53 protein-coding genes and 2 pseudogenes (2 of these 55 only partly in view) are annotated in these 55,904 nt (G+C 63.6%); 21 read left to right on the top strand and 34 right to left on the bottom strand.

The window, feature by feature from the left end; all coding sequences use genetic code 11:
- The 5 genes in view from HU760_RS13255 to HU760_RS13235 are tightly spaced (at most 34 nt apart) and all read left to right on the top strand, a layout consistent with a single transcriptional unit that may run on beyond the window.
- Positions 1–503 carry the 3' portion of a DUF72 domain-containing protein gene (locus HU760_RS13255; protein WP_186674125.1) on the top strand. 415 nt of this gene lie to the left of the window's left edge, so 503 of the gene's 918 nt are visible here — the last part of the coding sequence; its start codon lies off the left edge, out of view; it ends in the stop codon at positions 501–503.
- The gene (locus tag HU760_RS13250; RefSeq protein WP_186674126.1) at positions 500–1,285 is read left to right on the top strand and encodes an endonuclease/exonuclease/phosphatase family protein; all 786 of its coding nucleotides are present in this window, start codon (positions 500–502) and stop codon (positions 1,283–1,285) included. The genes HU760_RS13255 and HU760_RS13250 overlap by 4 nt, the downstream gene beginning before the upstream one ends.
- On the top strand, positions 1,282–2,484 hold the full coding sequence (gene clsB / locus HU760_RS13245) for a cardiolipin synthase ClsB (RefSeq protein WP_186674127.1): 1,203 nt from the start codon (positions 1,282–1,284) through the stop codon (positions 2,482–2,484). Before HU760_RS13250 ends, clsB begins: the two co-directional genes overlap by 4 nt.
- A complete protein-coding gene (locus tag HU760_RS13240; protein ID WP_186674128.1) occupies positions 2,484–3,431 on the top strand; it encodes a lysylphosphatidylglycerol synthase domain-containing protein in 948 nt (315 codons plus the stop codon). The genes clsB and HU760_RS13240 overlap by 1 nt, the downstream gene beginning before the upstream one ends.
- A gap of 34 nt (positions 3,432–3,465) precedes the next feature.
- The gene (locus tag HU760_RS13235; protein ID WP_186674129.1) at positions 3,466–3,894 is read left to right on the top strand and encodes a hypothetical protein; all 429 of its coding nucleotides are present in this window, start codon (positions 3,466–3,468) and stop codon (positions 3,892–3,894) included.
- Between the two features lie 86 nt (positions 3,895–3,980).
- On the opposite strand, the gene HU760_RS13230 is transcribed toward HU760_RS13235, so the two are convergent.
- Entirely contained in the window at positions 3,981–4,205 is a 225-nt protein-coding gene (locus HU760_RS13230; protein ID WP_186674130.1) for a metallothionein, read from the bottom strand.
- A complete protein-coding gene (locus HU760_RS13225; RefSeq protein WP_186674131.1) occupies positions 4,202–4,666 on the bottom strand; it encodes a phosphotransferase system, HPr-related protein in 465 nt (154 codons plus the stop codon). The genes HU760_RS13230 and HU760_RS13225 overlap by 4 nt, the downstream gene beginning before the upstream one ends.
- A 150-nt stretch (positions 4,667–4,816) precedes the next feature.
- On the opposite strand from HU760_RS13225, the gene ligD reads away from it, so the two are divergent.
- Entirely contained in the window at positions 4,817–7,312 is a 2,496-nt protein-coding gene (gene ligD, locus HU760_RS13220) for a DNA ligase D (protein ID WP_186674132.1), read from the top strand.
- 36 nt (positions 7,313–7,348) lie between these two features.
- Here the strand turns inward: ligD and ku are convergent, their stop codons facing one another.
- The 9 genes and pseudogenes from ku to HU760_RS13175 all read right to left on the bottom strand — a co-directional run bounded on the left by ku (position 7,349) and on the right by HU760_RS13175 (position 14,955).
- Positions 7,349–8,209, bottom strand: coding sequence for a non-homologous end joining protein Ku (gene ku, locus HU760_RS13215; protein WP_186674133.1), 861 nt, complete (start codon positions 8,207–8,209; stop codon positions 7,349–7,351).
- Between the two features lie 72 nt (positions 8,210–8,281).
- A complete protein-coding gene (locus HU760_RS13210) occupies positions 8,282–9,187 on the bottom strand; it encodes an SDR family oxidoreductase (protein WP_186674134.1) in 906 nt (301 codons plus the stop codon).
- Positions 9,188–9,299: 112 nt separating this feature from the next.
- Positions 9,300–9,887 carry a 5'-methylthioadenosine/S-adenosylhomocysteine nucleosidase family protein gene (locus HU760_RS13205; RefSeq protein WP_186674135.1) on the bottom strand — a complete coding sequence of 196 codons (588 nt, stop codon included), beginning with the start codon at positions 9,885–9,887 and terminating at the stop codon, positions 9,300–9,302.
- On the bottom strand, positions 9,884–11,092 hold the full coding sequence (locus HU760_RS13200) for a carboxylate-amine ligase (protein WP_186674136.1): 1,209 nt from the start codon (positions 11,090–11,092) through the stop codon (positions 9,884–9,886). Before HU760_RS13200 ends, HU760_RS13205 begins: the two co-directional genes overlap by 4 nt.
- 6 nt (positions 11,093–11,098) lie before the next feature.
- Positions 11,099–12,052: a methyltransferase gene (locus HU760_RS13195; protein ID WP_186674137.1), complete on the bottom strand. Its 954-nt coding sequence runs from the start codon at positions 12,050–12,052 to the stop codon at positions 11,099–11,101.
- Complete coding sequence (locus tag HU760_RS13190) at positions 12,052–13,386, bottom strand: iron-containing redox enzyme family protein (protein WP_186674138.1); 1,335 nt, start codon at positions 13,384–13,386, stop codon at positions 12,052–12,054. Before HU760_RS13190 ends, HU760_RS13195 begins: the two co-directional genes overlap by 1 nt.
- Positions 13,387–13,407: 21 nt before the next feature.
- Positions 13,408–13,605 (bottom strand): hypothetical protein, encoded by a 198-nt coding sequence (locus HU760_RS13185; RefSeq protein ID WP_186674139.1) that lies wholly within the window; start codon positions 13,603–13,605, stop codon positions 13,408–13,410.
- A 63-nt stretch (positions 13,606–13,668) separates the two neighbouring features.
- Positions 13,669–13,788: pseudogene (locus HU760_RS13180) on the bottom strand (KGG domain-containing protein); the annotation flags it as partial.
- Positions 13,789–14,073: 285 nt separating this feature from the next.
- Positions 14,074–14,955, bottom strand: coding sequence for a Dyp-type peroxidase (locus tag HU760_RS13175; RefSeq protein ID WP_186674140.1), 882 nt, complete (start codon positions 14,953–14,955; stop codon positions 14,074–14,076).
- A 184-nt stretch (positions 14,956–15,139) separates the two neighbouring features.
- On the opposite strand from HU760_RS13175, the gene HU760_RS13170 reads away from it, so the two are divergent.
- Complete coding sequence (locus HU760_RS13170) at positions 15,140–16,033, top strand: bile acid:sodium symporter family protein (RefSeq protein ID WP_186674141.1); 894 nt, start codon at positions 15,140–15,142, stop codon at positions 16,031–16,033.
- A gap of 33 nt (positions 16,034–16,066) precedes the next feature.
- Here the strand turns inward: HU760_RS13170 and HU760_RS13165 are convergent, their stop codons facing one another.
- Positions 16,067–16,534, bottom strand: a complete 468-nt coding sequence (locus HU760_RS13165) for a sterol desaturase family protein (protein ID WP_186674142.1) — start codon at positions 16,532–16,534, stop codon at positions 16,067–16,069.
- 173 nt (positions 16,535–16,707) lie between these two features.
- On the opposite strand from HU760_RS13165, the gene HU760_RS13160 reads away from it, so the two are divergent.
- Complete coding sequence (locus tag HU760_RS13160; protein WP_186674143.1) at positions 16,708–17,217, top strand: GNAT family N-acetyltransferase; 510 nt, start codon at positions 16,708–16,710, stop codon at positions 17,215–17,217.
- Between the two features lie 38 nt (positions 17,218–17,255).
- Here the strand turns inward: HU760_RS13160 and HU760_RS13155 are convergent, their stop codons facing one another.
- Positions 17,256–18,824 (bottom strand): sensor domain-containing diguanylate cyclase, encoded by a 1,569-nt coding sequence (locus tag HU760_RS13155; protein ID WP_186674144.1) that lies wholly within the window; start codon positions 18,822–18,824, stop codon positions 17,256–17,258.
- 151 nt (positions 18,825–18,975) lie between these two features.
- Here HU760_RS13155 and HU760_RS13150 point away from each other — a divergent pair, with 151 nt between their 5' ends.
- Both HU760_RS13150 and HU760_RS13145 read left to right on the top strand, forming a co-directional pair.
- Positions 18,976–19,476, top strand: coding sequence for a DUF4142 domain-containing protein (locus HU760_RS13150; protein WP_186674145.1), 501 nt, complete (start codon positions 18,976–18,978; stop codon positions 19,474–19,476).
- Between the two features lie 8 nt (positions 19,477–19,484).
- Complete coding sequence (locus tag HU760_RS13145) at positions 19,485–19,736, top strand: hypothetical protein (protein WP_170029929.1); 252 nt, start codon at positions 19,485–19,487, stop codon at positions 19,734–19,736.
- Between the two features lie 121 nt (positions 19,737–19,857).
- Here HU760_RS13145 and HU760_RS13140 read toward each other — a convergent pair whose 3' ends face one another.
- Positions 19,858–20,022: a DUF6021 family protein gene (locus tag HU760_RS13140; protein WP_186674146.1), complete on the bottom strand. Its 165-nt coding sequence runs from the start codon at positions 20,020–20,022 to the stop codon at positions 19,858–19,860.
- Between the two features lie 55 nt (positions 20,023–20,077).
- Entirely contained in the window at positions 20,078–21,064 is a 987-nt protein-coding gene (locus tag HU760_RS13135; protein ID WP_186674147.1) for a DNA-binding protein, read from the bottom strand.
- Positions 21,065–21,303: 239 nt separating this feature from the next.
- On the opposite strand from HU760_RS13135, the gene HU760_RS13130 reads away from it, so the two are divergent.
- The 3 genes from HU760_RS13130 (at position 21,304) to HU760_RS13120 (ending at position 23,996) form a co-directional block, all read left to right on the top strand.
- Positions 21,304–21,909, top strand: a complete 606-nt coding sequence (locus HU760_RS13130) for a helix-turn-helix transcriptional regulator (protein ID WP_186674461.1) — start codon at positions 21,304–21,306, stop codon at positions 21,907–21,909.
- A gap of 141 nt (positions 21,910–22,050) precedes the next feature.
- Positions 22,051–23,052: a threonine/serine dehydratase gene (locus tag HU760_RS13125; protein ID WP_186674148.1), complete on the top strand. Its 1,002-nt coding sequence runs from the start codon at positions 22,051–22,053 to the stop codon at positions 23,050–23,052.
- Positions 23,049–23,996 (top strand): ornithine cyclodeaminase family protein, encoded by a 948-nt coding sequence (locus HU760_RS13120; RefSeq protein WP_186674149.1) that lies wholly within the window; start codon positions 23,049–23,051, stop codon positions 23,994–23,996. The genes HU760_RS13125 and HU760_RS13120 overlap by 4 nt, the downstream gene beginning before the upstream one ends.
- 12 nt (positions 23,997–24,008) lie before the next feature.
- Here HU760_RS13120 and codA read toward each other — a convergent pair whose 3' ends face one another.
- From codA to codB, 3 genes are read right to left on the bottom strand one after another with little or no spacing between them, the layout of a single operon-like run.
- Positions 24,009–25,250: a cytosine deaminase gene (gene codA, locus HU760_RS13115; protein ID WP_186674150.1), complete on the bottom strand. Its 1,242-nt coding sequence runs from the start codon at positions 25,248–25,250 to the stop codon at positions 24,009–24,011.
- A 4-nt stretch (positions 25,251–25,254) separates the two neighbouring features.
- The gene (locus HU760_RS13110) at positions 25,255–26,472 is read right to left on the bottom strand and encodes a PucR family transcriptional regulator (RefSeq protein WP_186674151.1); all 1,218 of its coding nucleotides are present in this window, start codon (positions 26,470–26,472) and stop codon (positions 25,255–25,257) included.
- Positions 26,469–27,734, bottom strand: a complete 1,266-nt coding sequence (gene codB, locus HU760_RS13105; protein WP_186674152.1) for a cytosine permease — start codon at positions 27,732–27,734, stop codon at positions 26,469–26,471. The genes HU760_RS13110 and codB overlap by 4 nt, the downstream gene beginning before the upstream one ends.
- A gap of 369 nt (positions 27,735–28,103) precedes the next feature.
- Here codB and HU760_RS13100 point away from each other — a divergent pair, with 369 nt between their 5' ends.
- The 5 genes from HU760_RS13100 to HU760_RS13080 all read left to right on the top strand — a co-directional run bounded on the left by HU760_RS13100 (position 28,104) and on the right by HU760_RS13080 (position 34,819).
- On the top strand, positions 28,104–30,428 hold the full coding sequence (locus HU760_RS13100) for a putative bifunctional diguanylate cyclase/phosphodiesterase (RefSeq protein WP_186674153.1): 2,325 nt from the start codon (positions 28,104–28,106) through the stop codon (positions 30,426–30,428).
- Positions 30,429–30,504: 76 nt separating this feature from the next.
- Entirely contained in the window at positions 30,505–31,467 is a 963-nt protein-coding gene (locus HU760_RS13095) for a site-specific integrase (protein ID WP_186674154.1), read from the top strand.
- 165 nt (positions 31,468–31,632) lie between these two features.
- Positions 31,633–31,959, top strand: a complete 327-nt coding sequence (locus tag HU760_RS13090) for a hypothetical protein (RefSeq protein ID WP_186674155.1) — start codon at positions 31,633–31,635, stop codon at positions 31,957–31,959.
- A 256-nt stretch (positions 31,960–32,215) separates the two neighbouring features.
- The gene (locus tag HU760_RS13085; RefSeq protein WP_186674156.1) at positions 32,216–33,736 is read left to right on the top strand and encodes an FAD-dependent oxidoreductase; all 1,521 of its coding nucleotides are present in this window, start codon (positions 32,216–32,218) and stop codon (positions 33,734–33,736) included.
- 72 nt (positions 33,737–33,808) lie between these two features.
- The gene (locus HU760_RS13080; RefSeq protein ID WP_186674157.1) at positions 33,809–34,819 is read left to right on the top strand and encodes an aldo/keto reductase; all 1,011 of its coding nucleotides are present in this window, start codon (positions 33,809–33,811) and stop codon (positions 34,817–34,819) included.
- A 60-nt stretch (positions 34,820–34,879) separates the two neighbouring features.
- Here the strand turns inward: HU760_RS13080 and HU760_RS13075 are convergent, their stop codons facing one another.
- From HU760_RS13075 to hisN, 11 genes and pseudogenes are all read right to left on the bottom strand, one after another.
- Positions 34,880–35,956, bottom strand: a complete 1,077-nt coding sequence (locus HU760_RS13075) for a metal-dependent hydrolase (protein ID WP_186674158.1) — start codon at positions 35,954–35,956, stop codon at positions 34,880–34,882.
- Positions 35,957–36,026: 70 nt separating this feature from the next.
- Positions 36,027–37,277, bottom strand: a complete 1,251-nt coding sequence (locus tag HU760_RS13070; protein WP_186674159.1) for an OprD family porin — start codon at positions 37,275–37,277, stop codon at positions 36,027–36,029.
- Between the two features lie 271 nt (positions 37,278–37,548).
- Positions 37,549–38,463, bottom strand: coding sequence for a catechol 1,2-dioxygenase (gene catA, locus HU760_RS13065; protein WP_186674160.1), 915 nt, complete (start codon positions 38,461–38,463; stop codon positions 37,549–37,551).
- A gap of 28 nt (positions 38,464–38,491) precedes the next feature.
- Positions 38,492–39,816 (bottom strand): annotated as a pseudogene (locus HU760_RS13060) (MFS transporter).
- A 57-nt stretch (positions 39,817–39,873) separates the two neighbouring features.
- Positions 39,874–40,635 carry a 1,6-dihydroxycyclohexa-2,4-diene-1-carboxylate dehydrogenase gene (locus tag HU760_RS13055; protein ID WP_186674161.1) on the bottom strand — a complete coding sequence of 254 codons (762 nt, stop codon included), beginning with the start codon at positions 40,633–40,635 and terminating at the stop codon, positions 39,874–39,876.
- 145 nt (positions 40,636–40,780) lie between these two features.
- Complete coding sequence (gene benC / locus HU760_RS13050; protein WP_186674162.1) at positions 40,781–41,791, bottom strand: benzoate 1,2-dioxygenase electron transfer component BenC; 1,011 nt, start codon at positions 41,789–41,791, stop codon at positions 40,781–40,783.
- Between the two features lie 73 nt (positions 41,792–41,864).
- Positions 41,865–42,350, bottom strand: coding sequence for a benzoate 1,2-dioxygenase small subunit (gene benB, locus HU760_RS13045; RefSeq protein WP_186674163.1), 486 nt, complete (start codon positions 42,348–42,350; stop codon positions 41,865–41,867).
- On the bottom strand, positions 42,347–43,705 hold the full coding sequence (gene benA, locus HU760_RS13040) for a benzoate 1,2-dioxygenase large subunit (RefSeq protein WP_186674164.1): 1,359 nt from the start codon (positions 43,703–43,705) through the stop codon (positions 42,347–42,349). Before benA ends, benB begins: the two co-directional genes overlap by 4 nt.
- Before the next feature lie 114 nt (positions 43,706–43,819).
- Positions 43,820–44,776, bottom strand: a complete 957-nt coding sequence (locus HU760_RS13035; protein WP_186674165.1) for a helix-turn-helix transcriptional regulator — start codon at positions 44,774–44,776, stop codon at positions 43,820–43,822.
- Positions 44,777–45,029: 253 nt separating this feature from the next.
- Complete coding sequence (locus HU760_RS13030; RefSeq protein WP_186674166.1) at positions 45,030–45,761, bottom strand: hypothetical protein; 732 nt, start codon at positions 45,759–45,761, stop codon at positions 45,030–45,032.
- A gap of 171 nt (positions 45,762–45,932) precedes the next feature.
- Positions 45,933–46,724 (bottom strand): histidinol-phosphatase, encoded by a 792-nt coding sequence (gene hisN, locus HU760_RS13025; protein WP_186674167.1) that lies wholly within the window; start codon positions 46,722–46,724, stop codon positions 45,933–45,935.
- Positions 46,725–46,851: 127 nt separating this feature from the next.
- Between hisN and HU760_RS13020 the strand changes: the two genes are divergently transcribed.
- Positions 46,852–47,742 (top strand): universal stress protein, encoded by an 891-nt coding sequence (locus HU760_RS13020; RefSeq protein ID WP_186674168.1) that lies wholly within the window; start codon positions 46,852–46,854, stop codon positions 47,740–47,742.
- 244 nt (positions 47,743–47,986) lie between these two features.
- Positions 47,987–50,116 (top strand): TonB-dependent siderophore receptor, encoded by a 2,130-nt coding sequence (locus HU760_RS13015; protein ID WP_186674169.1) that lies wholly within the window; start codon positions 47,987–47,989, stop codon positions 50,114–50,116.
- A 96-nt stretch (positions 50,117–50,212) separates the two neighbouring features.
- On the opposite strand, the gene HU760_RS13010 is transcribed toward HU760_RS13015, so the two are convergent.
- The 4 genes from HU760_RS13010 to ptrR form a co-directional block, all read right to left on the bottom strand.
- Positions 50,213–50,734 carry an acyloxyacyl hydrolase gene (locus HU760_RS13010; RefSeq protein WP_186674170.1) on the bottom strand — a complete coding sequence of 174 codons (522 nt, stop codon included), beginning with the start codon at positions 50,732–50,734 and terminating at the stop codon, positions 50,213–50,215.
- Positions 50,735–50,925: 191 nt separating this feature from the next.
- Positions 50,926–51,672, bottom strand: coding sequence for a phytanoyl-CoA dioxygenase family protein (locus HU760_RS13005; RefSeq protein ID WP_186674171.1), 747 nt, complete (start codon positions 51,670–51,672; stop codon positions 50,926–50,928).
- 55 nt (positions 51,673–51,727) lie between these two features.
- Positions 51,728–52,171: a carboxypeptidase regulatory-like domain-containing protein gene (locus tag HU760_RS13000; RefSeq protein WP_186674172.1), complete on the bottom strand. Its 444-nt coding sequence runs from the start codon at positions 52,169–52,171 to the stop codon at positions 51,728–51,730.
- Between the two features lie 126 nt (positions 52,172–52,297).
- On the bottom strand, positions 52,298–53,164 hold the full coding sequence (gene ptrR, locus HU760_RS12995; protein WP_186674173.1) for a putrescine utilization regulator PtrR: 867 nt from the start codon (positions 53,162–53,164) through the stop codon (positions 52,298–52,300).
- Positions 53,165–53,271: 107 nt separating this feature from the next.
- Here ptrR and HU760_RS12990 point away from each other — a divergent pair, with 107 nt between their 5' ends.
- Entirely contained in the window at positions 53,272–54,657 is a 1,386-nt protein-coding gene (locus tag HU760_RS12990) for an aldehyde dehydrogenase family protein (RefSeq protein ID WP_186674174.1), read from the top strand.
- Between the two features lie 38 nt (positions 54,658–54,695).
- Here HU760_RS12990 and HU760_RS12985 read toward each other — a convergent pair whose 3' ends face one another.
- Positions 54,696–55,904 carry the 3' portion of a DEAD/DEAH box helicase gene (locus HU760_RS12985; protein WP_186674175.1) on the bottom strand. Its footprint extends 702 nt past the window's final position, so only the last 1,209 of its 1,911 coding nucleotides appear in the window; its start codon lies beyond the right edge, outside the window — the gene reads right to left on this strand; it ends in the stop codon at positions 54,696–54,698.

Genomic DNA, 55,904 nt, shown 5'->3' with positions numbered 1-55,904 from the left:
GGTGTGCCGAAGGGTGTGCCGAGCGCCTGCAAGGCAACGGCGGCACCGCGATCGAAGGCAATCAACGCCTGCGCCATGCGGTGGAAATACGCCATGAAAGTTTCCTCTGCGAAGCCTTCGTGCAACTGCTGCGCAAGCATCAGGTGGCGCTGGTGGTGGCCGACAGTGCCGGTAAATGGCCCTATGTGGAAGACGTCACCGCCGACTTCGTCTACATGCGCCTGCATGGCGACGTCGAGCTGTACAGCAGCGGTTATACGTCACGTGCGTTGCGCCGTTGGAAAGAGCGCATCGTGCACTGGAGCGAAGGCCACCAGGCCGAGGATGCCGAGCTGATCGTGCCAGGCCCGCCGCCAAAACATGGGCCGCGTGACGTCTATTGCTATTTCGACAATGACCAGAAGGTACATGCCCCGTATGACGCCCGACGACTGCTGGAAAAGCTCCATCTGGATCACCACCTGATGACTGAACCCGGCGTGGAACCCGAGGTGGACCTGTGAACAAGACCTTGCCCACCCCCCATTGCATCATCGACAAGATCACGGCAGTGCATCGGCTGAACGTGCTTACACTCAACGTGCACAAGGGCTTCACCTTCTTCAATCGGCGCTTCATCCTGCCCGAGCTGCGCGAAGCCGTACGCGCCACCGGCGCTGATCTGGTGTTCCTGCAGGAAGTGCATGGCAGCCACCAGCAGCATGCCGTTCGCCACCCCGCATGGCCGGACACGCCACAATACGAGTTTCTGGCCGACAGCATGTGGCCGCAGTTCGCCTACGGACGCAACGCCGTTTACCCCCACGGCGACCATGGCAATGCCCTGCTGTCGAAGTTCCCGATCGCCCGCTTCGACAACCTGGACGTTTCTGTCCAGGGCAACGAACAGCGCGGCCTGTTGCATTGTCAACTGGAGGTACCCGGCCATGAGCAGGTACATGCGGTGTGCGTGCACCTCGGCCTGCGCGAGGCGCATCGGCAGAGCCAGGTGAAGCTGCTGCTCGAATTGCTCGACCGTTTGCCAGCGCACGCGCCGGTGATCATTGCCGGTGACTTCAATGACTGGCGGCTGAAGGCGGATGCGGTGCTGTCCCGGCGCCTCATCGAAGCCTTTGGCGAGCGGTTCGGTACCCCGGCGCGCAGTTTTCCTGCGCGCATGCCCCTGTTGCGGCTGGACCGCATCTACCTGCGCAATGCCATGCCCTGCAAGGCGCAAGTGCTGTCCAGCTACCCGTGGTCGCACCTGTCCGACCACGCCCCCCTGGCTGCGGAGATCACGCTGTGAAAAGACCCTGGGTGGATGGCAACTGCGTAGAGCTGCTGATCAACGGCGAGGCGTTCTACCCCCGCGTATTCGAGGCCATCGGCCAGGCACGGGAAGAAGTCCTGCTGGAAACCTTCATCATCTTCGACGACAAGGTCGGCCAGCAGCTGCAACGGGTGCTGATCGATGCAGCGCAGCGCGGAGTGCGGGTGGAGGTAGTAGCCGATGGCTACGGTAGCGCAGACCTGCCCGGCAGCTTCATCGCCGCGATGACCGATGCCGGGGTCAGCTTTCACCTGTTCGATCCCCAGCCACGCCTGGCGGGCATGCGCACCAACCTGTTCCGGCGCCTGCATCGCAAGATCGTGGTCATCGACGGCGAACGGGCGTTCATCGGCGGTATCAACTACAGTGCGGATCACCTGGGCGATTTCGGGCCCATGGCCAAGCAGGACTATGCCGTGGAAGTCACCGGCCCGGTGGTGGCGCAGGTGCATGCCGTCAGCCGTCGCCTGATGTCGCCTGTGCTCGAGCCACCCAGCGAGGTGCGCCCGGTCACCGCCCCCACCGGCGATATCACTGCGGTACTGGTTGAGCGTGACAACGGTCAGCGCAGTAACGCCATCGAAGCGTATTACCTGGAAGCCTTGCGCAATGCCCGCCGACGCGTGGTGGTGGCCAATGCCTACTTCTTCCCCGGTTATCGGCTATTGCGCGAGCTGCGCAATGCCGCCCGGCGTGGTGTCGAGGTATCCCTGATCATGCAGGGCCAGCCGGACATGCGCTGGGTCCGGGCACTTTCCCGGCTGCTGTACAACTACTTGCTGCGCGACGGCGTGCGCATTCATGAATACTGCGAAAGGCCCCTGCACGGCAAGGTTGCCCTGGTGGACGATGAGTGGTCCACGGTTGGTTCCAGCAACCTCGACCCGCTGAGCCTGGCCTTTAACCTCGAAGCCAACCTGTTCATCCGCGACCGCCGCTTCAACCAGCAGTTGCATCAGCACCTGACATCGCTGGCCAACGAACAATGCAAGCCCGTCACCCTCGAGCGCATGGTGCGTGGCTACTGGTGGCGGGCGCCGTTGATATTCCTGTGCTTCCACGTGATCCGCCAGTTCCCGCGCATTGCCGGCTGGCTACCCGCACACCGCAAGCGCCTGAAGTCGCTGCAGCCGGAAGTCGAGACGCAAGGCGACCTGCACGAGGGCAATACCTGATGGAACGAAAGCGTTGGCATACCTGGGCAAAGCGCCTGTTCACCCTGCTGTTCCTGGTCCTCATACCGGTGCTGCTGTTTACCTTGGCGCGCAATCTGGACTGGGACGAAGTACGGCAGTCCTTGCTCGCCTACAAGCCGGGCAGCCTGGCGGTCGGGATGGTCATGGCCCTGTGCAGCTTCCTGATCTTTGCCAGCTATGACCTGCTCGCGCGCAGCTATATCGGCCATACGCTGCCCGCGCGGCAGGTGCTGCCGGTGGCCTTCGTGTGCTATGCCTTCAACCTCAATTTCACCACCTGGGTAGGCGGCGTGGCCTTGCGCTATCGGCTGTACAGCCGCCTTGGGCTGGATACGCCGACCATCACCCGCATCCTCACCCTCGGCCTGCTGACCAACTGGATGGGCTACATGCTGCTTGCCGGCGGTATATTCGCCTTGCGCCTGGTGGAGCTGCCCTCGAGCTGGCCGGTCGGTACTGGCGGGCTGCAGCTGATCGGCTTCGTGCTGCTGGCCATCACCTTCGCCTACCTGGTGGCTTGTGGCACGGCCAGCAAGCGAACCTGGCAATGGCGCGACCATGAACTGACCTTGCCTTCCCTGCGCCTGGCGCTATGCCAGGTGGCGCTCGGTGCCAGCAACTGGGCGGTAATGGCGTTGCTGATCGACTGGCTACTGCCTGACCAGGCGTTCTACCCGTCGGTTCTTGGCGTCCTGCTGATCAGTTGCGTGGCGGGCGTGGTGGCGCACATCCCGGCCGGGCTGGGCGTGCTGGAAACCGTTTTCCTCGGCTTGCTACACGGCCAGTTCGGCCAAGGAAGCCTGGTAGCTGCCCTGCTGGCGTACCGCACGTTGTACTACCTGATTCCGCTGGTGCTAGCGGTGATGACTTACCTGATACTGGAAAAGCGCGCCAAGGCCATGCGCCGGCGCGAAAAACCGGCTTGAATGCCGACGACGGCCCAGGGGCCGGGAGGTGACCATGCGTATTGCCTTGCTGACATTGATGCTCACGAGCCTGGTCAGTGGCAGGGTGCTGGCAGAGGCCTGCGATGTGATGACCCGATCGTCCAGCGAAGCGGTGCGACCTGTGGAGCAGCACACCTGCTACACCTACAGCAGTATGCCGCCTGAAGCGATCAAATGGTCCTGCAGCAACCAGAGCAAGGACATGCTCAGTGCAGACAAGCGCAGAGTGGCGCGCTGCGCCGACGGTAGCGTGGGCAGCTGCATTGCTCCGCTGACCCAGGAAGCCCTGGCCAACCCCAAGGCGGCGGGGAATGACCAGCCCTCCACCCGCCCGGGGTTGCCCAAGGATGCACGGGTGGTGACCTACTACTACGATACCCCGAGCCTGGGCCAGGCACGCACGGACTGCGAGCGCAGCAACGGTATCTGGCAGACCCATTGAAGCCATTCTCCGGACCGCCTTGCGCTCCTTCGCGGGCCAGCCCGCGAAGGAGCGCAAGGCGGTCCCCGCAAGTGGTACTGCGCTTATCACGGCGAAATCGGATCGCTCGCCGGGAAGGTTTCGTCCAGGGCGTTGTCCACATTGCTCTCCTTCGGCTGCGCGGCCTGCGCGCAGTTACAGCCCGGCATGCGGCAGGGTTCACCGTTGCGGTGCCCGGTAGCACAGGCCTCACAGCAGTAGGCCTTGCCATCCTGGGGGGCGGCGTCCACCGTACAGGTACATTCGCTACAGGCGCATCGTAATTCGCTCATGGCTTGCCCTCCTCGTCTTCGTCGATTACATCATCACTCCACGGCTGGCCATCCAGCGGCGCGGAGCGGGCCAGCTCGGCTTCATCGAGCCCGATGCCGCCGCCAATCTCCCCGGCGTCAACGCGGCGCAGGGACTTGTCGGCCGGGCCGCCATGGCCTGGCTCGTGCGGGTCACGCGCCCCGGATTCGTCCAGCAGGGTGTCCGGGCTGAGGTCGTCGTAAGTCACGTTGTCTTCGTGCAAGCTGTCGCTCAGCGTCTCGCCACCGGTCATGCCACTTTGCGCAACGCGGCGGGCCGGGAACTCCTGGGCGACTTCCTGCGGCGGCCGCTCATCACCCGCCCGCCCCTCGCGATCGTCGAGGCGATCACTGAAGTCCAGCTCGAGCACACTGCCCATGCGGTCTTCGGTATCGTCGATTTCGGTCGGCGTGTAGGGTTTGGGATCATCAGGTCTGGACATCGATTGTCTTCCTCCGTTGGCTTACTCACGGTCGACTACGCCAAGCGCCGGAAGATTCAGAGTTTCTTGCGCGCCTGCAGCGGCTTTTTTTGAACTCCCCTGCTTCAGCTGTCTCCCAACGATAAGACAGCGAATCGCCCGGAGCCTGCCATGGCCAAGCCCCTCGAGGAATACGCACGCAAACGCGATTTCAACGCCACGCCCGAACCCAGTGGCAAGCCAAAGCGCACCCGGCGCGCCCACGCCCTGCAGTTCTGCATCCAGAAGCACGATGCCAGCCACCTGCATTACGATTTCCGCCTGGAACTGGACGGCACGCTGAAAAGCTGGGCCATCCCGAAAGGCCCATCGCTCGACCCCAAGGTGCGCCGCCTGGCCGTACACGTCGAAGACCACCCGCTGGACTATGCCGACTTCGAAGGCCACATTCCTGAAGGGCACTATGGTGCCGGTGACGTGATTGTCTGGGACCGCGGCATCTGGGAGCCGGAGGGGGATGCCCGCGAAGCCTACGCCAAAGGCAAGCTGCGTTTCCGCCTGCAGGGTGAAAAGCTCAGTGGCGTATGGAACCTCTTCCGCACCCACATGGCCGGCAAGAAGGAACAGTGGATGCTGGTCAAGTCCCACGACAGCCAGGCGCGCAGCGAAAGTGAGTACAGCATCGTCGACGCGCAGCCGGATAGCGTGCTCAGCGACCGTACCCTGCTGCCCAAGCGCAGCAGCGGCAAGCCGGCCAAGGCCAAGCCTGCAGCCGGCAAACGCTCGGCCACTGGCAAAGCTGCGCCGCTGCCAGAGTTGTTGCAGCCGCAGCTGGCCACGCTGGTCGACTCGCCACCGGCGGGTGACTGGCGCTACGAAGTGAAATTCGACGGCTACCGCATCCTGGCGCGCATCGACGGCGATGACATCCGCCTGTTCACCCGCAACGGCCATGACTGGAGCGCGAAAATGCCGCGCCAGGTGGCGGCCCTGCGCCAGCTTGGGGTCGATTCGGCCTGGCTGGATGGGGAGATGGTGGTGAACAACGAGCAGGGGGTGGCGGACTTCCAGGCGCTGCAGAATGCGTTCGACACCGATCACGACGAACAGATCACCTATTACCTGTTCGACTTGCCCTTTCTCGGCGGCCGTGACCTGCGCCAGGTGCCGCTGCAAGCCCGTCGCGAAACGCTGCGCCAGCTGCTCGAAGCCAATGACGCCGACAACCTGGTGTTTTCTGCCGACTTCGACCAGCCGGTGGAGTCGTTACTCGACAGTGCCTGCCGCCTGGACCTGGAGGGTTTGATCGGCAAACGCGTGGACAGCTCTTATGTCGGGCGGCGCAGTGCCGACTGGATCAAGCTCAAGTGCAAGAAACGCCAGGAATTCGTGATCGTCGGCTTTACCGAGCCGAAAGGCAGCCGCAACGGCTTCGGTGCCCTGCTGCTGGCATTGCATGACAACGACAGTGGTGAGTTGCGTTATGCCGGCAAGGTCGGCACCGGCTTCAGCAGCACCACGCTGGACAGCATCCATGCGCGGCTCAAACCGCTCGAAATCGCCAGGCCCGCCCTGGCCAGGCCGCCTAGCGGCGCAGAGGCCCGGGGTGTCCATTGGTTGAAGCCACAGTTGCTGGCCGAAGTGGCCTATGCGCAGATGACCCGCGAAGGGATCGTGCGCCATTCGGTATTTCACGGCCTGCGTGATGACAAACCTGCCACCGCCATCGACCTGGAGCGCGCCATGCCCGGCAAGAGCCTACCCAAACCCAAGCCAGCCAAGGCCGTGGAACATTTCGGTGACTTGCGCCTGACCCACCCGGATCGTGTGATCGACGCCAGCAGTGGCGCCACCAAGCGCGACGTGGCGGAGTACTACGCCGAGGTCAGCCGGTGGATCCTGCCGCAGCTCAAGGACCGCCCGGTGGCCTTGGTGCGCGCCCCCGACGGGTTGGCGGGCGAGCTGTTCTTCCAGAAAAACGCAGGCCAGTTGCACATCCCCAACGTGCTCAGCTACGACAAAGCCGAGGCGGGTCAGGCGGCGATGATCATCAATCGCCCCGACACCCTGCTGGGCGCGGTGCAGATGAACATGCTCGAACTGCACACCTGGAACGGCACCGACAAGGACTTCGACAAGCCCGACCGCTTCGTCCTCGATCTCGACCCGGACCCCGCCCTGCCCTGGAAAGCCATGCTGGAGGCTACCCAGCTGACCCTGACCCTGCTCGACGAGCTGGGCCTGAAGGTGTTTCTGAAGACCAGCGGCGGCAAAGGTATCCATGTGGTCGTGCCGCTGACGCGCAAAGCCGGTTGGGACGAGGTGAAAGACTTCAGCCACGCCATCGTCAATTACCTGGCCAGGCTGTTCCCGGAGCGCCTGAGCGCCGTGTCCGGGCCGAAAAACCGCGTGGGCCGCATCTTCATCGACTACCTGCGTAACGGCAAGGGCGCCACCACTGCCTGCGCCTATTCGCTGCGGGCACGCGAAGGTTTGCCGGTTTCGGTACCGATCTGGCGTGAAGAACTTACCCAGCTGAAGGGCGCCAACCAGTGGAACATCGATAACCTGCGTGAGCGCCTGGCAGAAATCGACGACCCCTGGGCAGACATGGGCAAGGTACGTCAGTCCATCACCGCGCGCATGCGCAAGCTGCTGGGCCAGTAAGGGGCTGGCCCGCAGCTTGCGCGGGCATGAAGGACGTCAGGAGGCCTTGCGCGTACGCTTGGCAGGCTTCTTCTCTGGCGCTGGCTTCTTCTTGCCTGCCGCCCCGCCCTTGCCGCCAAGGCTGCGCTTGAGCAGTTCGGTAAGGTCGATGATGTCCGCGCCTTTTTCGGTTGCGCTTGCCTCGCCTGTTTCCACCATTTCGATCTTGCCTTTGCTGGCCTTTTCTTCCACCAGGTCGAGAATGGTCTGGCGGAAGGCGTCATGATAGTCGTCGGGCGACCAGGCGCCGCTCATGTCCTCGACCAGCCGTTTGGCCATGTCCAGTTCGCGCTTGTCCACCTTGGCTTCGGTGACGCTGCTGTCCAGCTCCAGCGTTTCCAGGCCACGCACCTCTTCCGGCCAGCGCAGGGTAATCATCACCAGCGCCTCTTCCAGCGGCCTCAGCAACGCCAGATGCTGGCGGGTGTGCAGCACCACCGTGGCCAGCGCCACCTTGCCGGTGCTGGCCAGGGTTTCGCGCAGCAGCGCATACACCTTGCCACCACGCCGGTCGGGGCTGAGGTAGTACGGCGTGTCGAAATGCTGCAGAGGGATATCGCCGGCGTCGACGAAGGAAAAGATGTCGATGGTCTGGGTCGCCTCGGGGCGTGCCTTGCGGATCTCTTCTTCGCTGATCACCACATAACGGCCTTTTTCGTACTCGACCCCTTTGACGATATTTTCCTTGTCGATGTCCTTGCCGGTCACCTTGTTCACCCGCTTGTAGCCCACCGGTTCCATGCTGCGCTTGTCGAGCCAGTCGAAGTCGACGCGCTCGGTGCGCACCGCGGTATTGAGGGCCACAGGGATGTGCACGAGGCCAAAACTGATGGCGCCTTTCCAGATTGCCCTTGCCATGGATCTGCCCCCAGGTTGCCTGCCGATACCACAAGTGACTGCACCAGGCCGCGAAGGTTTAGCCGGCCAGCCCTATGGCAACGGATTGCCGCCGGTCACGCCGAACACCTCGCCGGTGATGTAGCTGGACTCCTGGCTGGCCAGCAGGACGTAAACCGGCGCGCATTCGGCCGGCTGGCCGGGGCGCTTCATTGGCGTTTGTGCGCCGAATTCGGGGATTTTCTCCGGAGGCTGGCCGCCGCTGGGCTGCAGCACGGTCCAGATCGGCCCCGGGGCCACGGCATTGACCCGGATGCCGCGTTCGATCACCTGCTTGGCCAAGGCCTTGGTGAAGGCGACGATGGCGGCCTTGGTGGTGGCATAGTCGAGCAAGGTGGCCGAGGGCTGGTAGGACTGGATCGAGGCGGTGTTGATGATGGTCGCGCCCGCCGGCATCAGCGGCACCGCGGCCTGGCACAGCCAGAACAGCGCGTAGACGTTGGTTTTCAGGGTGTGGTCGAATTGCTCGTGGGTGATCTGGCTGATGTCCTTGCGCGCCTCCTGCTTGCCGGCGACGTTGACCAGGATGTCCAGCCCGCCGAGCTGTTCGTGGGCCTGCTCGACCAGCGCCTTGCAGAACTGCTCGTCCTTCAGGTCGCCGGCAATCGCAACCACCTTGCGGCCTTCGGCTTCGATCAGCTTGATCACTTCGCGGGCATCGGGTTGTTCGATGGGCATGTAGTTCAGCGCAATGTCGGCCCCCTCGCGAGCAAAGGCAATGGCAACTGCACGGCCGATGCCCGAATCGGCGCCGGTAATCAGCGCCTTGCGCCCGGCCAGGCGGCCGAACCCCTTGTAGGTGGCCTCGCCGTGGTCGGGCTTGGGCTGCATGTTGACGTCCAGGCCCGGCGCAGGTTGGCCCTGGGCGGGGAACGGTGGGTGCGGGTACTGGGTCAGCGGGTTCTGCATGCTGAACTGGTCGTGGGGTTTGTTGGGCATGGGGGCCACTCCTCTGCTGAAACCGGGCTGGCCCGTGCAAGGGCCGATACCGGTTTCGAGGACAACCCCAGGTCGATGGTTTGCTCAACCTGGCGCCAGCGCCGACCAGCGGTCACGCCTGGCTGAACAGCACCCGCTTGAATGCCTCTGCCGCCAGGTGCACCTGCACCGCCCAGTCTCCGGCCGCATCGCTGCCGGCATCGTCGGAGATGTATTTCAGGCAGACGAAGGGAATGCCCTCGCTGCGCGCGATCAAGGCCAGCACATAGGCCTCCATATCGACCACGTCGTACGGCGCGTCGCCGTGGTTGATCTCGAAGCTGTCGCCGCTGCCGCAGGTTTCCACGGGCAGGCCCGGGATCTCCACGCCGTGCTCTAGCAGCACCGGGATATCCGACAGCGGCGTTTCGTAACGGGCGAAGCCCAGCGGGGTCACGTCCATGTCACGTTGCACGAAGCGGGTGCAGCACACCACTTCGCCCTTGCCATGACGCAGGCTGCCAGCCGACCCCAGGTTGACGATCAGCCTGGGCTTGTTGGCGGCGATGGCTCGCGTCAGGGCAATGGCGGCATTGACCTTGCCGATGCCGGTGAACACGCTGTTCATCCCGGCGAACACGCTTCCCGCCTCGGCCTCGAGGGCGAAGACGAACAAGGTGTCAACCAGGGAAATATCAGGGAATTGCTGGGTCAAGATCATCGTGCGGAGTGTCCGGATGGCTGGCAAATGGCGCCGCCATTGTCGTTCAACCCTGCGTGATTGCAAGTGCCATGGGGGGGGTGAAGAGGATATTTGCCGCCCTCCTCCAGCACCTGGTCCACGACCATGCGCAGCGCTTGCGGCGTCGTCCTGCCACTGGCCCGGGCCCGCTCGAAGCAGGCCAGCTGGCGGTCCGCACTGGTGCCCTGCTCCAGGATCCGTTGCGCCTGCAGCAATGCGCGCTCGGCATCGGCCGTGTCGACAGGGAAGGCAGCGTGCAACTGTGCCAGCCAGCCGCGGGCGGAAACGCTCTGTTGCTGCTGTGGGCCGATGAAGGTGCCGTGGCGGCCGTGGCGCATGGCGCGCCAGTAATTTTCTTGCGCGACCCAGCGCAGCTCGCGGGTCAGTGGTTCGGGGGCGTGCCCCCAGCGCACGCAATGCTCGACGATATGCCTGAACAAAGCGGCGATACACAGAGCATCTTCCAGGTCCGGGCACGCATCGCAAATGCGCAGTTCAACGGTCGGGTAGCGCCGCGACGGGCGAACGGCCCACCAGAAGTCACCGTCCTTGGCCAGCGACCCGGTACGCTGCAGCAAGGCCCGGTAGCGCTCGTAGGCGGACCAGTCAGGCAAAGGCTCGGGCAAGCCCATGTGCGGCCACTCGCCACAGATCACCCGGCGATAGCTCAGGTAGCCGGTGTGCTGGCCGCTCCACAAGGGCGACGAGGTGCTCAGTACCAGCAGCAGGGGAAGCCACGGTACCAGGCGGTTGATCAACTGCATCCGGTCACAACCCGTCGGCACGCCGACATGCACATGCAGGCCATTGACCAGGCTGCGTCGCGCCACGTGCTGGTAGTCATCGAACAATTGCCGGTAATGCGCCGCTGTAGCCGGTTTCTGCTTCTTCCACGGGGCAAACGGGTGGCTGGCTGCGCCATATAGGCCCATGCCTTCCTGGGCCAGGGCCTGGCCAAGACGCTGCCGGCTCTGGGCAAAGAATTCCCGTGCCTGGTGAGAATTGTCGAATATGGGGGACACCACTTCGATCTGGCTACGGAACATTTCCTGGGCAAATCGCTCGCCCAGCACCTCCCGGCAGCGCCTGGCTACCCCCGGCGAAGGTGCGATCGGAACACGGCCTGTGGCAAGGTCGACCAGCAGGTACTCCTCTTCAATGCCGAAGGTGCAAGGCGATGGCATGGCGGTTCAGCCGTTACGGGTGACAGTAAGCGCAACTGCGGCGATACGCTCGACCTGTTCGTAACCGCGCTCGTCCAGCTGCTCGCCGAACACGTCCGGGTCAACTTCGCGATAGACCCACGACCATTCAGGCCCCGCCAAGCGCAGGCGGATGGCTTCAAGCAAGGCATCCCGACCGTCGACGATCGCCACGCCGGTATACAGTAGCAGTGAGCCCCCAGGACCAAGCCGCTCGCATGCCTGTTCAACGATGCGCACGGACAGCTCGGCACCCAGTGGCCCGCCACCGTGACGATAGGTGCGCTCCTTCACATCGAGCATATAAGGCGGATTGGCGATGATCAGGTCGAACAGGCCGGTAATGCCGCCCAGCAGGTCACTTGGCTCCACCGAGACATTGCTCAGGCCCGCCAGTGCCGCATTGATCGCGGTGTAGCGCAGCGCGAGCGGGTTGATGTCCACGGCGGTGACCTGGGCGTGCGGTACCGCCTGGGCCACCACCAAGGCGCCGACACCGCTGCCGCAGCCAATGTCGACGGCATGCTCGATGCGCTTCGGGGTGCGTTGCAGATGCTCATGGATCACCTGGGCGAATCGGTAGCTGTCCGGGCCGAAGAACACCGCGTCGTTGGCCTCGGTGGGGTAAGCCGAGTGCACCAGCAGCAAGTCCTCGAGGGTGGACCAGCGCACCGTGCTCACCAGCCACTCACCACGCGTCGCCAGCACCTGCGCCTGGCGTAGCTGGTCCAGCTCGTCGGCGGAAACCAGCGATGGGGGAAACGGGCGGCTCCAGCCGAACACATCGCGCAATGTCCTGGCCCGTTCGGCCCCAGGGCGGGCGTTGACCCGGGCGTGGGTGGCCGGTGTGACACAGGTGAAGCGGTAGCCGTCGGCACGCAGGCGCTTGCCCAATTGCAGCAACGCCTGGTCAGCCTGGATCTGTTGGGGGGCAAGCTGCATCAGCGAGGTTCCTCCTGGGCCAGGCCGGTGGCACGCAGGTAGCCCTGGGTCGCCAGCAACCCTTCCGGCGTGGCGTGACGGTTACCGGCCATGCTGTCGATCAAGGTCTGGATGTCGGTTTGCGGCGCTGTGTGGGCCAGTGCGTCATGCTGCTGCATTGACACCTCCCAGCTGCCGGGCATCACCCGCGCACCAGCGGCCTGCCAGCCGGCTGCGATCCAGTCGTGCCACAGCTGCTTCTCGTAGGCGGTGAACACGCCGTACATGGGCGCCGAGGGGCCTTCGATGAGGGCCCACCAGCGGCTGTTGGCGGGGGCCTCGCCCCGGCGGATCCAGCCCTGCGCTTGCAAGGCTTCGAGGAACGCCGGCATGCCGCCTGGCTCGGCCAGCCACTGATTGACCGTGCGTTTCTGCAGGCGGCAATGATCGGAATGCATGAACTGGCCGAAATGGCGCTTGTGCTCCAGCGCCATCAACAGCTCGGCCTCCAGGTCGAAACTGTTGATCAGGCTGGGGGTATCGACAGCCAGGTCATTCAGGCGGTAGCCCCGGCGTACACGTTGGTAGAACGTGCACAGGTCGCGCGCCGGACAGAGCTGGCGTAGCGCCTGGATGGACAAGTGCGCATGCCCGCTGGCGGCATTGTCGATGGTCACGTGCAGCTGGAAGTAATGGCCATCGATGCCCAGTTCTGCCAGTTCGTAGGTGGTAATCAGCAGGTGCAGTGGCGGTTGTTCATAGCCCAGGTTGTAGCCGATGACCTCGGGCAGAAACTCGTCGGCATGGCGACCCAAGGCCAGTTGCAAGGCGCCTTGCAGGTAGCGCTGGTCATCCAGTTCAGGCAAGTCCAGACAGCCCAGCCGGCTCAGCAGGCGTTGATAGATCAGCACGTGGTTGCAGCGCGGATCGCCACCGCCCAGTTCTTCCAGGTAGGTGCGGATCAAACCGTGATAGCGTGGGTCACGCCAATGGCGCAAGGTGCCGTGCAGCCACGCACCGTCCACCGCCTTGGTGGGCGCGACTTGCTGCAGGAACCACAACGCCTGGGCGCGATTGGCGAAGTAGCGCCGAGGGCTACCCTGGCGGCGTTGCGCCAGGTAGGCGGCGTAGGCTTCAGCGACCTCGGCAGCATGCCGGGCGCTCCAGGCTTCCAGCTGCGCCAGCTCAGCAGGCAAATCGTCCGGCAAGCCTTGCACCTGAGCCAATTGTTCGTGCAACCATGCGGCGCTGGCGGCATCGCCATCGCCCAGCAACGCGTGATAACGCTGGTACAGGCTTGGCCCATTTGTCGAAGCTGGTACCCTCGCGGCGGTCTTGCAGGTGGTGACCGTCATGCCGTGTTCCTTGTGCGCGTGTTATTGGCTGGGTTTCTGCCCGGGCATCGGCTCAGGGCCTGGCGCAGGTTGAGAGGCAGGTTTGTCGCCGGGTTGCTGCATCTGCAAGGACGGTTTGCTTTGGTCGGCATCTTTCGCCGGATGGTCTTTGTCGCGGTCGAAACAGCCGCCGACCAGCGTGAAGGCGCCCATCAGGGCTATCAGGGGGAGCAATCGCATGGGGGGCACTCCTTTTTCCGCAAAATCGCAGTGCCAGGCTAACCCGGCACTGCGTAGCCTCACTTACGAACGGCCGCCTTTGCGGCTCGATTCACTGCTGCGGCCGCCACCGGAATGCTGGCCGCCCTTGCGTCCAGCTTCGGAGGCTTTCTCGCGGTCATTGGCAAAGTTGCCTGGGTTCTTGTTACCACCCTGGCTGCCTTGTTGATTGCCGGTACGGCTGTTCTCTTTGTTGGCCATGGTCTTAAACCTCGTATGACTTCGGAATGCACGGCATTACCTGCCGTACACCTGTTCGGAGTTCGGTCATATCGAGGGATTCGGTTTATTGCGAAGCGTTCGGACCAGCGGCATTAAATAAGCGGCAACGCCATATTTGGCGCGCCACAGAGTCACGCGAGACAGGCCTGCCGACAGCCGGCCAGGTGACGGCCGGGGCCGCCCTGACCAGGGTGGGATATTCAGCGGTCAGGCTGACAGCAGCAGGCGCAGGTCGACACCCGCAGCAGTCATCGGTGGGCACCAGTAATAGCCGCCGGTCAGTGGCCGGCTGAAGCGGTACAGGCCGTCAATGATGCCGTCTTCCAGGCCGCTCATGCGCCGCAGTTGAACCTCGAAGGCATCGAAGCTGCGGCCCAGCGCGACAAAGGCAAGGCCTGCACCACGGGTATCGGCCCAGGACACCGAGCGACGCACCATGAACGCTTCGGGCTCGAAGCTCTCCTGGGCGGTACGCTTGACGTGCGCAGACGCTGGGGCGTCATCCAGTTCTTCATTGTCGCTGAGGCGGCGGCCGATGATGTCGTCCTGCGCTTGCTGGGGCAGCGATTTGAAGTACTGCAGATCGTGCTTCCACAGCTGGAATGCGGCAAAGCACGACCCGTCCAGGCCTGGCTGGGCAGCCTTGAGAATGGCTGCCTCGACGGCGGCCTCATCACGCGGGTTTTCGGTCCCGTCTTCATAACCCGTGAGGTCACGCCCACCCTGGTGGAGAAAACCGTCCACCTGGTCCACCAGGCTGAATGCCGGGCTCAACAGCTGTTCCAGGGCCTGGGCCCGCAGGTACAGGTCGCCACGTTCCTCTCCCCGCAGCCACAGCCACAAGGCATGCTGGGTGCTGGGGTTTTCCACCACGGCGTCCAGTTGCGGGAAAGGCTTAAGGCCATCGACCTGGCTACCCAGGGCCTTGGCAAGTGGCGCACCGACGCCCAGCGTCAAGCGCACGCCGTCGACGTGACCCGCCAGCGCATCCAAGGCTGCCGGCACTGCTTCCGGTGCTTCGATGGCAAAGAACAGGTGGCGGGCGTGAACCGGCACCGGTGTGGCAAGCAGACCTTGCTGAAACGGCATGACAGGCTAATCCTCGGTAAAACCGGGAATGCTACTGCGCCGGCAGGCGTGCTGCAACGCGACATGTGGCCTCGTCGGGTGGTGGTATGTAGCAACAAATGGTTACCAAAGCTGGCGCTCTGCGATTAGCGCTCAATCAGGGGCGGCCTACACTTCTGGCGATCTTTCGCCCTGGGGGACCGCCATGACGGCTTCACCATTGCTCACCGCCTTTCTTCCGCTGGCCCTGGGCATCATCATGCTCGGCCTCGGCTTGTCGCTGACCCTGGCCGATTTCGCCCGCGTGGTGAAGTACCCAAAACCGGTGGTGGTCGGCCTGGCCTGCCAGATCCTGCTGCTGCCACTGGTGTGCTTCCTGATAGCCAACGGCTTTGCCCTGGAGCCGGCGCTGGCCGTGGGGCTGATGTTGCTCGCTGCCTCGCCCGGAGGCACCACGGCCAACCTGTTCAGCCACCTGGCCCACGGCGATGTGGCATTGAACATCACCCTGACGGCGGTCAATTCGTTGATCGCGATCCTGACCATGCCCTTGCTGGTAAACCTCTCGCTGAGTTGGTTCATGGCGTCGGATCAGGCCATCCCGCTGCAGTTCGCCAAGGTCATGCAGGTGTTTGCCATCGTGCTGCTACCTGTGGCGCTGGGCATGCTGGTTCGTCATTTCGCGCCCGCATTTGCTGCACGCATGGAGAAGCCGATGAAGCTGGTAGCGGCGCTGTTCCTGGCCTTCACCATCGTATTGGCCCTGGCCAAGGACTGGCAGACCGTACTCGAGTACGCTCCGCTGGTGGGCCTGGCGGCATTGCTGTTCAACCTGCTGAGCCTGGCCACGGGCTACTGGGTGCCGCGCCTGCTGGCGATTCCCAAGCGCCAGGCGATTGCCATCGGCATGGAGATCGGCATTCACAACGGCACCTTGGCGATTGCCCTGGCATTGAGCCCTTCGCTGTTGAACAACGCCACCATGGCTGTACCGGCGGCGCTGTACAGCCTGATCATGTTCTTCACGGCGGCCGGGTTTGGCTGGTGGGTCAGCCGCGGGCATGTGGCGCTGCAGGCCAAGGGTGAGGCAGTGAATTGAAGGCAATGCCGCAGGCGAGGCCAGGCGCAGTTGTCACGGCTGGCTGCGCTTGCTGCGCAACTGCTGTTTCAACACCTGCAACGGCGGTGCATAGAAGAAGCCGAACGATACACTGCCGGTGCGCCCCTTCACCGCATGGTGCAACCGGTGCGCCCGGTACAGGCGCTTGAGGTAGCGGTTGACCGGGCGTGGCTTGGCTGGCCAGTGCCGATGAAAGAACCCGTCATGGGCCACGACATACAGCAGCCCGTAGCCCGCCACGCCACCGCCGACCCACTGCAATGGCGCATAACCGCTCTTGCCCAGGGCAACCAGCGCCGTGGCGATCAGCCCCAGCGCCAGCAGGTACAGGTCGTTGGTTTCGAGCATGCCCAACTGCGGCTCATGGTGCGAGCGATGCAGCCACCAACCCCAGCCGTGCATGATGTACTTGTGGGCCAGCGTGCCAACACCCTCCATGGCCACCAGGGTGGCGAACAGCACGGCGAGATTGAACAGCATGGAACAGTCCGGTGGATGGCAAAGGAAGGCGCAAGGGTACCGATTGCCTGGCATTTTTTCCATGCAGGCGTGACCGGTTGCAGGCGCTTGCTGATGAAGCCATTGTCACGCTACGACCCTTGACCGGCTGCCCGCTACAGATTAAGACGTAGCGCTTTCAAAGGAGTGAGTCCATGCGCATCCGCCCTACCCTCGAGCGCGATATCCAATGGCTGCCCGCGGTGGAACGCTCGGCCGCCCAGGCTTTCACCGACTGGCCGGCACTGGCGTGGCTGGCGCAGGCCGATGTACTGGACATTGATACGCACCGGGCATTCGTCGCCACGGGCGCCAGCTGGGTTGCCGAAGACCTGCAAGGGCGCGTGCTCGGTTTCGCCTGTGCCCGGTTCGAGCGACAGGCGCTGCACCTGTGCGAGATTTCGGTGCATCGACAGGCCCAGGGGCAAGGCCTCGGGCGCGCCTTGCTGCGGCAGGTGGTGGATACGGCGCGCCAGGCGGGTGCCCAGGAGCTGACCTTGACCACGTTTGCCGATGTGCCGTGGAATGCGCCGTTCTATGCGCGTTTCGGCTTCGAAAGGGTTGATGAGGAACGGTTGGATACGCGCCTGCGCGACATTCTTGCCGATGAACTTGCCCATGGCCTCGTCGGGCGCTGCGCGATGCGCCTGGGTTTAAGGCGCTGAGCCTTGGCACATCGCGCCCCTGCCGGCCGCCAGCAGGCTCAGGAATCCGCACTTGCCCGGCTGTTCTCCGCCACGCAGTACCTGTCCCGGCCTTGACGTTTGGCCTGGTACAACGCCCCATCCGCTGCCGCCATCAGCCGCTCGGCGGTCACCTCCTCCCGCGCCGGATCCCCCGTGGCTATGCCGGCACTGCACGATACCCGCCCAAGTGGGCTGCCTGCATGTTCCAGTATTTGCCGGCGCAACAGCTGCTGTACCTCCTGCACCAGCAGCTCCGCGCCACGGGCATCGGTGTCGGGCAGCAATAGGGTGAACTCTTCGCCGCCATAGCGCACCGCCAGGTCGGCCGGCCGTTTCAGCGCCTGTTGCAGCACTTCGCCAAAGCGCCGCAGGCATTGGTCGCCCGCCGGGTGGCCATAGCGGTCGTTGTAGGCCTTGAAATAGTCCAGGTCGAGCATCACCAGCGTCAGCGGATAGCCCTGGCGCCGCGCCCGACGCAGTTCCGGTTCGAACACCGCATCCAGCCGCCGGCGGTTGCCCAGCCCGGTCAGGCTATCGGTCAAGGCCAGGGACTTTAGCGTCTGGTGCGCCTGGTGCAGCGCCCGTTCGATGAAGATGCGCTCGCGCAACTGGCGCAGTACCACGCCACCAAATGCCGCCAGCCCTAGCAGCAAAAGCAGCAACACGGCCATTGATTTGATCGCATCGTGCCGCCAGGGGGCGACGATCGACTCTCGCGACAAGCCCGCCTCCACCACCAATGGGTAGCTCGACAGCGCGCGATACGCATACAGCCGTGGCGTGCCGTCTACCACCGCAACCGCTTCTACCAGCCCTTCTGCAGCGTAGGGCAGATGGTTGCGGAAAATCTCGCTGTTGGCCAGGCTGCGCCCCACTACCTTCTCGACGAAGGGCCGCCGAACCAGGATAGTGCCGTCGCGCATGGCCAGTACCAGCGCGCCACGTTCGTCGATCTTGAAGTTGCCGTAGTAATGCACGAACCAGTCCACCTTGATCGTGCCCAGCAACACCCCGGCGAAGCTGCCGTCGGCATGCTCAAGGCGCCGGGAAATAGGAATGATCAAATCATCCGTGGAGCGGCTGCGCACCACCGAGCCGATGTGTACGCCACGGTCGCTGTGGGTACGGTGGTAGATGAAGTAGTCGCGGTCGGCATTGTTGGCCTTGGGCGGTATTGCTGCCTGATCGGTAACGACCCAGTTGCCCTCGGCGTCATACACGAACAATCCATGTAGCTGCGGCATGATATTTTTTTGCTGTACCAGCAAGGCATGCAAGCGTGGCCGGTCGATATGGTCGAACCCATCACCCTCCAGGCGCTCGGACAGGGCTGCGGTGATGGCATCCACCTGGCGGATGGCATCTTCGGCGTGTTGCGCCGTGGCCCTGGCCAGGTTGGTGACCATGTTCTCGGCATTGGCAAAGGCATGCCGGTAGTCGCGCCAGATGCGCCAGCCTTCGACCACGACGAAGGCCAGCATCACCATCAGCATGAATGCCAGAACCATGCGGAACAGCGCCACGGCACGGCCCTCACCGGTTATGGCGAAAAGCCCCTCTTCGTCCTTATTCCTGGCTGCGTACATTGAAATCCCTGGCCACCCCGCGTTTGCCGCTGTTCACTATAGTTGACCAGCATGTGGACACCTCGGCGAGGAAAAAGATTAAACCTTTGCCCTGCTTTCACCCTCAACCGTACGCGACACTGAGGTCGCGTCACGGTTTAAGGAGTGAGGCATGAGCAATCTCTTCATCAAGCGCGTCGGTTTGTCCATGGTGCTGGGCCTGGCATCGGTACAGGCCCTGGCGGCGAGTTCCGATGACTTTGTCGAGGCCGCCACCGAGGCCGGCATTGCCGAAGTGGTTACCGGTAAGCTGGCCCAGGAGAAAAGCCAGAACACCGAAATCAAGACATTCGCCCAGCAAATGGTCACTGACCACACCCAGGCCAACCAGAAACTCGGCGACATCGCCCGCAAGCTGGACATCTCCGTACCCGATGAGGCGGCGATCACCGACAAGGTCAAGAAAATGATCCTGGAATGGCGCGAGGAGTCCTTCGACAAGGCCTACATCAACAACCAGGTGGACGCTCACGAAAAGGCGGTGGAACTGTTCAAGAAAGAGGCCGCTTCGTCTGACAAGGCCGAGCTGAAGGCCTTTGCCAGCGAAACCCTGCCCAAGCTCGAACAGCATCTGGAGCACGCCAAGGCACTTCAGGCCAAGCACGGCAAGTGAGGCCCGCCATGAGTAACGATGCTTTGAAGGCCGAAGTACTGACCCGCCTGCTGCACGCCCACCCTCAAGGGCTTGGCAAGGAGGTGCTGGACAACTACCGCGGCGAGAAAGCGGTGGCCGGTATGCTCAAGACCTTGCAAGAGGCCGGTTTGATCCAGGACGGCAGTGTGGCGGTCGGCAGCGACCATCAGATCAGTGTCAACTACCCGATCAAGCTGTCGGCGGCGGGCGTGGAGGCTGCCAGGCAAGCCGACACTTGAGTGTTGCCAGCCTGGCCCGCCTCATCGTCGGTGAACCAGCGCCACAAAGGCCGCGCCTGGCATCAGGTCAGTGCGGCAGATGGGGTGGCTGGCTTGCCGGCGATGGGCTGCAAACCAGTGGCTATCGTTTCTTCTCTACGTCTCTGGGGGGCTTGGCCGGCCCTTGCGGGTCGACCTGTGGGTCGTCAGCATCGGGTGAGTCCGGGTCAAAACCCAGGTCAACCTTCTTGTCGGCCTGCTCGGACGAGTGAGGCCCCTCTTTGCGTACGGGTTGCGATTCGGGCATGGCACTATCTCCAGTGGATGTATAGGGAAGAAAGCGCCCGCCCGGAAAAGTTTGATCAATCTGCAGCCTGGGCCAGTTGCGCCTTGCACTGCGCCAATGCTTCATCACGTTCCTTCAACTGTTCATCAAGCCGCTGCAACTGCCGCGCCTGTTCGGCGCACAGGTCGCGGCGCTGCTCCAGGTTCTGCGCCTGAGCATCCAGCTGCCGGCGCATCTCCTCGCTGGCGCCCTGCGCCTGGGCCAGGATCGTGCGCAGGCCCTGGATCTGCGCATCACGTTGCTCCAGCAGTTCTTCCTGGGCCCGGCAGGCGCTGCTGGCCTGGCGGTGTTCACCCAGCAACCGCTCGTTATCGCGGTGCAGGCGGGTCAGCTCGTCCTGCTTGACGATCATGCCCTGCTGCAACTGGCGCACTTCCACCTGCAGCTGCTGCAGTTGCGCTTCGTGGCGGCGCTGCTCCTGTTCGCGCTGTTCGCGACTGGCGTTGCGGTAGTGTTCGAGCGCATCGCGGGCATGGCGGTGCTTGTCTTCCAGGGACTTCACCTGCTCGTCCTTGTCCGCCAGGCGCACCTGCAGCTCGCCCAGCGCCTGGTTGAGGCTGGCACTGCGCAGCTGTTCGGCTTGCAGGGTGCTTTGCGTGGAGCGCAGCTTTTCCGCTTCGGCGGCCAAGGCGGCCGCGTCGATCTGATGCTGTTGGTGCGCGGCCGCCAATGCCTGCCGAGCGATCGCCAGCTGCGCTTCGAGCTGCTCGCGCTGTTCGGTGAAGCGGCTTTCGGCCTGCTCGATCTTCAGGTCAGCCTCGTCCTGCAGCTGGGTTGCCAACTGCCCGACCATACGGCTGAGCACGTCACTCAATGCCATGCCGCCCTCGGCGGCGACAGGCTGTTGGCCGTTCAGCTCCTTCAGGTAGCGGTGGATCGTGGTCTTGGAACCGGTGTTGCCCAGCTCGATACGAATGGCATCGATGCTGGGGTTTTCCCCCCGGGCAATCAGTGCCTGCCGCGCTTGCTGCACTACGACCTTGTTTATACCGCCCCGGGCCATGCCTGCTCCTACGATTTCGTACTGTGTTATGTATCATGTAATTACGTACCAATTATGCCGCTCTGCAGACGCCTGTGCAAAGCGTTACTAACAACGAATAATCACGGCTTATCGCATGTGACAGGAAAAAACTGGCTGTCTTGTGGTGAGGCATGCGTACGAAGCTGGCCGGCAAGGTGCCTTGTGCCGGTTACGCTTTGCCGCCACCATGGTGCCTGGCCTTCGATCATCGACAGAAAATGACCCTGGAAAATTACAAGGCAATCGCCGACAGCATCGCCCTGCTGCTATACCCGCATGCTGAAGTCATCGTTCACGAACTGCGCAGCCAGACCGTCGTTCACATCGCCAACAATTTCTCCCAGCGCGAACTGGGCGATGATTCGGCGATCGACCACGAGTTGGCGGACCTGCTGAACGGGGTCAACCTGGGCCCCTACGAAAAGCTCAACTGGAACGGCCAGAAGATCCGTTCCATCAGTACTGTGCTGCGCAACCAGGCCGGTGAAGCCGAACACCTGATGTGCATCAACCTGAATGTATCGGTACTGGAACAGGCTCGCGCGGCACTGGATGCGTTCTTCCAGATGAGCCGCCTGGTGCCGCAGCCCGATTCGCTGTTCCGCAACGACTGGCAGGAACGCATCAACACTTTCCTGCATGCCTGGCTTCGGGAGCGCAACCTGTCCCTGCAAACGCTGCAGGCAAAAGACAAGCGCAGCCTGGTGCAGGCGTTGCATGCCGAGGGCGCGTTTGAAGGGCGTAGTGCTGCCGACTACATCGCCAAAGTGCTCAACATGGGCCGGGCCACGGTGTACAAATACCTGAAAGAGCTGCGCGCCTAGGCGGCAGGCAACCCCTTCCCTTTTGTTCCAGAACGTTGGTGAGCCAGGCAGTGGCGCGCCCGTTCACGCTCGCCCTCTTGTCATGCGTGGACTAAATGTCTATCGTGGACGTGGTTTCTACATTCACTCAGGAGTGCAGTCATGTCCACCGCCACAGGTTCGCCCACCGGCGTCGACGCCGCTTACCTCGACACGTTGTACCAGGCGATCGAGGATGCCCATGTGGCGCTACGTCCAGCCGTCAGCATCACGCCGCTGACCTACAGTGCCCGGCTGTCGGCAATGACTGGCTGTCAGGTGCTGCTCAAGTGCGAGCATTTGCAACACACGGGCTCGTTCAAGTTCCGTGGGGCCAGCAACAAGATTCGCCTGTTGCCGGCCGAGCAGCGTTCCCAAGGGGTGATTGCCGCTTCTTCCGGCAACCACGGGCAGGCGCTGGCACTGGCAGGTAAAGGCGCTGGGGTGCCGGTCACCGTGTACACCAGCAATGGCGCTTCTGCCTACAAAGTACAGGCCATGCGCGCGCTCGGCGCGGAGGTGATCGGCTTGCCTACCGACCCGTTGGGTGCCGAACTGGAGGCTGCCAGGCAGGCTCAGCTCCAGGGCAAGCCATTCGTATCACCCTACAACGACCCGCAGGTCATCGCAGGACAAGGCACCATCGGCTTCGAACTGTTCGAACAGGCGCCGGATCTGGACGCCGTTTTCGTTGCGGTCGGCGGTGGTGGAATGATTTCCGGTATTGCCGCGGCCCTGCGGGTGCTCAAGCCGGGTACCGATATCATCGGTTGCTGGCCTGCCAATGACCCAGCGCTGCAGCAGTCGCTCAAAGCTGGCAAGATCATCAACGTGGATGCCACCGACACACTGTCCGATGGCACTGCCGGTGGTGTCGAGCCTGGCAGCATCACCTTCCCGCTGTGCCAAGCGTTGCTGACCGACACCGTGCTGGTCAGCGAAGAGGAAATCAAGGCCGGCATGCGCGATGTCGCCAGCAGTGAACGCTGGATCATCGAAGGCGCCGCAGCTGTTGCGGTCGCCGGTATGCAAAAGCTGGCCGCGCGCTACTGCGGCAAGCGCGTCGCGGTAATCCTGTGTGGCCGCAATATCCTGCTGGACGAGTTCCTGGGGGCAGTCAAGTGAGGCTCTTCAGCAAAGCGCAGATCGTTGCCAGCCTCGACCCCGAGGTTGCGCTGCGTTGCCTGGAACAAGGCTTCATCGCCTTCTCCGCAGGCAAGGCACAAGTACCACCGGTCCAGGGCTTTGCCTTCCCCGGGGCCAACGGCGACTGCTGCATCAAGTCGGCCTATATAGAGGGCAGCGCCACCTTCACTGTCAAACTCTCGACCGGTTTCTATGACAACCCAGGCAAAGGCCTGCCGAGCAACGATGGCTTGATGCTGGTGCTGTCTGCGCACACCGGGCAGCCCTTGGCGCTGCTGCATGACGAGGGTTGGCTGACCGGCATGCGCACGGCCCTTGCGGGGCGTATTGCCGCACGGTTGCTGGCACCGCCGCGGGTCAGTGCGATCGGCATACTGGGCACGGGCATGCAGGCCAGGATGCAGCTTGAACAGCTGGGCGCCATCACCGATTGCCGTCAGGTCATGGTCTGGGGCCGCCAGGACAGCGAGCTGGCTGCCTACCGTGCGTTTGCCCGCGCATTGGGTTATGAGGTGCGCATCACGCATGACGCCGCCGAGGTCGCGGCGGCGGCCAACCTGATTGTCTGTACGACCCCTTCCCGCCAGCCGCTGTTGCTCAGCGAGTGGGTCCGGCCTGGCACGCACATTACCGCTGTCGGTGCCGATGCGCCCGGCAAGCAGGAGCTGGACCCGGCGCTGGTGGCCAGGGCCGACCGCATCATCGTCGATTCGGTCGCCCAGTGCAGCCAGTACGGCGAGGTTGCCCACGCCTTGAGCAGCGGCCAGATCGACACGAAGCAACTGATCGAACTGGGTACGTTGCTGGCCAGCGGTGCCCATGGGCGGGAGCACGCCGCACAGATCACCCTGGCCGACCTCACCGGTGTGGCGGTACAGGATGCGCAGATCTCAAGCTGTGCCCTGGCTGCGATGACCGCCTGAGGCCATGCCACCTCAGGTAAAGCGCTGTACTTGCGCCGGTGTCCGCTGCATCAGCACCTTGCCGTGCCGTACAGACACCAGCGCATGCCCCTGGCTGCGCACCAACTCGTAATCATCCGGCGCCGACAGCAGCAACAGGTTCGCCGGCCGCCCCACCTCGATGCCGTAGCCCTCCCCCAGGTTCAGGGTCCGGGCGCTGTTGTCGGTGATCAGGTCCAGGCAGCGCTGCAAGTCCTCATAACCGAGCATGTGGCAGATGTGCAGGCCGGCTTCGAGAATGCGCAGAATGTTGCCATTGCCCAGTGGGTACCAAGGGTCGACGATCGAGTCCTGGCCAAAGCACACGTTCATCCCCGCACGGTCGATCTCGGCCACGCGGGTGACACCACGGCGTTTCGGATAGTTGTCGAAACGCCCTTGCAGGTGAATGCTCTCGGTCGGGCAGGACACGAAGTTGATACCCGACAGTTTCAGCAGGCGAAACAGCTTGTAGCAGTAGGCATTGTCGTAGGAGCCCATGGCCACCGTGTGGCTGGCGGTAACCCGGGGGCCCATGCCGCGCACCCGGGCCTCTTCGGCCAGCACTTCAAGGAAGCGCGACAGTGGGTCGTCGGTTTCGTCGCAATGCACGTCCACCAGGCAACCGGTGCGCTCGGCCAGGTCCATCAGGAACTTCACCGATGCAACGCCCTGGTCGCGGGTGTTCTCGAAATGCGGAATGCCGCCAACCACGTCGGCGCCGATGGCCACCGCCTCGGTCATCAGCGCCCGGCCGTTGGCATACGACTCGATGCCTTCCTGGGGGAACGCGACGATCTGCAGGTCGATCAGGTGACGCACTTCGTCGCGCACCTCGACCATGGCCTTGAGCGCGGTGAGGGTCGGGTCGGTAACATCGACGTGGGTGCGTACATGCTGGATGCCATGCTCCACCAGCATGTCGATGGTCTTTTTCGCACGGGTCTTGATGTCGGCGTGGGTGGTGATCTCCTTGCGCTCGGCCCAGCGCTCGATGCCTTCGAACAGGGTGCCGCTCATGTTCCACTTCGGTTCGCCAGCGGTCAGCGTGGCATCGAGATGAATGTGCGGTTCGACGAAAGGTGCTACCACCAGGTTCTGCCCGGCATCCAGGTCTCCCACGGCGCTGGGCGCCATCACCTGGGCCTGGGGCACGATGGCGGCAATGCGCTCGCCGTTCAGTTCGATGCGGAACAGCCCAGGCTTGCCGCGCAGGCGTGCGTTGATAATGTTCATCTTGTTACTCCTTGCCGTGGTCTTCGCTCATGCGCCATATCAACAGGGCGACGGAAGCATTCATGCGAAAAAGCGGGTCGTCGAGAGACTGCCCGCTGAGTTGTTCGATGCGCAGGATGCGCTGATTGACGGTATTGCGGTGCAGCCCCAGGCGCTGTGCGGCCTTGAAGCCGTTGCCGTTTTCCATGAGCAGCGCATCCAGGGTGTGCACCAGCGCATGGGCGTGCTTGCGCCCGGGGCTGAGCAGCGGGCCGAGGGTGCGGCTGACGAAATCGTCGATCAGCGTGCGGTCGAAAATACCTTGTAGCAGGCGCAGGACACCCAGTTCGCTGAAGTTGCAGTAGCCGTTGGCCGGACGCAAGTGCCGCGCTACATCCAGCGCCTGCCGCGCCTCGTTGAGGGCCTGGCGGTAGTGCGCGCAGTCGTCGGCAAGGCCCGACAGGCCCATGTACAGCTGCAGTTCGCCGGTTGCGGCCTGCAACTGCCGGTACAGGGCAGCCAATGCCTCGTGCAGATCGCGGGTGTCGGTCAGTAGCACCACGAACAGGTCGCCGGGCAATTGCGCGGTGACACTGCCCGGATGTTGACGGCACCATGCTTCGAGCTGGTCTTCCAAGGCCTGGCGGGTAGCCTGCCAGGTACGCTCACCCACTACCAGGCCGTGTTGCTCGAACACGTCATCCACACCTGTCAGGCGCAAAGCCAGCAGGCGCCGTGGCTCATCCAGGACCAATTGCAGGTGCGCAGCCCGCTGTCGGGCAATCGCCAGGCTCGGATAGTCCCCGGTAAGGAGCTGGCCCAGTATGTCGTTGCGCGAGCGGCGGGCCTGGCTCGTCTGCACCAGCGCCGTGCCGATCAGGTGGGTAACCACCACCATCTTCAGCGCATACGGTTGCTCGATCAGCGGCAGGCCCAGTTGCTCGGCACGGGCGATAACGGCTGGCGGGATGACCTGGATGAAGCTGTCGCCGGTGAGGATCACCATGCCGGCAATACCCACGGCAGCGCCATCCTCTATCAGGCTCAGCAGGTTGGCCTCGCCGCGTGGGTGGTTTATGCCGGTCACAAACACCAGCTCGCCACCCATCACCCATTCGGCGATGCCTTCGTTTTCTGCCACGTACGGCCAGCGCACCCGGCGGTGCAGGCTGCGTGCCCCGGCCCGCACGCTCAGTTCGTGCAGGCCGGGCAACTGCAGGATCTCCTCCAGCGCCAGGCTCACGGCTCGACGCCTGCCTGGCCAGGCGCGCGGCGCCGTGCGCCCAGTTCGACGCAGGCGATGTAGCACAGCGCCGAAGCGCCGATGCCTACCAGCGGGGCGATCCACGGCGAGGCGCAGGCCAGCAGCGCGCCCACGGCATAGGCAAACAGCCCGGTCAGGTTGTAGCGTGGCAGGCGTGCCGTGCCCAGTAGCGGGAACCTGCCGCGGTGGCGGTACCAGAAGTCGGCCATGATTACCCCACCCAGCGGCGGAATGATCGAGCCCAGCAACACCAGGAACGGGATCAGCAACTCGTACATGCCGCCGATCGCCAGCACAATCCCGACGCCGGCGGCCACCAGCGTTGCGGTACGTCGGCGCTCGCTGCGCAGCAGGTGACAGGCGGCCGCCGACACGTTGTAGATGGTCGGCCCCTGGATCGTCCACAGGTTCAGGCAGAGCATGACCACCGCCGCGAACGACAGCCCTTGCAGCATCATTACCTCGACGATATCGGCCTGCTGGTAAACCATTGCGCACCAGGCCCCGGCCACCACCATCAGGCCGTTGCCGAGCAGGAAGGCCACCACGCTGGCAATCACCGCCACCCGGCCGCTACGCGCCAGCCGTGTCCAATTGGTCGCCTGGGTGGCACCACTGGCGAAGGTACCGAAGACCATGGTTACCGCAGCTGAAAAGGTCATCGCCTCATGCGGCACCACGGCGGCCAGGCCGGCAACCCCCCCGGCATCGCGGGTAGCGATGTACATCGACACCAGCAGCAGCGCGAACATCAACGGCACCGACACCCGGGACAGTACATCCAGCCCCTTGAAACCAATGATGGCTGTCAGGCTGAAGCCCAGGCCGAACAGTACCATCAACGGCATGCCGAAGCCTTCCGCCAGCCCCAGCAGCCTGACCAGCACGATGGCTACCGTGGCCGTGCCCCAGGCGTACCAGCCCAGTTCGGCGAACCCCAGCAGGAAATCGGAGAGCCGGCTACCGGCTTCACCGAAACAGAAACGCCCCATCAACACGGTGTTCAACCCGCTGCGCGAGGCGATGAACGCGAGCGCTGCGGCATACAGGGCCAGCAGGCTGTTGCCGATGGCCGCCACCCACAACATGTCGACAAAGTTGAAGGCCATGCCCAGCTTGCCGCCGGCGAACATCGTGCCGGTAAAGAAGGTGAAGCTGAACAGGACCATCGCGATCGGCAGCAAGCCCTTGCGGGCGGACTGCGGGGCTTCGCTGAGCGGGAATTCGCTGGATGAGCTCATTGCACGGGGCTCCAGGTTGTAGGTCGGGAACAGGGAGAGCAAGATGCAGGCCGACTTTCACCCAGTGGGAGAAGACGCTCGTAACGGGCGCATGGCACAACGGGCTATGTGCATATTGAACATTCAAGCGCAGAAAACACCAATCGAAAGTGTGCTCGATGACTTTATTCGAGGCGCGGGCGCACCAAAGCAGGTCGGTGTTGGGTAGTTGGTTCCCAGGAAGACTTGACGTGAAGCAGCAGCCTGTCGCCAGGCGCTTGATGGCCATCGTAGAAGGGAAATCCTTAAAGGCAATTAGCCATCAGTCATGAGGCTGTCACCTTACTGTCGTATTTTTTGACCATTACCCAGGGTCGGGATCTATCAGCAGTGATTCGCCGTTCGCTTTCATCCGCCAGCCTTCTGCGGCTGTTGATCCTGCTGCTGTGCGCAGCGACCCTGGTCTTCCTCTGGGGGCTGCACCTCTCGCAAAGGATTACCGCAAGGCAGGATGCGTTGGCCGCCAAGGCTATCGAACACTTGAACCTGGCCAGCCTCGTCGGTGAAAGCCTGCGCCAGCTGGTCGACCGCGCACAGGCGGTAGGCCGGGTCGCCCAGGATGACATGACGAGGCTGCGCCAGGGCAACGTCATCCTGGCAAGGCTGCTCGCCGCAGACCCGCTGTTCAAGCGGATGAGCCTGTACGACCGGCAAGGCAGGCTGCTGTCGGCCAGCCATGCCGACGAGGCTGTCGAGCTGCCCGAAGCCTGGTTACACCAGCTGCAACGGCACGTGTCCCGCTACGGTTTCAAGCCTTTTCTGCCCAGCGTGCAGCCAGCCGGCCAGCCGGCCACCCTGCCCGACTGGAGGCTGCCCTTCGTGTTGCCGCTGAGCGATCTGCCCGGCCATGACATCGACACTATTCTGGTGGTGCAGTTGGACATCGGCTATCTGGCGATGCTGCTGCAGCACATCGACCTGGGCCACAGCGGGCTGGTGCGGCTGCTGCAGGAGGATGGGCAGGAACGCCTGCGCATCGCCACCCGCGGGGTGGTTGTTACCGCCGGCGCACTGCAGCCAGGGCTGCCCGGCAAGGCCAGTGACACAGGCACGCTGACCCAGTACGCAGCTGGCACCCCTTACCAGAGCCTGTACCGGCGCGTGCCCGAGCGTGGTTTCAGCGTGGTGGTCAGCCAGCGCCAGGATGAGATCCTGGCGCCTTCTACCCTGGCTTACAACTGCCAATTCTGGCTGAACCTGAGCATGACCGTGATGATCCTTGCCAGCCTGCTATGGGCCTTGCGCCTGTTGCGCAAGCACCAGGAGGCGTTCCGCGCGCTGGAGCAGGCTCAGCAGGTCAACCAGCAACTGATCGAGCGCCTCGAGGACGAACACCGGCGCAGCAGCCATGCCGCCGCCACCGACCACCTCAGCGGCCTGCACAACCGCCGCCAGTTCGTCGAGGTGGCCGGCCAGGCGCTGACCCGCCAGCGCGGCAAACGGCGCCTGATGGCGATTCTGTTCATCGACATGGACCGCTTCAAATCGATCAACGATTCGCTGGGGCACAAGGTCGGCGACCTGCTGTTGCAGGCCGTGGCCGGGCGTATCCAGCGCCTGCTGGCGCCCGGCGACGAGGCCTCGCGCTTTGGTGGCGACGAGTTCGTGGTGCTGCTGGCTGGTGAACGCAGCGAGGAACAGATCAATGCCTGGGTCCGCGAACTGGTGCAGAAACTCTCGGCCACCTACGCCCTGGACGGCCAGGAGGTGAACACCAGCCCCAGTGTCGGCGTGAGCATCTGCCCGCGCGATGGCCAGGACATCGACAGCCTGATCCGCAGCGCCGATGCCGCGATGTACTCGGCCAAGCAGGCCGGGCGTGCCCAGTACCGCTTCTTCGACCCGTCGCTGAACCTGGCCGATATCCAGGCCTTCACCCTTGAACAGGCCTTCGGCAGCGCCTTGGCCGAACGCCAGTTCATACTGCATTACCAGCCGCAGATCCGCCTCGACACCCTGCAGGTGCTGGGCTATGAAGCCTTGGTACGCTGGGACCACCCCGAATTCGGCTTGCTGTACCCGGACCGCTTCATCAGCCTTGCCGAGCGCAGCGGCTTCATCATCGAGCTGGGTTGGGAGGTGCTGCGCCTGGCCTGCGAGGCGTTGGCGGCCTGGGCCGGCCAGGGCCGCGAGACACGACTGGCAGTCAATGTATCGGTCCTGCAGCTACGCCAGGCCGGCTTCGCCGCGCGGCTATTGGACGCCCTGCAGCAGTACGGCATCGCCCCACAGCGGCTGGAGCTGGAAATCACCGAAACCACCATTCTTGACGCCGAAGGCACGGCGCTGACGCACCTCCACAGCTTGCGCCGTGCGGGCCTCGGCATCAGCCTGGACGACTTCGGCCGCGGCTACGCCGGCTTCGCCCACCTGCATACACTGCCACTGAGCAAGCTGAAGATCGACCGCTCGCTGATCGCGCCGTTGTCCAACAGCCATGACGACAGCCCGATCGTGTCCTCCACCATCATCCTGGCCAAACGCCTGGGCCTGGAAGTGGTAGCCGAGGGCGTGGAAACCCGCGAACAGTTGGTATGCCTGAAGCTCGCCGGCTGCGATATTGCCCAGGGCTACCATTTCAGCCGGCCGTTGTCGCCGACGCAGCTGCGTGACTACCCACCGTTCAAGCGCAGCGGGGCCAAGGCCTGCGTGTGATGGCGGCGCCCGCAGCGCAGGACAGGCACGGCATTTCGGTTTATTGTGGTGTCCATCGCCAACCGCCCCTCGCACCATGACCGACATCCAGCGCTACCTGCGCGCCGCCACCCGTGACAACACCCGGCGCAGCTACCAGGCCGCCATCGAGCACTTCGAAACCCACTGGGGCGGCTTCCTCCCGGCCACGGCCGAGCACATCGCCCGCTATCTGGCCGACCACGCCGACCAGCACGCCGTCAGTACCCTGCGCCAACGGCTGGCTGCACTCAGCCAATGGCACCTTGCCCAAGGCTTCCCCGACCCGACCAAGGCCCCGTTGGTGCGCCAGGTGCTGCGCGGCATCCGCACCTTGCACCCGAACCCGCCCCGGCAGGCCGCGCCGTTGTTGCTGCAGCACCTGCAAACCGCCGTGCAGTGCTTCGAAGCGGAGGCCTGCCACGCCCGGGAACGGCATGACCTGGCTGCCCTGCGTCGGGCCCGCCGCGACGCGGCCTTGCTGTTGCTGGGCTTCTGGCGCGGTTTTCGTGGCGATGAACTGGCGCGGCTGCGCGTCGAGCACATCCAGGCCGAGGCAGGTGTCGGCATCACTCTGTTCCTGCCGCGCAGCAAGGGCGACCGGGAAGCGCTGGGCGTACAACACCGCACCCCGGCGCTGAAGGCGCTGTGCCCGGTCACGGCCTACCTGCAATGGCTGGAGGTGGCCGGCATCGCCCACGGGCCGGTGTTCCGCAAGCTCGACCGCTGGGGCAACCTGAGCGAAACCGCACTCAACAGCAACAGCCTGGTCGGCCTGCTGCGGCGCATGCTGGAACGCGCCGGGGTGCCGGCTGCGCTGTACACCGGTCATTCGCTGCGCCGTGGTTTCGCCACCTGGGCTACGGCCAACGGCTGGGAACTGAAGGCATTGATGAGCTACGTGGGCTGGAAGGACGCCAAGTCAGCCTTGCGCTACATCGACGCGGCACAGCGCTTTGGCGAGCTGGCCGTACTCCCGGCCAGCCAGGCCCAGGTGCATTCCCTCGATGACAGACAGTAACGCATGCCGGCCTTGGGCCGATACACAAAAGAAATCAGTCGCCACCAAGGCAAGTTAGAGGGCAGGACAGAAAAAATCACCTGATAATTCTGCTAGTTGTGCGGTTAGTACGTAAGTCTTTTAATCGGCACCGCTGCATGAACAAACACACTTGGGAGATTGAATATGTCCGCACTTAACATTCGTGGTCTCATCATCGAAGTCGCCGAAAGCCCTGGCAATACGTTGCAGTTTGCACTTGAGCAAGGCAAGGATGTAACGACAAAGAACAGTTTCGTCGTTTTCGGCAGTGCCAAGGCAGGTGCCAATGTTAACGTTCAATACCTGATCGGCAATCACAGCGAGAGCAAAGAGGTCACTGCGGATAAAAATAATACATGGCATGCAAAATTTTCCAGAGCGCAGGGGCTGGGAAATAATTCAATTGTGATTGCCCAGTCTGATAAAGAAACAGCATCGTTTGTAGTGACTATCGGCACCCCTGGGCCATAATCATTCACAACTGGATGATCTGATTGTTGATAGCCTGCCCCTCGTCAGGGCAGGCACTCACCGATCGGCAGGATACAAGCGGCTTCAGCCGCGATCACCGGCACAGCCGGTGCCAGCCACCGCGTCGTCTGCATCGCGGATAAATCCGCTCCTGCAGTCACGCCAGCGGTGGCGCGCCCTCTCCGATTGTCGGCTCGACGCATCCTCGCCCCAGCCCAGGCGTCAAATGGTGGCAAAGGCCCTTTGGAGAACGCCGATGACCCAGCACGCCGTGGCCCGCCTGGCCCAGCTTGACGAACACCGCCCCCTGCGCGTCCAGGCCGGCAGCGAAGAACTCATCCTGATCCGCCAGGGCGACCAGGTGCACGCCTACCAGGCCACGTGCCCCCATGAAGGCGCCCCGCTCGATGAAGGCGTGGTGTGTGGCGGCCTGCTGGTCTGCCCGTGGCACAAGGCCGCGTTCGCCGTTGACGAAGGCGCGCTGTGCGAGCCGCCGGCCTTGACCGACCTGCGCCGCTACAAGGCCTGGGTCGAAGGCGACCAGGTGTGGGTCGATGACCAGGCCTTGCCGGCCATCGAGCCGCCCCGGCACAGCGATGCCCGATGCTTCGTGGTGGTCGGCGCCGGTGCAGCCGGCAGCGCCGCGGTCGCCACGCTGCTGGCCCACGGTTTCGCCGGGCGCCTGGTCTGGGTCGACCAGGAACGCCAGTCAGCCTACGACCGCACGGCCCTCAGCAAATTCGTGATCGCCGGGCAGATGTCGCCCGATGAAGTACCTGCGCTGCTTGATGCCGACACCCTGCGCAAGGGCCGGCTGGAGCGCAAGCATGGCAAGGTCCGCTCACTGAACAGCCAGAAACGCCAGGTTACTCTGGGCGACGGCCAGCAGATCGATTATGACGCCTGCCTGCTGGCCACCGGTGGCAAGGCGCTGCGGCCCGAGATCCCGGGTGTCGACCTGCCCGGGGTGTTTACCCTGCGCTCACGGGAGGATGCCGCGCAGTTGCTCGACGCTGCCGAACCCGGCCAGCCGGTGGTGATCGTCGGCGACGGTTTCATCGGCCTGGAGGCCGCCTCGGCCTTGCGTAAATACGGCGTGCAGGTGCACCTGGTCAGCCGCCATGAAGTGCCCCTGGTCCGCCAATTGGGTGAGCGCATCGGCCGCAGTATCCGCGAGCTGCACGAACGCAAAGGGGTTGTCTTCCATGGCCCCACCGAGGTCGAGCGCATCGACGGCCATGGCAAGGTCGAAGCCGTGCTGCTGGCGAACGGCGAACGGCTGCAGACGCCCCTGGTCTTGCTCGGCACCGGGGTCAAACCGGCCACCGCGTTCATTCAGGGCCTGCAGCTGCGGGAAGACAAGTCGGTGCAAGTCGATGCCGAAATGCGTGCTGCTGATGGCCTGTGGGCCGCGGGCGATATTGCCACCTTCCCGCTCACCGGGCGCCCGGTACGCATCGAACACTGGCGCCTGGCCCAGCAACATGGGGTGATCGCCGCCGCGAACATGCTCGGCGAACAGCGCCGCTACGCCGACGTGCCGTTCTTCTGGACCTACCAGCACGGCCGCACCTATGAGGTATTGGGCCATGCGCAGGACTGGAACCGTATCGAGTTCGTCGGCGCGCCGGAGCAAGGTGACTTCATTGCCTTGCAATGCGTGGGCGAGCGGGTCGAAGCGGTTATCGCCAAGGGCTACTCGGACGCCATGGCAACGCTGTCGCAACGCATGAAGCGCCCGTTGAGCCTGCAGGAGGCATGGCCGCTGATCGGCTGAGGTGCGCCTTTCAATGCGCCCCGGTTGTGTGTAAAACAGGCAGCTCAGCCGACTGCAAAAGGAACCACGCGCATGATTTACCGCCCCCTTGGCCACAGTGGCCTGCAGGTTTCCGCCCTGACCCTGGGCAGCATGATGTTCGGCGAGCAGACCAGCACCGAAGACGCCCTGCGCATCATCGACAAGGCCTGGGACCAGGGCATCAACTTCATCGACACCGCCGATGTGTACAACGCCGGGCGCTCGGAAGAAATCGTCGGCGAAGCGGTAGCGCGCCATCGTCAGGACTGGATCGTCGCCAGCAAGGTCGGTTTCGGCCCGGCAGACGGCCTGCCCAACCGCAGTGGGTTGTCGCGCAAGCACATCTTCAACGCCCTGCATGCCACCTTGACACGCATGGACATGGACTACCTGGACATCTACTACCTGCACCGCGAAGACCACAAGGTGCCGCTGGAAGAAAGCGTGCAAGCGATCGGCGACCTGCTGCGTCAGGGCAAGATCCGTTATTGGGGTGTATCCAACTTCCGCGGCTGGCGTATCGCCGAGGTTTGCCACATTGCCGAGCGCCTGGGCGTTCCCAAGCCGGTGATCAGCCAGCCACTGTACAACATCGTCAACCGTCAGGCAGAAGCCGAGCAACTGACGGCTGCCGGTGCCCACGGCCTGGGTGTGGTGCCCTACAGCCCGCTGGCGCGCGGCGTGCTCAGCGGCAAGTATGCACCGGGTGCCACGCCGGATTCAGGTAGCCGGGCCGGGCGCCAGGACAAACGCATCATGGAGGTGGAGTGGCGCCAGGAGTCGCTGGCCATTGCCCGGCAGATCCAGGCCTACGTGCAGGCCAAGGGCGTCGGCATCGTCGAGTTCGCGATTGCCTGGGTGCTGAACAACCAGCTGGTCAGCTCGGCGATTGTCGGGCCGCGCACCGAGGAGCAGTGGGCCACCTATGGTGGCGCACTGGCAGTGGAGATCACCGCCGAGGACGAGGCATTCATCGATTCGCTGGTGACGCCGGGGCATGCGTCGACGCCGGGCTTCAATGATGTGGCTCATTATGTGAGCGGGCGGCTCGCGCGCAGCTGACTGCCGTACTGTTCTGCCCCTTTCGCAGGTGAGCCCGCTCAGGCATCAGCCATTGGCAGCTCAGCGCCCACGCTCAGCGGTGCTGACGCCCAGGTAACGGTCGGTCCACGCAGCCAACGGTAACGGCGGCTGCTGGTCGACGATACGTCGCCAGATCAGCACCAGGTCATCGCCATTGAACATCGACCCAGGCCCGGCGCCCTGCCACATCGAGGGGACATCGACCCTCCAGCGGCCCTGGCCGTCGCGATGGGCCATGGTGAAACGGAACGTATAGTTTCCCGGAATACCCATGCGCAGGTCGGTGACCACCAGCGCATCGCCGATCTGGTCATAGCGCAACCAGTCATCGGTAAACCAGCGCAAGCGCGCGTGCAATGGCTGGTCGGCAAGCACCTTGGCCAGTTCAAGGTTACGTGGCAAGCGCTGCATTTCTGGCGCTCGCCGGTCAAACCCGCTGCTGATGCCTTCGTAGTAATCGCCATCCGGGGTCTTGGCCAGTACCCGCCAGACCAGGCTGTTGAAGGCGATCGGCACGGCACGTACCTCGCTGGCGACAAGGCCTTGCTGGTCGAGCGCCGCCTGGAAGCGCTGCTCGGCCGCCATGCGCCCGGCCAGGCCGAAACCCAGGTAGGCCGCGCCGAATAGCAGGGCCAGGGTCAGCAGCTGCATGGCCCTGCGGGTCAGCCCTTGGCAGCTTGCATAGAGCACCGCCGCCAGCAGTGGCAGGGTGTAGACCGGGTCGATGATGAAGACCGCTGCCCAGCTCAGCGGGGTGGTCTGCAAAGGCCAGAACAACTGCGTGCCATACACCGTGAAGGCATCGAGCAACGGGTGGGTGACCAGTACCAGCCAGAACGCCAGGAACAACCTGGGCAAGGTGTAGCCCTTGCCTGGCCAGCGGGTGTTGACCAGCCAGGCCAGCAGCCAGGCCAGCCCGGTCAGCACGAACAGCGAGTGGGAGAAGCCGCGGTGATAGGTCATCTGCGAGACCGGATCGGCGTAGCGGATGATCACGTCAAGGTCGGGAAGCGTAGCCAGCGCCGCACCATACAGCAGCGAACGGCGGCCCTGGATGCGGCCAAGCACGGTGCCTTGCAAGGCGGCGCCGAGTACGGCTTGGGTAATCGAGTCCACGGGTGGCATTCCTGAATGGGTAGGTTTCCGAAAGCTACCCTCATCCCGCCGCGAGGCGCAATTCCCGGATCTAGAACAATTGCCAGGTGTAAACCAGCGTCAGGCGATTTTCGTCGATATCGCTACGGTAGTTGGACCGTGCCATGGCATTGCGCACCCGGATGCCCAGCCCCTTCAGCACCCCACTCTGTACCGCATAGCCGATGTCCAGGTCGCGCTCGCGGTCACGTCCTTCATATCCGTGCCCGGTGTCGACGTTGTTACCGCTGATATAGCGCACGGTCGCAGTCAGCCCCGGCACACCCATGGCCGCAAAGTTGTAGTCATAGCGCACCTGGTAAGAGCGTTCGTCGGTGTAGGCGAACTCGTAGGTCGGTACCTCGTTACCCAGCGGCGAGATGTTGGCGAATACCCGTGGGAACGGGCTGTCACCATAGATACCCTGGTAGCCAGCATGGAAACTGTGCCCGCCATGACGGGCCGTGAACAGCGAAAAGAACGCCTGGTTGTCGATATTGCCCAGCAACGCATCGCCATCCTCGCGGGCCGTGAAGTACCCCAGGTTGGCCGCGAGCACCCAGTCGCCCAGAGGTTTGCTGTGCTTGAAGCCGACAAAGCCCTGCTCGTAGATGTCCTCCAGCTGCCCATACCAGAGGCTGACACTGCTCTGGTTGGCATTGAACGCATAATCCCCGCCCAGGTAGTTGAAGGCATCACTGGCAGCCTGGCGCATCGGCACATGGCCGAGCATGGCGTTCATCTTGCCGTCCCCGCCTTCGTTGCGCAGGTGGGTGCTGTGCAGGTGGCCGGCCTGCAGGGTCAGCCCGTCGATATCCGCCGAGCTCAGGCTGGCGCCCTGGTAGGTCGGGGGAAGCAGGCGGATGTCACTGAAGGTCAGCACGGGCAGGTTCGGTTGCAGTTCGCCGACGCGCAGTTCGGTTTTCGACACGCGAGCCTTGAAGGTCGGCGCCAGGCGGCTGTACTCGTCGGCGGCACGGCCGTCGCCATGCACCGGCAGCAGGCCGGTGTTGGTGCGCTCGGGGCTGCTGTCGAGCTTGATGCCCAGCAGGCCCAGGGCATCCACACCAAAACCGACGGTGCCGGGCGTGTACCCCGACTTGAAGTCGAGGATGAAACCCTGGGCCCACTCTTCGGCCTTGGATTGCCGGTTGGCCCCGACAATGTCCGAGAAGTCGCGGCTGAAGTAGTAGTTTCGGGCACTCAGGCTGGCCTTCGCATCCTCGAAGAAGCCGCCTTCAGCGGCCAGCAAGGGTTGGCTGAGCAACGTCAGGCCTAGGGCGACGCAAGGGGTGTGGTTCATTCCGAAGCTCTCTTGATCTTGTTTTTATGGATAAAGCGTTGGAAACATTGCGATTTATGGGGAGGCAGCCGGCGACCATGGCGGACAGCGAGCTGTCCTTGATCAGGGCTTTCATGAAGCTTCTCGCAAGGCGGCGGCCAGCCTTGATGACCGGGCCTTGTTTTGTAATGGCATCTTTGCGGGCTCGCCCGCCCCACCGGACCATCCAGGTTCGAGGCCGGTGCCGGACCTATGGGAGCGAGCAAGCCCGCGGAAATACCGTCTCGGTCGATCAGGCCTCCTGCAAAGCCCGCGGCCGCCCACTGCGCTGCTCATCTGCGCCGTCCTGGGCCTGCTGCAGCTGGAAGTCGAACTGCAATTCGCCATGCCGCCCGGCCGGCCCTTCGACGAACACCACCTCCCCCACCAGCCCGTCCCGCGTGGCATAGGCAAAGTCGTCCCACAGGTACTGGTCGCCGGCCAGGTTGATCTGCGTGGTCAGGTGGCGGTGCCCCGGCGCCGAGATGAAGAAGTGCACGTGTGCCGGGCGCTGGCCATGGCGGCCAAGCAAGTCCAGGCATTCCTGGGTCGGCCCCTGCGGGTCGCAGCCGTAGCCCGATGGCACGATGGAGCGGGCCCGATAGCGCCCTTCGGCATCGGTAACGATGCGTCGACGCAGGTTGTATCCGGACTGGCTCTGGTCGAAGAACGAATAGGTGCCGCGGGTATTGGCATGCCAAAGGTCAACCGTGGCGCCTGGCAGCGGTCGGCCCTGCGGGTCGAGCACCCGGCCCTCCAGGTACATGACCGTAGCCACGCCCTCCTCGCTGCCATCGTCCATGCGTACTTCACCTTCGGCAATCGGCGCGCCGGCGACGTACAGCGGACCCTCGATAGTGCGTGGGGTGCCGCCGACAAGGCCGGCCTGCTGGTCCTTGGCATCCTGCAACAGGTCGAGGAAGTGCTCGATGCCCAGCCCGGCCACCAACAGCCCAGCCTCCCCGCGCCCGCCCAGGCGGTTGAGGTAGTCGATGGCGTGCCAGAACTCGTCCTCGCTGATCTCCAGGTCTTCGATCAGCCGCGCGGTGTCCTGCAGCACGCGCTGCATAATACGCTTCAGGCGCGTGCGGCCGGCCTCGTTACCCAGGCCTGCGGCTTCTTCGAAGAACTGCTGTACCGCGGCGGTGTGGGAAATTTTCACGGTCATGATGGTTTACCTCGTCTTGTTTTTCCGGTTATGCCTGCGCAACGGCCTGGGCATGCCGCCGGCCGCTGGCCGGTGCACGGCCATGGCCAATGCGGCGATCGCACCAGGGATGGCGAAAGCGATGAAATTGAGTTGCAGGGGCAAATTGATGCCCATCAGTGCACCGCCCAGCAGCGGGCCGACGATGGCGCCGTTGCGGCCGATCCCCGAGGCCCAGCCCAGCCCGGTTGAGCGCACCGACAACCCGTACATCTGCGCGGCGCCGGCATACAGCAGGATCTGCGTGCCGATGGTGGTGGCGCCGGCGACGAAGATCAGCAGGTACAGCACCGGCATCGGGCTGTTGACGCCGAGCAGGCTGATCGACAATGCAGCGGCCAGGAAGAACGCCACCTTGACCTTGACCAGGTTGTAGCGATCGCCCAGCCAACCGCCGAGAATCGCCCCGGCCATGCCGCCGAAGTTCAGTGCCAGCAGGAATGAAAGGCTCGAGCCCAGGCTGTAACCGGCATTGGCCATCAGTTTCGGCAACCAGGAACCGAGCGCGTAGACCATCAGCAGGCAGCAGAAGAACGCCAGCCACAGCGCCAGGGTGCGGGTCGCCAGGCCATTGCGGAACAGCTCCAGCACCGACGCTCCGTTGCCTTTGCGGTCGGCCGCCTGCAACAGGTCATCGGCCTGCACGTCGCAAGCCGGGTCCAGCCGCTTGAGCAGCGTGCGCGCTTCTTCGCTACGGCCTTGGCGTACCAGGAAGCCGATCGATTCGGGCAGGTAGTAGAGAATCACCGGCAACAGCAGCAGTGGCACAGCGGCGGCAAAGAACATCGATTCCCAGCCGAAACGCGGCAGCATGAAGATACCGACGCCCGCCGAGAGCATGCCGCCCAGCGAGTAGCCACTGAACATGATCGCCACCAGTGTGCTGCGCAGGCGCTTGGGCGCGTATTCGTTCATCAGTGCCACGGCGTTGGGCATCAGCCCACCGCAACCCAGGCCGGCAATGAAACGGTAGATGCCGAACTCGCTGGGGCTGCTGGCGAAGCCATTGAGAATGGTTGCCCCGGAGAACAGGGCAAAACAGATGGCAATCCCCTTTTTGCGCCCGATACGGTCAGCCAGGCTGCCGAAGGCCAGGGCGCCGAACATCATGCCGAACAGCGCATAGCTGCCCAGTGCTCCGGCCTGCAATGGGGTCAGGCCCCACGCCTTCATGATCACCGGCAGTACCACGCCGTAGATGAACAGGTCATAGCCGTCGAAGATCAGCAGCAGGCCGCACCAGGCCATGACCATCCAGTGGAAGGGGGCAAAACGCGCATTATCGATGATCGGGTGTACGTCCAGGGTTCGCATGGCAGCCATCACTCTTGTTTTTGTTGTGAAAGAAAGCTTTCTTGCCTAGGGCACTGCTCAACCGAGGTCGCCGCCCCCCACCGGCAAGGTCACGCCGGTGATGTACGAGGCCTCGTCGGAAGCGAGAAACAGAATTGCGCCCACCTGCTCGTCGATGCTGCCGTAGCGGTGCATCAGGCTGCTGTCGAGGGTCTGATCGACGATCTGCTGGTACCAGTGCTTTTCCTGCTCGGTCTGTTCAGCACTGTTGCGCGGCACGCGCCGGGGTGGCGCTTCAGTGCCGCCGGGCGCGGTGGCGTTGACCCGGATACCGCGGCCGGCCGTTTCGAATGCCAGGCAGGCAGTAAGCGCGTTGACGCCGCCCTTGGCCGCCCCGTACGGCACGCGGTTGATGCCACGGGTGGCAATGGACGAGACATTGACGATGGCGCCGCTGCCGCGTTCGAGCATGTAGGGCAAGGCGGCATGGCAGCACCACAGCGTGGGGAACAGCGAGCGGCGCACTTCGGCTTCGATCTGCTCTACCCGGTAGTGCTCGAAAGGCTTGGCCCAGATGGTGCCGCCGACGTTGTTGACCAGGATGTCGAGGCGGCCGAAGGCGGCCACCGCGCTGGCCATGACGCGCGCGCAGTCGGCATGCTGTTCGAGATCGGCAGTGAGGGTGAGCATGCCGTCGCCGGCCAGTTCGTGGACCAGTTCGGAGCGGTCTACCGCCACCACTTGCGCGCCTTCGGCCTTGAGCCGCCAGCACACGCCACGGCCGATGCCCTGGGCGGCACCGGTGACCAGGGCGACCTTGCCTAGGAATCGGTTGTTCATATCCATCTCTCCGGTTCGCCACGGTTCCTGTGGGAGCGGGCATGCCCGCGAATGCGTCCGACCAGACAAAGTTGTTGAACCTGCTGGCCTCTTCGCGGGCACGCCCGCTCCCACAGGGTCGGCGTATTGCTTGGAATAAAAGGAATCAGGCCGCCGCCGCGAACTTCTCGTAGTAGAAGTTCGCCGGTGTAATGCCCTGCTCGCGCACGTACTGGCTCACCGCCTCGACCATCGGTGGCGGGCCGCACAGGTACACATCCACATCGCCATCGTTGAGGTGGCGCGGTTCGATGTGCTGGGTCACGTAGCCCTTCTGCGGGTACTGGCTGTCCGGGTTGGCCACGCAGGCGCTGAAGGTGAAGTTGGGTATGCGCGCCGCCAAGGCCTGCAGGCGGTCGAGCTCGACCAGGTCGAAGTCGTTGGTCACGCCGTAGATCAGGTGCAACGGGTACGCGCTGCCCTGTTCGGCGATCTTCTCCAGCATCGCCGTGAACGGCGCCAGGCCGGTGCCACCGGCCAGCAGCAACAGCGGACGCTGGATCGGCCGCAGGTAGAAGCTGCCCAGCGGCCCGGCCAGGGTCATGCTGTCGCCGGCCTTGGCCAGGTTGGTCAGGAAGCTGCTCATCAGCCCGCCCGGCACGTTGCGGATCAGGAAGCTGACTTCGCCGTCCTTCTGCAGCGAGCTGAACGAATAGGCGCGGCTCTGCTCGCTGCCCGGCACCTTGAGGTTGACGTATTGCCCCGGCAGGAACGCCAGGCGGCTGAGGGCCTCACCCTTGATCGACAAGGCAATGGTGCTGGCCGACAGCTGGCGCACATCGCTGATCGCGGCCTCGAAACAGGCCTGTTCGGTCTTGCACAGTTGCGACGAGGCCGGAATGCGGATCACGCAGTCGCTTGCGGCACGCATCTGGCAGGTCAGCACGTAGCCATCGGCGATTTCGTCTTCGCTCAGGGCGTCTTCGATGAAGTTGTCGCCCAGCTCGTAACGGCCGGATTCGGCCTTGCACTTGCAGGTACCGCAGGCGCCGTCGCGGCAGTCCAGCGGGATATTGATGCCCTGGCGGTAGGCAGCGTCGGCCACGGTTTCATGGCCGGCGGCCTCGATGAAGCGGGTTACCCCGTCTTCGAAATTCAGTGCGATCTGGTAGCTCATGTTGCACCTCACGGGCGAGCCGGGCCACGGCGCGTCGCAGGACGCACCGGGGCAGCACTCGCAAAACCCTGGATCAGATGTGGTAGATGTCGATGACCTGGCGCACGTAGTCGTTCTTCAGCACCACCTTCTTGGCCTTGATCAGCGGCTGCTCGCCGCGCAGGTCGAGGGTGTAGAAACTGCTGCCGAAGTAACTGTCGGTGGTCTTGTAGCGGAAGCTCAGGGTGTGCCAGTTGAAGCGCACCTGGCACTGCCCGTCAGCCTGCCCGACGATCTCGATGTTGCTGATGTTGTGCGAGGTGCGGGTGTCGGGTACGGTCGCGCTCGAACGCTCGGTCTTGATCCGGAATACCCGGTCTTCCAGGCCGCCACGGTTGCCGTACCAGATCAGCGAGATTTCGCTTTGCGGGTCTTCGGTGAGGGTGTCGTCATCGTCCCAGCTCGGCATCCAGAAGGTGGCATCGCTGGCGTACAGTTCCAGCCACTGGTCCCACTGGGCATCATCCAGGTAGCGCGCCTCGCGGTAGAGGAAGTCGCGCACGGTGTCATACAGGCTCATTGCACGGCCTCCACTGGGATCAGTTGCTGTTCGTCCTTCAGGGCCTGGATCATGGTGTCCTGCCAGTACTTGTGCTGCAGCACGAACAGGCCTTCGTCCTCGGTGCGCACGCCTGACAACAGCGGCTTGAGCTCGATCTCCCTGGCCGCCTCGTCGGCGCCTTGCACCCAGTGCTGAGCCCCACGGGACATGTCATTCCAGCCGATGCCGCCGCCGTAGCCGGTCTGGCACGAGCGGAACTCTTCGAGGTCGTCCGGGGTGGCCATGCCGCTGACGTTGAAGAAGTCTTCATACTGGCGAATGCGCTTGGCGCGGGCATCGGCGCTCTCGCCTTTCGGCGCGATGCAATAGATGGTGATTTCGGTCTTGTTCACCGAAATCGGCCGGGCGATGCGGATCTGCGAGCTGAACTGGTCCATCAGGTACACGTTCGGGTACAGGCACAGGTTGCGCGAGTTCTCGATCATCCAGTCGGCACGCGCCTGGCCGAAGTCGGCCGCCAGCTGTTCACGGCGCTCGTAGGCCGGGCGGTCTTCCGGGTTGGCCCAGCGGGTCCACAGCAGCAGGTGGCCGTGGTCGAAGGAGTAGAAGCCACCGCCCTGCTTGGCCCAGGCACCGGCGCTCATGGTCTTGATTTCCTCACCCGCCTCGCGCTGCTTGCGCTGGTTCTGGGTGGCGGCGTAGTTCCAGTGCACGGAACTGACGTGGTATCCGTCGGCACCGTTTTCGGCGGTGAGCTTCCAGTTGCCTTCGTAGATATACGAACTGGCCCCTCGCAGCACTTCCAGGCCTTCCGGCGACTGGTCGACGATCATGTCGATGATCTTCGCCGACTCGCCCAGGTGTTCGACCAGCGGCTTGACGTCGGCCTTCAGGCTGCCGAACAGAAAGCCCCGGTACGACTCGAAGCGCGCCACCCTGGTCAGGTCGTGGGAGCCGTCGCAGTTGAAGCTGCCAGGGTAGCCGGCGTTGGCTGGGTCCTTCACTTTCAGCAGCTTGCCGCTGTTATTGAACGTCCAGCCGTGGAACGGGCAGGTGTAGCTGGAGCGGTTGCCGCGCTTGTGCCGGCAGAGCATGGCGCCACGGTGGCTGCAGGCGTTGAGGAAGGCATTCAGCTCACCCTCCTTGTTGCGCGCGATGAAGATTGGCTGGCGCCCCATGGTCAGGGTGAGGAAGTCGTTGTTCTCGGGGATCTGGCTTTCGTGGGCCAGGTAGATCCAGTTGCCCTCGAAGATGTGTTTCATCTCCAGGTCGAACAGCCGTGGGTCGGTGAACATCTCGCGCTTGCAGCGGTAGATGCCCTTTTCACGGTCGTCCTCGAGCAAGGCATTGAGGTAGTCGAATCCCAGGGACATGGCCAGGGTCTCCCTTGTTATTGTTTAGACCTGGTCAGGTTAGGGATTGGCAGGCGGCGGCAATATCCGGTTTGTGCGTGGTGCTATCCGTTTTGTGCAGGGTGTGGGCCTGGTTCAGCGCCGGTTGCGCAAGGTTTCCGACGGCAGCTCGCCAAACTGCTGCCGATACACCTCGGAAAACCGCCCCAGGTGCAGGAAGCCATAGTCCATGGCCAATTCGGTCACGCTGCGCACGCTGCAACTGGCATCGCCCAGGCAGGCATGCACCTGGGCCAGCTTGCGTTGGCGCACATACTGCTTGGGCGTGGTGCCCAGGTGCCGGTCGAACAGTGCATACAACGAGCGCAGGCTCATGCACGCCTGCTCTGCCAGTGCCTCGGCGGTAAGCTCAAGCTTCAGGTTGCGTTCGATGTGCTCGAGGATCCGTTCCAGGCTTGCACCTGGCGAACCCAGGCTCTCGCGACGGATATTGGTGGTCATCAGCGTCAGCAACTTGCTGGCGACGATCTGGCTGTAATGGCCCTGTACCCTTGGCAGCGAATCACTCACTTCCGCTTCATGGCAAACCATCGCCAGCAGGTTGACGAAACCGTCCAGCTCATCCAGCCGATAGTGGTTGCGCAGGAAGCGCACGCCGCCATCGGGCCGGTGCCAGCGTTGTTCGTCGCAGATCGAGTCCAGCAGCCGGGTCGGCACCTTGAGGATGAACTTCTCGCAGTCTTCCGAATAGGTCAGGTCGACCGGGTCATCAGGGTTGATCAGCAACAGCTCGCCCGGTACCAGGTGTTGTTCGCGCCTGGGCCCGCGCCACAAGCAGTTGCCGTTGAGCAACACCTGCAGGTGGTAGATGCTTTCCAGTGCCGGTGAGGTGACGCGTACGCTGCCGCCATAGCTGATGCGGCACAGGTCCAGTTCGGCAAACTTGCGGTGGTTGAGGCTGGCCTGGGGATGGGTGGTGCGGGACAGACCGATGCAATGCTGGCCTACATGCTGGTTCACATAATCGGACACGGCATAAGGGTCGGCGTGATGAAACACGCTACTGCGCTCGCTCAGCAGGCGGCTTTCCATAGGCAAGGCACTCGGTATCGTTGTTGTTCTGGTCGCCGCGTCCTACGGCCAGGCAGGCGGTGGTTGCGGTCATCACGGTCATTCTATCGAGCCGGCTGGGGGACGCAGGTGGCAGGCGACAACCGGTGAATGGGCACACTTAAGCAAAACCGCGGGGGTTGGGCAATGCGCGGGAGGGAATGGCTGGGCGGATAGCGGACAGCTGGCGGCCGTGGGCGTTCGGTTATCGAACGCTGTTCCAGTGCGGGCACCTTCACTGTACCGGCAGGAAGTTCATCAACAACAGGCTTTGCGCGTAATTCAGGCCAATCCGCCGATAGCGTTCGTCAAGCAACTCGGCCAGCAAATCCAGGCGCGCCACGATCTTGCCGAACTCCACGGCAAAGCTGAGGTTGCTGCCTTCCTCGGAGATTTCATTGGAGAACAGCAACAGCTCCCCGTTGGCATCTTGTCGCTGGCCCAGCATCCAGGTGGCTTTTTCGATGTTGCGCGCAGCATTGTTGACGAACAACGGGTCGATGGTATCGGTCATGTAGAACTCGGTCCGTCCGCCATGCGCGGTGATCAGCATACTGCCGATGGCGTAGATGAACGCCCCTACCCGATCGCCGCGAAACTCCGGGCTCAGGGCAAAGCTCAGGGCCGCCAGGTCACGGCGCTCGCCCAGTTGTGGCAGCGGCAGGCGTTGTTCGATGGCGATGCGGATCTGCCGCTCGGCAGTGGCAGCGTCGACATAGCCGGACAGCTTCCACTGGCTGGGATTGCGCAGGTACAGCTTGTTCATCAGCAGGTACAGGCTCTGCAGGTTGTCGCGCATGGACAGCGTGGCCATGCGGTCGACGCTGGTCTGGAACAGCTCGCTGGGCTTGCCGTTGCCTAGCTGATCGAGCATGTCGCGCCCCTGCTCCTGGGTGCAGGCGCACAGGCAGCTGAAGGCGCCAACCAGCAGCAGACGCGAGAGGACTTTGGTTTTGCTTGCAACCATCGGCACCGGGTCGGTATTCGGCGGCTGCACCGGGAATCGGCGCAGCCTGGCCAAGCATAGAGCCCGGAAACGGGAAAAAGTGCAGTGATCGGGGAGCTAGCGCGCCTCCATCCCGACAAACCGTGGACAATGGGCAGTAACGCGACGAGGCCTGCACAGGCAACACATCGTTTACATGGCGTGGCGCAACATCTCCACCATTTGCGCATGCAGCACTGGGTCACCGCAGGCCACCACGCACCCACCATTCTGCGCGCTGCTGCCATCCCACGCGGTGATCACCCCGCCCGCCCCTTCGATGATCGGCATCAACGCCTGTACGTCGTAAGGCTGCAGGCTGGCCTCGACGATCACATCGACAAAACCCGAGGCCAGCATGCAATAGGCATAGCAGTCGCCGCCATAGCGCATCAGCCGCGCCTTGCCGGCAACGGCCTCGAATGCAGCCTTGCGTGCTGCGGTGTCGAACATGTCCGGGGTGGTGCACATCAGCGTGGCCGACGCCAGGTCGCCGCAGGCGCGAGTCTTCAACGGCGTACCGTTGCGCCAGGCGCCTTCCGGCGTGCCGACGAAGCGCTCACCGGTGAATGGCTGGTTCATCACCCCTACCACCGGCTGCGTGCCGTCGTTGAGGGCGATCAGCGTGCCCCACAGCGGCAGGCCGGTGATGAAGGCGCGGGTACCGTCGATCGGGTCGAGCACCCAGGTCAGCGGGCTGCTGCCGACAGCCACCCCGGCTTCTTCGCCGAGAATGCCATGCTCGGGGTAACGGGCCTGGATCAGCGTGCGCATGGCGTCTTCGGCCGCCTTGTCGGCCACGGTCACCGGGTCGTACAGGCGCCCGCCCTTGTCCTCGACAGCCAGGCTGGCGCGAAAGTAGGGCTTGATCGCTTCAGCGGCAGCATCGGCCAACTGCTCGGCAAAGGCGCGGTACTCGCCGATCTGTGCAGCACTCAGGGACATGGGACGGGCCTCGTGACAAAGATGGGGCACGCATCATACCCGACACTTCGCCCCGCTGTACGCTGCACCGGTCTAGACTGAAGATGACCAGATCACCCGGGGGGCCTGCCACACGTGGAGGTGTGCGATGAGCCAGTTCAAGCGTCTGTTCGTCATGCTCGGCCCGCAGATGCGTCACACGCCGGCGCTGCAGCGCGCGGCGGCGTTGGCGGAATCCAACGGGGCCTTGCTGGACATCAATGTGTTCGTCGACGATGTCGACACCTTCGGCCTGATGAGCGACAGCCGCGAACGCGAACGGCTGCTCAGTGACAACCGCCAATGGCTGGCGGACGAGGCCGAACAACTGGCCAACGCTGGCCTGGATGTGTCCACCGAGCTGCTGCTGACCCGGGACCCGCTGGGCAGTGTGCTGGAACGGGTCGAACGCCTGGGGTGCGACCTGCTGATCAAGGACGTGCAGCACGAACCCGTGCTCAAGCGCCTGCTGGTGACGCCACTGGACTGGCAGTTGCTCAAGGACAGCCCGGTCGCCGTGCACCTGGTCAGCGATATCCGGCTGCCCCTGCCCCGGCAGATCGCTGCCGCAGTGGACCTGAACAGCCACGGCGCTGGCGAGCATCTGGACGAACAGGTGATCCACTGCGCCCATGCCCTGGCCCTGCAGTGCAACGCCGAGCTGCACCTGCTGCATGTGTGCGACGCGGCGAAGACCCACATTGCCGACTTCGGTGCGGGGACGGTCACCATGCCCGGCTTCGATGGCAACCTGCGGACCGCGCAGCGGGCGGCATTCAACCGCCTGGGCGACCACCACCAGATCCCGCTGGAGCGTAGGCACTTCTTGGAGGGCCCTGCGATCAAGGCCATTGCCCAGTTCGTCGGCCATAGCCGGGCAGATGTGATCGTGATGGGCAGCCACCGGCATGACGCCCTGCAGACCTTCCTGGGCGGGACCACGGCGCATGTACTGGAGCACCCGCTGTGCAATGTATTGGCAATCAAGGCGGTCCGCTGAGTGCTGGTTAGCTGATCCGGGCTATTCGCGGACACGCCCGCTCCCACAGCTCATCGAAGTTGCCAGAACCCGAGACGCACCTGTGGGAGCGGGCGTGCCCGCGAAGGCGCCAGCACCGATCGGCCTGCCCGGTATCTGGCACAGCAGTGCCACATAAAAATAATGCATCTGATAATGATTCGTAGTAGTTTTGCGCCGCTTTCGCCCCTTTCCTTCAGCGCCCTACTCCAGGATCGTCCCGTCGATGCGCCGTACGTTCGTTTCACTTTGTGTGCTTCATGCCGTCTCCCCGTTGGCCTTTGCCGAGCCCGAGCCGCTCGGCGCCCCCGCCCAGATCGAACTGCAGGCCCTGAGCATTACCGGCAATGCCGACAGCGAGCGTGCCGATGGCCCCGTCGACGGCTACAAGGCCACCCGTTCGGCCAGTGCCACTCGTACTGACACCGCGCTGCATGAAACCCCGCAATCGGTCAGCGTGGTGCCCAAGGACGTCCTGCAAGACACTGGTGCGACCCGCCTGCAGGACGGCCTGGACTACGCCGGCGGTGTCGGGCGCGCCAACAATTTCGGCGGCCAGGGCCTGACCACCTTCACCGTGCGTGGCTTCACCACCGGCGAGTTCTACCGCAACGGCTTCCCGATCAACCGCGGTTACCCCAACGCCCCGGACGCCAACACGGTCGAACGCCTGGAGGTGATCCGTGGCCCGGCCAGCAGCCTGTATGGCCGAGGCGACCCCGGCGGTACCTTCAACGTGGTCAGCAAGCAGCCGTTGCCGGAAGCGAAGGTTACCCTGGGCAGCCAGTTCGATGACCAGGGCATGCACCGCGCGACCCTGGACGCTAGCGGGCCACTCAACCAGGACGGCTCGCTGGCCTACCGCCTCAACCTGCTCGGTGAAGGCGGCGAAAGCTTCCGCGACGATGTGCAAAGCGAGCGCTACGATGTGGCGCCGGTGGTCAGCTGGCAGGTCAATGACAGCACCAAGGTCGTCTTCGAGGGCGACTTCATGCGCAACAACCACCCACTGGATCGCGGTCTGACCCGCTATCCCACCCAGACCGGCAGCGCTTCGCGGGATACCTACATCTGGGAGAAAGGCAGTGACAACCTGCTGCACAACGACAACAACATGACCCAACTGCGCTTCGAGCACCTGCTCAACGAAGACTGGACGCTGGGTGGTGGCTTCCAGTACCTCGATGGCTCGCTCAAGGGGAATGCTGTCGAAGGTACGAAATTGCAGGCAGACGGCCGTACCCTGAATCGCAATTTCAACTATCGCAAGCTGGAATGGACCGATCGCGACTGGCAGTTGAACCTGACCGGGCATTTCGATACCGGTACGCTCAGCCATACCCTGCTGACCGGCATCGAGTACGAAAACTACCATTACAGTTCGATCATCCGCCGTTCCTCCGCGCCCTACTCGATCGACATCTACGAGCCGGTACTGGGCCAGCCGAGGCCGGCGCTGGATGCGCTACCAACGACCTGGGACAGTGAGAACCTGCAGACCTGGGCCTACTTCATCCAGGACCAGGTGGCGCTGACCGAGCGTCTGAAGGCATTGGTCGGTGTACGCTTCGAGCGCTTCGAGCACGATTACGACGATAAACGGCCGGCCAATCGCGACTTCAGCAAGAGCGAGAATGGCGTCACGCCGCGCTTTGGCCTGATCTACGACCTGACTGACACGGTGGCGGTCTATGCCAATACCGCGCGCTCGTTCAAGCCCAACACCGGCACGCCAGCCAGCGGTGGTGGTTTCGACCCGGAGAAAGGCAGGTCCTATGAACTGGGGCTGAAATGGGAGGCGCTGGACCGTCAGCTGAGCATCGATGCGGCGGTCTATCAGATCACCAAGGAGAACGTCCTGGCGCGTGACCCGAACGACCCGACCAACACCTACAGCATTGCAGCCGGCGAAGTACGCAGCCGGGGCCTGGATATCAACATCGCCGGCAACCTCACCCCGCAATGGCGCGTGATTGGTGGCTATGCCTACGTGGATGCCGAGGTGACCAAGGACACGACCCTGCCCAAGGGCACCCACTTGGCCAACATCCCACGCAACAGCTTCAGCCTGCTGAACACCTATGAATTCCAGGAGGGCCTGGCCAAGGGACTGGGGTTGGGCGTTGGCGTCAAGTATGTGGATGACCGGGCCGGGCAGACGGCGGCCAGCACCTACACCATGGAAAGCTACAGCGTGGTCGACCTGCTGGGCTTCTACAAGGTCAACGAACACGTGCGGCTGAATCTGGACGTGAAGAACCTGTTCAACAAAGGTTATGACGAGGGGGCGTTCAACAACTACGTCTACCCGGGAGCGCCACGGACGGTGCAGGCTGGCATTTCCTATACCTTCTGAATCGCCGCGGCTGCCTTGCAGCCGACCGCCGGCAAGCCAGCTCCAACAGGGGCAGATGGGCTTGCCCGGCGATGGGCCGCAAAGCGACCCCCGGCCTCAGAACCCTTTGCTGTAGAACAGCGAGTACGACTCGATCCCGTCATTAGGCTGCTTGAGCCCTGCATTGGAATAATGCATCGCGCGGATCCCCACCTTCTGCTCCCCCGGCAACTTCAGGCCAAAGCCGATGCGGTCCTCGAAGTTCAGTGCCGACCCCAGGCGCTGGTCGCCCACGTCGGTCTTGGAAAACGCCGCCAGGCCAATGCCAGCCTCGATGTAGGGGGTGTAGCGAAAACCGCTGAACTCATACGTGAACACTGGGCTGAACGACAGCGAATGGGCGCCACTGGCCTCACCACCTTCCCAATAGGTATAGGCCGCGTCCCAGTATCCGCTCACATGGCCGGTGCTGCTTTCCAGCCACTTCTTGTCCCAGTCGAACGACAGGCCGATACGGTAGGTCATGTCGCCTTGGCCAGTTGCGCCAACGGCACCGGACACCTGCGCCGCATGGGCCACGTTGGCCGCGGCAAAGGCCAGCACTGCTGCAGCCAGCGAAGCTGCTAGACGGGTTTTCATCAATGACTACTCCTGATGGTCGATACGGCAAGCGGGGGCTCATGCCCCTCGATTTATGGTGACCGGGCCATCCAGACCGGTCACATCAAGTAATACTTTTCTGATTATTGTCCAGATAATCAGAAAGTTGGAAGTGAATTGCCACTATTGGCTAGTCCCTTCGATTGGCATCGACCTTGTCAGTACATCCATCAGTCATATTCCGTTTCTGCATGCTCGCCCAGCAAACGCCGTTGCCTGGGCGTGGCTGCCTCCAGCACCTGCGGGTTGAAGCGCCAGTTCAGGTAAGGGGAAAACTTTTGCGCCACCATGCGCCGGCCATAGTGCACTTGCAGCATGTCGCGCACACGTGCCTGGCTGTTGTTGGCTCCGCCGCTGTGCCAGACATCGCTGCGAAACACCAGCGCATCCCCTGCCTGGCACAGCACCGGCAGCGCCTGGCGGCCCTGCCACTGGTCTTCACCAGGCAGCGGAGGCCGCCCGGCACGATGGCTGCCGGGCACGATCCAGGTCGGCCCGATGTCCTGGTCGATGTCGCTGAGGTACAACTGCGCCGTGAGGATCTGCGCGGGTTGGACGAAGTCGCCGCGTTCGCTGAGCCAATCGGGCAATTGCATGGGCAGGTGGTCCAGGTGCAGGGCCATGCCGGGGTAGCCAGGGTGGCTGCGCCAGGCAGTTTGCCCGATTACATGGCAGTCGGCGCCCAGTGCCGCTTCGGCCAGGGCAATCGGCGCGGGCAGGTCGAGAAAGGGTAGCCATAGCGGATCGCGATTGAACACGCACTTGTAGTGTTCCAGCAGCCCCTGATAGTCCCAGTGGATGGGCTGCAGGTCATCGATGGCGCAGCGCAACAAGGCGATACGCAAGGGCTCGAGGACAGCGGGGAGCAGCACATAGCCCTGCTCATCCAAGCTTTGTAGTTGCAGGTCCAGGCTCATGACGACAGGCCTTGTGCAGGCAGGAGTACAACTGTACTCCTGCCATATTTCTCTATCAACGCCAGTTCAGATTCACGGTCGCAGGCGTTTTGCCGTTGACGGTCACCATTTGTTGCACCGTCTCGCCCTGGGCGTTGCCGGTAACTTTGTATTTGCCCGGAGGCAGCTGCACGTACAGCAGCGGCCCGGCATCCGGGACGCTTAGTACGGGCTGACCCTGGGCATTCTGGATATCCACACTGGCACCGCTCTGGAACTTGCCTTCCGGGCCGGTCGAGAGCTCGACGTGCAGGTCATAGCCTGGGGTCTTGCGCAGGGCATTGGCCTCGTCCTGGCCAATACCACCTTGCAGGAAACGGATGCCGTTCTGTTCCTGCTGCTGCAGCTGCACCGCCTGCATGTCGATCGGGGCATTGAGGTCGGCGGCGGCCGCCAGGGTCCAGGGCAGCGCCAAGGCGACCAGCAGCGCGGCGCCCAGGGCATAGTGATGATTACGCATGGTACGACCCTCCGTTCGAGGATGGCTTACCTATTATCTGATCCTTCCGGCGGAACAGTGTTCGTGCAGACGCATGGTCGCCTGGATGAAATTCGCTTTAACAAACCAGCTTTGTCAGCCTGAACATCAGCTTGCGCGTCGTTCTTCGAGCAATTTCACGAACATGCTCAAGCTGCGCGACACCGTGCCCCGTCGCCACACCAGCCAGGTTTTCAGGTAGCGGAAGTCCTCCGACATCGGGAAGGCGCTGACTGTGCTGCAACCGGGCATGTTGTCGAGCATGCTGCGCGGCATCATGGCCAGGCCGGCACCAGCACTGACACAGGCCAACATGCCGTGGTACGACTCCATTTCGTGGATCTTGCCCGGCACTGCCTGGTCCTGGACGAACCAGTTCTCGAAGTGGTGGCGGTACGAACAGTTGGCGCGGAAAGCGTAGATATTTTCCCCGTTGACGTCCTGGGCACGGGTCACCGGAGCATGGTTGAGTGGCGCGATGACCATCATCTCTTCCTCGAATACCGGTATACCTTCCAGCGTCGGGTGCAGTACCGGCCCATCGACGAACGCCGCCACCAGGCGCCCGGACAGCACGCCCTCGAGCATGGTCCCGGATGGCCCGGTAGACAGGTCCAGGTCGACCTTGGGATAGCGTTGGTTGTACGCCGCCAGCAAGGCCGGGATGCGCACCGCCGCCGTGCTTTCCAGCGACCCCAGGGAGAAGGTGCCTTGCGGATCTTCACCGGCCACCGTCAGTCGCGCCTCGTGGACCAGATCGAGGATACGCCGGGTGTATTCGAGGAAGTTCCAGCCTGCCGGTGACAGCCGCAGGCGGCTCTTCTCGCGAATGAACAGTGCCACACCAAGGTCTTCCTCAAGTTGCTTGATGCGCGTGGTCAGGTTCGACGGCACCCGATGGATGTGCTGCGCGGCGGCACTGATGCTGCCCTGCTCTGCCACGGCCTTGAAGATTTCCAGTTGCACCAGGTCCACAGCCTTTCTCCAAACGTGAATGTTTCGCTCATTATTATTCAGTTTTCATTAAAGCCCTAGCCCACTAGTCTGGCGTCTCGGATCAATGACAACGAGAGTGTCCCGCCATGAGCGCGATCAGCAGCCTGACCCACGCCATCTCCCTCGACCCTTACAGCGGCGAGCAGATCGGCGCCTATCCGTTCGATAGCGACGCCGCACTGGAAGCGGCGTTGCAACGTGCCAAGGTTGGCTTCCGCCAGTGGCGCCAGGTGTCGCTGGGTCAGCGCAGCGAGTACTTGCTGGCCTTGGCCAGCACCCTCGAAGCCAAGGCTGAAGCCTTCGCGCAGATGATCAGCCGCGAAATCGGCAAGCCGGTCGCCCAGGCCCGTGGCGAGGTCAGCAAATGCGTCGGCCTGTGCCGCTGGTATGCCGAACACGGCCCGGCAATGCTCGCTGCCGAGCCGACCCAGGTGGAAAAGGCCCGCATCGAATACCGTCCGCTGGGCCCGATCCTGGCGGTGATGCCGTGGAACTTCCCGGTATGGCAGGTACTGCGCGGCGCCGTGCCGGCGATCCTGGCCGGCAATACCTACGTGCTCAAACACGCCCCGAACGTGATGGGCAGCGCTTACCTGCTGGGCGAGCTGTTCAAGGACGCCGGCTTGCCGGCAGGCGTGTTCGAGGTGTTGAACGTGACTCCGGACGGCGTCACCCGCGCCATCAACGACCCGCGCATCGCCGCCGTCACCCTCACCGGCAGCGTGCGGGCCGGCATGGCGATCGGTGCGCAGGCCGGCGCGGCGCTGAAGAAGTGCGTGCTGGAACTGGGCGGCTCCGACCCGTTCATCGTGTTGGCCGACGCCGACCTGGATGCCGCCGTGAAGGCGGCTGTGATCGGCCGCTACCAGAACACCGGCCAGGTCTGCGCGGCGGCCAAGCGCCTGATCGTGGAAGAAAGCATTGTCGAGGCATTTACCCGCAAGTTCGTCGAGGCCACCCGCGCGCTGAAAGTCGGCAACCCGCTCGAAGACGACACCTACATCGGCCCGATGGCACGCTACGACCTGCGTGACGAGCTGGATGGCCAGGTTCAGGCGACCCTCGCCGAAGGCGCCACCCTGTTGCTGGGCGGCCATAAGGTCGATGGCGTGGCCAACTTCTATGCGCCGACTGTGCTCGCCAACGTCACCCCTGACATGACCGCATTCAAGCAGGAGCTGTTCGGGCCGGTGGCGGCGATCATCAGTGCACGTGACGCGGAGCATGCGGTGGAACTGGCCAACGACAGCGAATTCGGCCTGGCCTCGACCATCTACACTGCCGACTACGCGCTGGCCGAGCGCATGACTGCAGCGCTGGATACCGGTGGCGTGTTCATCAACGGCTATTGCGCCTCTGACCCCCGGGTGGCGTTCGGCGGGGTGAAGAAGAGCGGTTTCGGGCGCGAGCTGTCGCACTTTGGTGTGCGTGAGTTCACCAATGCGCAGACGGTTTGGCTGGATCGTAACTGATTCATGAGCATGGGGCTGCAGCGCAGCCCCCATCGGCTTCAATCCCGAACCTGGTCCTTGACCCAGTCCAGCATGCCCCCCGGCACGATCAGTTCATGCCGCGCCCGCGAACAGGCGGTGTACAACCCTGCCAGCATCCGCGCGCGCTCGTTGCGGTTACCGGCCACCTGCGGCGCTACCATCAGCTCCGGCGACACCATCACCCGGGCGAACTCCATGTTCTTCACATCCCGCACCCGCCCGAGGAACAGCTTGGGCGCCTTGTCCCAGCGGTAACGGCTCTTGGCCCTGGCAAAGTGTTCCGGCGTGTAGCCCTTGCGCAGCATGTTGGCCACGGCAACGAACGCCTTGTCATCGCCCTTGTCCTGCTCCAGCGCCTGCCAACTGGCATAACGGAACAGCATCGGGTGACGTGGCCGGGTACCATGGCGATACAGCTCGATGCAGTCCTCGACGAACAGTTCGAAGTCCTTGCGCGCGCTTTTCAGCAGCACGAACGGCACGCCCAGGTGAGTCAGGCGCTGGAACCAGCCGAACAAGCCCCATTCGTCGTCGACGATCAGCGCGGTGGGCTGTTCAGGCACGCTGACCGTATCGAAAAAGCTGACCCGGGTGTAATGCTCGGCGCTGCCACTGAACGCCCCCTGGATCGCCGCCGGGTGGGCCTGGATCAATGGGTTGAGCACGTTGTCCATGGCCGGTCCGGCCCGCAGTGAGCGGTCGATGCAGCGCTGGCGAATGAAACTGCCATGGTGCGGACTGAGGCCGTTGAGGTTCTGCAGCTCGTCACCCAGGGCAATGATCGACTGCGGGCTACGGTCGAGCACGGCGAGCATCGGTGCCGACAGCTCGTGGGCCTCGTCGACGATGACATGGGTGTAGCGGCTGTCGATCACGTCAGTGGTCAGTGACAGCAGTTTGACCCGGTGATAGTCGCGTACCGGCAACTGGATTTCCCGGGCTGACGGGCGAATCAGCTCCTGCCAGTACAACCGTGCCTTTTCCAGCAGCACCTCCTGATCCAGCGGCGTGGTCCCCGGCCCGGCCCACGGCAGATGGTGCAGTTGCAGTTGGCTATCGGCGCTGTGGCAGAAGCTGCGCACGGCACGAATGCACAAGGCCACCACCTCACGGGCAGCCAGCGGGCCGATGTCGGGGATGCCCAGCCAGCGGACCACCTGCGCATCCTGCGGGCGCCACGACAGTTTGGTGCGATACGGGTCGCGCAGGCGCCAACCGTTGCTGGT

Source organism: Pseudomonas oryzicola, from assembly GCF_014269185.2.
GTDB lineage: Bacteria > Pseudomonadota > Gammaproteobacteria > Pseudomonadales > Pseudomonadaceae > Aquipseudomonas > Aquipseudomonas oryzicola.
The sequence above is the reverse complement of the archived record's forward strand: the minus strand, read 5'-3'. Positions and strand labels throughout refer to the sequence as shown.

What these genes read in the sequence shown, in the direction of transcription:
- HU760_RS13240 (WP_186674128.1), top strand. Translation starts at nt 2,484, where the DNA reads ATGGAACGAAAGCGTTGGCATACCTGGGCAAAGCGCCTGTTCACCCTG.
- HU760_RS13235 (WP_186674129.1), top strand. Translation starts at nt 3,466, where the DNA reads ATGCGTATTGCCTTGCTGACATTGATGCTCACGAGCCTGGTCAGTGGC.
- HU760_RS13230 (WP_186674130.1), bottom strand. Translation starts at nt 4,205, where the DNA reads ATGAGCGAATTACGATGCGCCTGTAGCGAATGTACCTGTACGGTGGAC.
- HU760_RS13225 (WP_186674131.1), bottom strand. Translation starts at nt 4,666, where the DNA reads ATGTCCAGACCTGATGATCCCAAACCCTACACGCCGACCGAAATCGAC.
- ligD (WP_186674132.1), top strand. Translation starts at nt 4,817, where the DNA reads ATGGCCAAGCCCCTCGAGGAATACGCACGCAAACGCGATTTCAACGCC.
- ku (WP_186674133.1), bottom strand. Translation starts at nt 8,209, where the DNA reads ATGGCAAGGGCAATCTGGAAAGGCGCCATCAGTTTTGGCCTCGTGCAC.
- HU760_RS13210 (WP_186674134.1), bottom strand. Translation starts at nt 9,187, where the DNA reads ATGCCCAACAAACCCCACGACCAGTTCAGCATGCAGAACCCGCTGACC.
- HU760_RS13205 (WP_186674135.1), bottom strand. Translation starts at nt 9,887, where the DNA reads ATGATCTTGACCCAGCAATTCCCTGATATTTCCCTGGTTGACACCTTG.
- HU760_RS13200 (WP_186674136.1), bottom strand. Translation starts at nt 11,092, where the DNA reads ATGCCATCGCCTTGCACCTTCGGCATTGAAGAGGAGTACCTGCTGGTC.
- HU760_RS13195 (WP_186674137.1), bottom strand. Translation starts at nt 12,052, where the DNA reads ATGCAGCTTGCCCCCCAACAGATCCAGGCTGACCAGGCGTTGCTGCAA.
- HU760_RS13190 (WP_186674138.1), bottom strand. Translation starts at nt 13,386, where the DNA reads ATGACGGTCACCACCTGCAAGACCGCCGCGAGGGTACCAGCTTCGACA.
- HU760_RS13185 (WP_186674139.1), bottom strand. Translation starts at nt 13,605, where the DNA reads ATGCGATTGCTCCCCCTGATAGCCCTGATGGGCGCCTTCACGCTGGTC.
- HU760_RS13175 (WP_186674140.1), bottom strand. Translation starts at nt 14,955, where the DNA reads ATGCCGTTTCAGCAAGGTCTGCTTGCCACACCGGTGCCGGTTCACGCC.
- HU760_RS13170 (WP_186674141.1), top strand. Translation starts at nt 15,140, where the DNA reads ATGACGGCTTCACCATTGCTCACCGCCTTTCTTCCGCTGGCCCTGGGC.
- HU760_RS13165 (WP_186674142.1), bottom strand. Translation starts at nt 16,534, where the DNA reads ATGCTGTTCAATCTCGCCGTGCTGTTCGCCACCCTGGTGGCCATGGAG.
- HU760_RS13160 (WP_186674143.1), top strand. Translation starts at nt 16,708, where the DNA reads ATGCGCATCCGCCCTACCCTCGAGCGCGATATCCAATGGCTGCCCGCG.
- HU760_RS13155 (WP_186674144.1), bottom strand. Translation starts at nt 18,824, where the DNA reads ATGTACGCAGCCAGGAATAAGGACGAAGAGGGGCTTTTCGCCATAACC.
- HU760_RS13150 (WP_186674145.1), top strand. Translation starts at nt 18,976, where the DNA reads ATGAGCAATCTCTTCATCAAGCGCGTCGGTTTGTCCATGGTGCTGGGC.
- HU760_RS13145 (WP_170029929.1), top strand. Translation starts at nt 19,485, where the DNA reads ATGAGTAACGATGCTTTGAAGGCCGAAGTACTGACCCGCCTGCTGCAC.
- HU760_RS13140 (WP_186674146.1), bottom strand. Translation starts at nt 20,022, where the DNA reads ATGCCCGAATCGCAACCCGTACGCAAAGAGGGGCCTCACTCGTCCGAG.
- HU760_RS13135 (WP_186674147.1), bottom strand. Translation starts at nt 21,064, where the DNA reads ATGGCCCGGGGCGGTATAAACAAGGTCGTAGTGCAGCAAGCGCGGCAG.
- HU760_RS13130 (WP_186674461.1), top strand. Translation starts at nt 21,304, where the DNA reads ATGACCCTGGAAAATTACAAGGCAATCGCCGACAGCATCGCCCTGCTG.
- HU760_RS13125 (WP_186674148.1), top strand. Translation starts at nt 22,051, where the DNA reads ATGTCCACCGCCACAGGTTCGCCCACCGGCGTCGACGCCGCTTACCTC.
- codA (WP_186674150.1), bottom strand. Translation starts at nt 25,250, where the DNA reads ATGAACATTATCAACGCACGCCTGCGCGGCAAGCCTGGGCTGTTCCGC.
- codB (WP_186674152.1), bottom strand. Translation starts at nt 27,734, where the DNA reads ATGAGCTCATCCAGCGAATTCCCGCTCAGCGAAGCCCCGCAGTCCGCC.
- HU760_RS13095 (WP_186674154.1), top strand. Translation starts at nt 30,505, where the DNA reads ATGACCGACATCCAGCGCTACCTGCGCGCCGCCACCCGTGACAACACC.
- HU760_RS13090 (WP_186674155.1), top strand. Translation starts at nt 31,633, where the DNA reads ATGTCCGCACTTAACATTCGTGGTCTCATCATCGAAGTCGCCGAAAGC.
- HU760_RS13085 (WP_186674156.1), top strand. Translation starts at nt 32,216, where the DNA reads ATGACCCAGCACGCCGTGGCCCGCCTGGCCCAGCTTGACGAACACCGC.
- HU760_RS13080 (WP_186674157.1), top strand. Translation starts at nt 33,809, where the DNA reads ATGATTTACCGCCCCCTTGGCCACAGTGGCCTGCAGGTTTCCGCCCTG.
- HU760_RS13070 (WP_186674159.1), bottom strand. Translation starts at nt 37,277, where the DNA reads ATGAACCACACCCCTTGCGTCGCCCTAGGCCTGACGTTGCTCAGCCAA.
- catA (WP_186674160.1), bottom strand. Translation starts at nt 38,463, where the DNA reads ATGACCGTGAAAATTTCCCACACCGCCGCGGTACAGCAGTTCTTCGAA.
- HU760_RS13055 (WP_186674161.1), bottom strand. Translation starts at nt 40,635, where the DNA reads ATGAACAACCGATTCCTAGGCAAGGTCGCCCTGGTCACCGGTGCCGCC.
- benC (WP_186674162.1), bottom strand. Translation starts at nt 41,791, where the DNA reads ATGAGCTACCAGATCGCACTGAATTTCGAAGACGGGGTAACCCGCTTC.
- benB (WP_186674163.1), bottom strand. Translation starts at nt 42,350, where the DNA reads ATGAGCCTGTATGACACCGTGCGCGACTTCCTCTACCGCGAGGCGCGC.
- benA (WP_186674164.1), bottom strand. Translation starts at nt 43,705, where the DNA reads ATGTCCCTGGGATTCGACTACCTCAATGCCTTGCTCGAGGACGACCGT.
- HU760_RS13035 (WP_186674165.1), bottom strand. Translation starts at nt 44,776, where the DNA reads ATGGAAAGCCGCCTGCTGAGCGAGCGCAGTAGCGTGTTTCATCACGCC.
- HU760_RS13030 (WP_186674166.1), bottom strand. Translation starts at nt 45,761, where the DNA reads ATGGTTGCAAGCAAAACCAAAGTCCTCTCGCGTCTGCTGCTGGTTGGC.
- hisN (WP_186674167.1), bottom strand. Translation starts at nt 46,724, where the DNA reads ATGTCCCTGAGTGCTGCACAGATCGGCGAGTACCGCGCCTTTGCCGAG.
- HU760_RS13020 (WP_186674168.1), top strand. Translation starts at nt 46,852, where the DNA reads ATGAGCCAGTTCAAGCGTCTGTTCGTCATGCTCGGCCCGCAGATGCGT.
- HU760_RS13015 (WP_186674169.1), top strand. Translation starts at nt 47,987, where the DNA reads ATGCGCCGTACGTTCGTTTCACTTTGTGTGCTTCATGCCGTCTCCCCG.
- HU760_RS13010 (WP_186674170.1), bottom strand. Translation starts at nt 50,734, where the DNA reads ATGAAAACCCGTCTAGCAGCTTCGCTGGCTGCAGCAGTGCTGGCCTTT.
- HU760_RS13005 (WP_186674171.1), bottom strand. Translation starts at nt 51,672, where the DNA reads ATGAGCCTGGACCTGCAACTACAAAGCTTGGATGAGCAGGGCTATGTG.
- HU760_RS13000 (WP_186674172.1), bottom strand. Translation starts at nt 52,171, where the DNA reads ATGCGTAATCATCACTATGCCCTGGGCGCCGCGCTGCTGGTCGCCTTG.
- HU760_RS12990 (WP_186674174.1), top strand. Translation starts at nt 53,272, where the DNA reads ATGAGCGCGATCAGCAGCCTGACCCACGCCATCTCCCTCGACCCTTAC.